57 protein-coding genes, 1 tRNA gene and 1 riboswitch are annotated in these 56,191 nt (G+C 69.2%); of the genes, 49 read left to right on the forward strand and 9 right to left on the reverse strand.

Features of this window, described 5'->3' with window-relative positions; genetic code table 11:
- Positions 1-79: 79 nt before the first annotated feature.
- A complete protein-coding gene (locus ACFT2C_RS13690) occupies positions 80-1,423 on the reverse strand; it encodes a C39 family peptidase (RefSeq protein ID WP_377207619.1) in 1,344 nt (447 codons plus the stop codon).
- A 153-nt stretch (positions 1,424-1,576) separates the two neighbouring features.
- A riboswitch (TPP riboswitch) is annotated at positions 1,577-1,682 on the forward strand.
- On the opposite strand from ACFT2C_RS13690, the gene thiC reads away from it, so the two are divergent.
- A complete protein-coding gene (gene thiC, locus ACFT2C_RS13695) occupies positions 1,679-3,463 on the forward strand; it encodes a phosphomethylpyrimidine synthase ThiC (protein ID WP_377207620.1) in 1,785 nt (594 codons plus the stop codon). It overlaps the preceding riboswitch by 4 nt.
- A 120-nt stretch (positions 3,464-3,583) precedes the next feature.
- Here the strand turns inward: thiC and ACFT2C_RS13700 are convergent, their stop codons facing one another.
- Complete coding sequence (locus ACFT2C_RS13700; protein ID WP_377207621.1) at positions 3,584-4,714, reverse strand: LacI family DNA-binding transcriptional regulator; 1,131 nt, start codon at positions 4,712-4,714, stop codon at positions 3,584-3,586.
- Positions 4,715-4,825: 111 nt separating this feature from the next.
- Between ACFT2C_RS13700 and ACFT2C_RS13705 the strand changes: the two genes are divergently transcribed.
- Both ACFT2C_RS13705 and ACFT2C_RS13710 read left to right on the forward strand, forming a co-directional pair.
- Positions 4,826-6,070 carry an MFS transporter gene (locus ACFT2C_RS13705; protein ID WP_377207622.1) on the forward strand — a complete coding sequence of 415 codons (1,245 nt, stop codon included), beginning with the start codon at positions 4,826-4,828 and terminating at the stop codon, positions 6,068-6,070.
- Between the two features lie 157 nt (positions 6,071-6,227).
- Complete coding sequence (locus ACFT2C_RS13710; protein WP_377207623.1) at positions 6,228-7,421, forward strand: UDP-N-acetylmuramate dehydrogenase; 1,194 nt, start codon at positions 6,228-6,230, stop codon at positions 7,419-7,421.
- A gap of 79 nt (positions 7,422-7,500) precedes the next feature.
- On the opposite strand, the gene ACFT2C_RS13715 is transcribed toward ACFT2C_RS13710, so the two are convergent.
- Entirely contained in the window at positions 7,501-8,568 is a 1,068-nt protein-coding gene (locus ACFT2C_RS13715; protein WP_377207624.1) for a L,D-transpeptidase family protein, read from the reverse strand.
- Positions 8,569-8,699: 131 nt separating this feature from the next.
- Positions 8,700-9,773 carry an adenosine deaminase gene (locus ACFT2C_RS13720; RefSeq protein WP_377207625.1) on the reverse strand — a complete coding sequence of 358 codons (1,074 nt, stop codon included), beginning with the start codon at positions 9,771-9,773 and terminating at the stop codon, positions 8,700-8,702.
- A 183-nt stretch (positions 9,774-9,956) separates the two neighbouring features.
- Here ACFT2C_RS13720 and ACFT2C_RS13725 point away from each other — a divergent pair, with 183 nt between their 5' ends.
- The gene (locus tag ACFT2C_RS13725; RefSeq protein WP_377207626.1) at positions 9,957-11,828 is read left to right on the forward strand and encodes a serine/threonine-protein kinase; all 1,872 of its coding nucleotides are present in this window, start codon (positions 9,957-9,959) and stop codon (positions 11,826-11,828) included.
- Between the two features lie 64 nt (positions 11,829-11,892).
- On the opposite strand, the gene ACFT2C_RS13730 is transcribed toward ACFT2C_RS13725, so the two are convergent.
- Genes ACFT2C_RS13730 through ACFT2C_RS13750 form a run of 5 tightly spaced genes read right to left on the reverse strand, consistent with a single transcriptional unit; the run spans position 11,893 to position 15,861 of the window.
- Entirely contained in the window at positions 11,893-12,189 is a 297-nt protein-coding gene (locus tag ACFT2C_RS13730; RefSeq protein WP_377207627.1) for a hypothetical protein, read from the reverse strand.
- A gap of 43 nt (positions 12,190-12,232) precedes the next feature.
- Positions 12,233-12,853 carry a response regulator gene (locus tag ACFT2C_RS13735; RefSeq protein ID WP_377207628.1) on the reverse strand — a complete coding sequence of 207 codons (621 nt, stop codon included), beginning with the start codon at positions 12,851-12,853 and terminating at the stop codon, positions 12,233-12,235.
- Positions 12,850-14,073 (reverse strand): sensor histidine kinase, encoded by a 1,224-nt coding sequence (locus tag ACFT2C_RS13740; protein WP_377207629.1) that lies wholly within the window; start codon positions 14,071-14,073, stop codon positions 12,850-12,852. Before ACFT2C_RS13740 ends, ACFT2C_RS13735 begins: the two co-directional genes overlap by 4 nt.
- Complete coding sequence (locus tag ACFT2C_RS13745; RefSeq protein WP_377207630.1) at positions 14,063-14,935, reverse strand: ABC transporter permease; 873 nt, start codon at positions 14,933-14,935, stop codon at positions 14,063-14,065. The genes ACFT2C_RS13740 and ACFT2C_RS13745 overlap by 11 nt, the downstream gene beginning before the upstream one ends.
- A complete protein-coding gene (locus tag ACFT2C_RS13750) occupies positions 14,935-15,861 on the reverse strand; it encodes an ABC transporter ATP-binding protein (RefSeq protein ID WP_377207631.1) in 927 nt (308 codons plus the stop codon). The genes ACFT2C_RS13745 and ACFT2C_RS13750 overlap by 1 nt, the downstream gene beginning before the upstream one ends.
- A 267-nt stretch (positions 15,862-16,128) precedes the next feature.
- On the opposite strand from ACFT2C_RS13750, the gene ACFT2C_RS13755 reads away from it, so the two are divergent.
- The 45 genes from ACFT2C_RS13755 (at position 16,129) to rpmJ (ending at position 56,028) form a co-directional block, all read left to right on the forward strand.
- Positions 16,129-16,204, forward strand: a tRNA-Trp gene (locus ACFT2C_RS13755).
- 101 nt (positions 16,205-16,305) lie between these two features.
- Complete coding sequence (gene secE, locus ACFT2C_RS13760; RefSeq protein WP_377207632.1) at positions 16,306-16,551, forward strand: preprotein translocase subunit SecE; 246 nt, start codon at positions 16,306-16,308, stop codon at positions 16,549-16,551.
- A 247-nt stretch (positions 16,552-16,798) separates the two neighbouring features.
- Positions 16,799-17,626, forward strand: coding sequence for a transcription termination/antitermination protein NusG (gene nusG, locus ACFT2C_RS13765; protein ID WP_377207633.1), 828 nt, complete (start codon positions 16,799-16,801; stop codon positions 17,624-17,626).
- A gap of 74 nt (positions 17,627-17,700) precedes the next feature.
- On the forward strand, positions 17,701-18,132 hold the full coding sequence (gene rplK / locus ACFT2C_RS13770; protein ID WP_108492315.1) for a 50S ribosomal protein L11: 432 nt from the start codon (positions 17,701-17,703) through the stop codon (positions 18,130-18,132).
- Between the two features lie 92 nt (positions 18,133-18,224).
- Positions 18,225-18,941, forward strand: coding sequence for a 50S ribosomal protein L1 (rplA, locus tag ACFT2C_RS13775; protein ID WP_377207634.1), 717 nt, complete (start codon positions 18,225-18,227; stop codon positions 18,939-18,941).
- 276 nt (positions 18,942-19,217) lie between these two features.
- On the forward strand, positions 19,218-19,850 hold the full coding sequence (locus ACFT2C_RS13780) for an RNA polymerase sigma factor (RefSeq protein WP_377207635.1): 633 nt from the start codon (positions 19,218-19,220) through the stop codon (positions 19,848-19,850).
- On the forward strand, positions 19,841-20,401 hold the full coding sequence (locus tag ACFT2C_RS13785) for a hypothetical protein (protein ID WP_377207636.1): 561 nt from the start codon (positions 19,841-19,843) through the stop codon (positions 20,399-20,401). The genes ACFT2C_RS13780 and ACFT2C_RS13785 overlap by 10 nt, the downstream gene beginning before the upstream one ends.
- A gap of 318 nt (positions 20,402-20,719) precedes the next feature.
- Positions 20,720-22,027, forward strand: a complete 1,308-nt coding sequence (locus ACFT2C_RS13790; protein WP_377207637.1) for a S8 family serine peptidase — start codon at positions 20,720-20,722, stop codon at positions 22,025-22,027.
- Between the two features lie 27 nt (positions 22,028-22,054).
- On the forward strand, positions 22,055-24,670 hold the full coding sequence (locus ACFT2C_RS13795) for a CHAT domain-containing protein (RefSeq protein ID WP_377207638.1): 2,616 nt from the start codon (positions 22,055-22,057) through the stop codon (positions 24,668-24,670).
- 144 nt (positions 24,671-24,814) lie between these two features.
- Positions 24,815-27,409 (forward strand): CHAT domain-containing protein, encoded by a 2,595-nt coding sequence (locus ACFT2C_RS13800; RefSeq protein WP_377207639.1) that lies wholly within the window; start codon positions 24,815-24,817, stop codon positions 27,407-27,409.
- Between the two features lie 327 nt (positions 27,410-27,736).
- On the forward strand, positions 27,737-28,267 hold the full coding sequence (gene rplJ, locus ACFT2C_RS13805) for a 50S ribosomal protein L10 (protein ID WP_377207640.1): 531 nt from the start codon (positions 27,737-27,739) through the stop codon (positions 28,265-28,267).
- 83 nt (positions 28,268-28,350) lie between these two features.
- Positions 28,351-28,734: a 50S ribosomal protein L7/L12 gene (rplL, locus tag ACFT2C_RS13810; RefSeq protein WP_377207641.1), complete on the forward strand. Its 384-nt coding sequence runs from the start codon at positions 28,351-28,353 to the stop codon at positions 28,732-28,734.
- Positions 28,735-29,167: 433 nt separating this feature from the next.
- Entirely contained in the window at positions 29,168-32,680 is a 3,513-nt protein-coding gene (gene rpoB, locus ACFT2C_RS13815) for a DNA-directed RNA polymerase subunit beta (protein WP_377207642.1), read from the forward strand.
- Positions 32,681-32,777: 97 nt separating this feature from the next.
- Entirely contained in the window at positions 32,778-36,662 is a 3,885-nt protein-coding gene (locus ACFT2C_RS13820) for a DNA-directed RNA polymerase subunit beta' (protein WP_377207643.1), read from the forward strand.
- A 431-nt stretch (positions 36,663-37,093) separates the two neighbouring features.
- Positions 37,094-37,468, forward strand: coding sequence for a 30S ribosomal protein S12 (rpsL, locus tag ACFT2C_RS13825; RefSeq protein ID WP_369370999.1), 375 nt, complete (start codon positions 37,094-37,096; stop codon positions 37,466-37,468).
- Entirely contained in the window at positions 37,468-37,938 is a 471-nt protein-coding gene (rpsG, locus tag ACFT2C_RS13830) for a 30S ribosomal protein S7 (protein ID WP_377207644.1), read from the forward strand. Before rpsL ends, rpsG begins: the two co-directional genes overlap by 1 nt.
- Positions 37,939-38,032: 94 nt before the next feature.
- A complete protein-coding gene (gene fusA, locus ACFT2C_RS13835; RefSeq protein ID WP_377207645.1) occupies positions 38,033-40,135 on the forward strand; it encodes an elongation factor G in 2,103 nt (700 codons plus the stop codon).
- A 122-nt stretch (positions 40,136-40,257) separates the two neighbouring features.
- Positions 40,258-41,454, forward strand: a complete 1,197-nt coding sequence (gene tuf, locus ACFT2C_RS13840) for an elongation factor Tu (protein ID WP_377207646.1) — start codon at positions 40,258-40,260, stop codon at positions 41,452-41,454.
- Positions 41,455-41,982: 528 nt separating this feature from the next.
- Entirely contained in the window at positions 41,983-42,291 is a 309-nt protein-coding gene (gene rpsJ, locus ACFT2C_RS13845; protein ID WP_019146773.1) for a 30S ribosomal protein S10, read from the forward strand.
- Between the two features lie 14 nt (positions 42,292-42,305).
- Positions 42,306-42,959 (forward strand): 50S ribosomal protein L3, encoded by a 654-nt coding sequence (gene rplC, locus ACFT2C_RS13850; RefSeq protein WP_377207647.1) that lies wholly within the window; start codon positions 42,306-42,308, stop codon positions 42,957-42,959.
- A gap of 5 nt (positions 42,960-42,964) precedes the next feature.
- Complete coding sequence (rplD, locus tag ACFT2C_RS13855; RefSeq protein ID WP_377207648.1) at positions 42,965-43,657, forward strand: 50S ribosomal protein L4; 693 nt, start codon at positions 42,965-42,967, stop codon at positions 43,655-43,657.
- The gene (gene rplW / locus ACFT2C_RS13860) at positions 43,654-43,956 is read left to right on the forward strand and encodes a 50S ribosomal protein L23 (protein ID WP_129788480.1); all 303 of its coding nucleotides are present in this window, start codon (positions 43,654-43,656) and stop codon (positions 43,954-43,956) included. The genes rplD and rplW overlap by 4 nt, the downstream gene beginning before the upstream one ends.
- A gap of 31 nt (positions 43,957-43,987) precedes the next feature.
- Positions 43,988-44,824, forward strand: a complete 837-nt coding sequence (rplB, locus tag ACFT2C_RS13865; RefSeq protein WP_377207649.1) for a 50S ribosomal protein L2 — start codon at positions 43,988-43,990, stop codon at positions 44,822-44,824.
- Positions 44,825-44,838: 14 nt separating this feature from the next.
- Positions 44,839-45,120 (forward strand): 30S ribosomal protein S19, encoded by a 282-nt coding sequence (gene rpsS, locus ACFT2C_RS13870; RefSeq protein WP_108492300.1) that lies wholly within the window; start codon positions 44,839-44,841, stop codon positions 45,118-45,120.
- A gap of 66 nt (positions 45,121-45,186) precedes the next feature.
- Positions 45,187-45,546 (forward strand): 50S ribosomal protein L22, encoded by a 360-nt coding sequence (gene rplV / locus ACFT2C_RS13875; RefSeq protein WP_116673591.1) that lies wholly within the window; start codon positions 45,187-45,189, stop codon positions 45,544-45,546.
- A complete protein-coding gene (gene rpsC, locus ACFT2C_RS13880) occupies positions 45,546-46,385 on the forward strand; it encodes a 30S ribosomal protein S3 (RefSeq protein WP_377207650.1) in 840 nt (279 codons plus the stop codon). Before rplV ends, rpsC begins: the two co-directional genes overlap by 1 nt.
- A 2-nt stretch (positions 46,386-46,387) precedes the next feature.
- Positions 46,388-46,804: a 50S ribosomal protein L16 gene (gene rplP / locus ACFT2C_RS13885; RefSeq protein ID WP_020016120.1), complete on the forward strand. Its 417-nt coding sequence runs from the start codon at positions 46,388-46,390 to the stop codon at positions 46,802-46,804.
- Positions 46,804-47,043: a 50S ribosomal protein L29 gene (rpmC, locus tag ACFT2C_RS13890; RefSeq protein WP_116673593.1), complete on the forward strand. Its 240-nt coding sequence runs from the start codon at positions 46,804-46,806 to the stop codon at positions 47,041-47,043. Before rplP ends, rpmC begins: the two co-directional genes overlap by 1 nt.
- Positions 47,044-47,047: 4 nt before the next feature.
- Positions 47,048-47,338, forward strand: a complete 291-nt coding sequence (gene rpsQ / locus ACFT2C_RS13895) for a 30S ribosomal protein S17 (RefSeq protein WP_377207651.1) — start codon at positions 47,048-47,050, stop codon at positions 47,336-47,338.
- Positions 47,339-47,474: 136 nt separating this feature from the next.
- A complete protein-coding gene (gene rplN / locus ACFT2C_RS13900) occupies positions 47,475-47,843 on the forward strand; it encodes a 50S ribosomal protein L14 (RefSeq protein ID WP_129788485.1) in 369 nt (122 codons plus the stop codon).
- A 2-nt stretch (positions 47,844-47,845) separates the two neighbouring features.
- The gene (gene rplX, locus ACFT2C_RS13905) at positions 47,846-48,187 is read left to right on the forward strand and encodes a 50S ribosomal protein L24 (RefSeq protein WP_377207652.1); all 342 of its coding nucleotides are present in this window, start codon (positions 47,846-47,848) and stop codon (positions 48,185-48,187) included.
- Positions 48,187-48,759 carry a 50S ribosomal protein L5 gene (gene rplE / locus ACFT2C_RS13910; RefSeq protein ID WP_129788487.1) on the forward strand — a complete coding sequence of 191 codons (573 nt, stop codon included), beginning with the start codon at positions 48,187-48,189 and terminating at the stop codon, positions 48,757-48,759. Before rplX ends, rplE begins: the two co-directional genes overlap by 1 nt.
- A 1-nt stretch (position 48,760) precedes the next feature.
- On the forward strand, positions 48,761-48,946 hold the full coding sequence (locus ACFT2C_RS13915) for a type Z 30S ribosomal protein S14 (RefSeq protein WP_021480434.1): 186 nt from the start codon (positions 48,761-48,763) through the stop codon (positions 48,944-48,946).
- A 73-nt stretch (positions 48,947-49,019) separates the two neighbouring features.
- Positions 49,020-49,418, forward strand: a complete 399-nt coding sequence (gene rpsH / locus ACFT2C_RS13920; RefSeq protein WP_377207653.1) for a 30S ribosomal protein S8 — start codon at positions 49,020-49,022, stop codon at positions 49,416-49,418.
- A gap of 21 nt (positions 49,419-49,439) precedes the next feature.
- A complete protein-coding gene (gene rplF, locus ACFT2C_RS13925; RefSeq protein ID WP_377207654.1) occupies positions 49,440-49,976 on the forward strand; it encodes a 50S ribosomal protein L6 in 537 nt (178 codons plus the stop codon).
- Between the two features lie 2 nt (positions 49,977-49,978).
- The gene (gene rplR, locus ACFT2C_RS13930; protein ID WP_129788490.1) at positions 49,979-50,350 is read left to right on the forward strand and encodes a 50S ribosomal protein L18; all 372 of its coding nucleotides are present in this window, start codon (positions 49,979-49,981) and stop codon (positions 50,348-50,350) included.
- 31 nt (positions 50,351-50,381) lie between these two features.
- Positions 50,382-51,035 (forward strand): 30S ribosomal protein S5, encoded by a 654-nt coding sequence (rpsE, locus tag ACFT2C_RS13935; RefSeq protein ID WP_377207655.1) that lies wholly within the window; start codon positions 50,382-50,384, stop codon positions 51,033-51,035.
- Positions 51,035-51,217, forward strand: a complete 183-nt coding sequence (rpmD, locus tag ACFT2C_RS13940; protein WP_020016131.1) for a 50S ribosomal protein L30 — start codon at positions 51,035-51,037, stop codon at positions 51,215-51,217. Before rpsE ends, rpmD begins: the two co-directional genes overlap by 1 nt.
- 2 nt (positions 51,218-51,219) lie before the next feature.
- Positions 51,220-51,672, forward strand: coding sequence for a 50S ribosomal protein L15 (rplO, locus tag ACFT2C_RS13945; RefSeq protein ID WP_377207656.1), 453 nt, complete (start codon positions 51,220-51,222; stop codon positions 51,670-51,672).
- A gap of 213 nt (positions 51,673-51,885) precedes the next feature.
- Positions 51,886-53,178, forward strand: coding sequence for a preprotein translocase subunit SecY (gene secY, locus ACFT2C_RS13950; RefSeq protein ID WP_377207657.1), 1,293 nt, complete (start codon positions 51,886-51,888; stop codon positions 53,176-53,178).
- An 80-nt stretch (positions 53,179-53,258) separates the two neighbouring features.
- Positions 53,259-53,816 (forward strand): adenylate kinase, encoded by a 558-nt coding sequence (locus ACFT2C_RS13955; RefSeq protein WP_377207679.1) that lies wholly within the window; start codon positions 53,259-53,261, stop codon positions 53,814-53,816.
- Positions 53,817-53,819: 3 nt separating this feature from the next.
- Positions 53,820-54,707 (forward strand): type I methionyl aminopeptidase, encoded by an 888-nt coding sequence (gene map / locus ACFT2C_RS13960; RefSeq protein ID WP_377207658.1) that lies wholly within the window; start codon positions 53,820-53,822, stop codon positions 54,705-54,707.
- 80 nt (positions 54,708-54,787) lie between these two features.
- Positions 54,788-55,246, forward strand: coding sequence for a hypothetical protein (locus tag ACFT2C_RS13965; protein WP_377207659.1), 459 nt, complete (start codon positions 54,788-54,790; stop codon positions 55,244-55,246).
- A 318-nt stretch (positions 55,247-55,564) separates the two neighbouring features.
- Positions 55,565-55,786: a translation initiation factor IF-1 gene (gene infA / locus ACFT2C_RS13970; RefSeq protein ID WP_020016137.1), complete on the forward strand. Its 222-nt coding sequence runs from the start codon at positions 55,565-55,567 to the stop codon at positions 55,784-55,786.
- Between the two features lie 128 nt (positions 55,787-55,914).
- Positions 55,915-56,028, forward strand: a complete 114-nt coding sequence (gene rpmJ, locus ACFT2C_RS13975) for a 50S ribosomal protein L36 (protein ID WP_003956441.1) — start codon at positions 55,915-55,917, stop codon at positions 56,026-56,028.
- Positions 56,029-56,191: the final 163 nt, after the last annotated feature.

Consider the following 56,191-nt stretch of genomic DNA (forward strand, 5'->3'; position numbering starts at 1 on the left):
GTCCGAGTCTCCCTGGTTATCGCCAGGGAGACTCGGACAGGCGCTCTACTTCGCGAATCCCTACTTCGCGGTCAGGGGGTCACCAGTTGGGGGTGACGCCCGGGAGGTTGCGGGGGAGGGGCACGTCGCGCGGGTGGTAGACGTACGTGAGGCCGTCGGTCGACGTCTGCCACACGCGCTCGAAGTTCTCCCGCGTGTACACGACCCGCACGGCCTCGTTGCTCGCCTTGTTCGGGTCGTTGATGATCGGGTCGCCCTCGGCGGTGAACCCGCGCAGCACGACGAGGTGCCCGTCGGTGCCGTACCCGGCCTCCGGCATCTCCTCCTCCTCGAAGTTGATCGAGAAGACGAGCGGGATTCCCGCCTTGATGAACTTTTCCGCCTCTGCGAGGGAACGGAGCCGGGTCACGAAGGACTGCAGCCCGAACGTGTTCGCGTAGGCCGCATTGAACGGCCAGTTGCCCGCGCCCTCGTACGCGTAGTCCCAGGTGTTCATGGCGGCGTAGTCGACCTGCGGGTCGCCGTTCGGCGCCTCGATGCCCTCCAGCTCCTCGGCCGGCACCTCCAGCCCGTGGGAGTAGATCACCATCGTGGACGACGTCGGCGAGCACCACACCTGGCCGCCGCCCCCGAACTCGGGGTACTCGCCGCGGTGGATATTCTGGCTGAACTGCGGCACGTCGAGCGCCACCTCGCGGCCGAGCGTGAAGTCGCTGGTGCCCGTGTAGTGCGAGTCGGGCAGGTACTCGTTGGTCATGGTGCTCACACCGTTCAGCCGCGGCGAGACCCGCGTGCCCGCGGGCCGGTACAGCGTGGCCCGGGTCTGGAACGCGTCGGGCTCGTAGCCCGACTTCGCGACGTAGGTGTCGGTGAACAGGTACGCGTCCGCGTCGGTCTGGCCGTTCACGGATGTGCGGTGGATGTCGCCGACGCCGTCGGCCGGAGCGAACTCGTCGCCTGACGCCCAGCGGCCCATCACGAACCACTTGGTCCACGTCCCGTCGGCCTTGCGCCCGCGGAACTCGATCTCGACCCACGTGCCCGTGGGGGTGTGCGCGTTCCACGAGCTCACGGACTCGTCGACCGCATACCCGGTCTCCACGACCGGCGACGTCCACCGGCCCGTCTCGTAGGCGACGGGCGTGCCGTCGCCGTACGGGTCGGTGTACTCGACGGTCTCGCTCGCGCCGCGCAGCACGAGCCCGCCCTTGGTGCTCGGCCGCAGGTTCGACGTCCTGCCCGCCAGGAGCTCGCGGTAGCCGTTCCATGCGGTCAGCGTGATCTGGTTGTCCGAAGCCGCCGGGCCCGGCTCGGGCGCACCCGCCGCCGGCACCGCACTCGCCACGATCCCTGCTTGCACCACGAGCGCTCCCGTCGCCGCCAGCGCGAACGCCCTCGTCCGCAGTGTTCCTCGAATCGACATGCCCACCTCCATGTCCGGGGCCCGCCACTGGGTGGGTGAGCCGTGGACCTTCTTTACCAGACCGGGGGGTGAATTGGCATCGAAAGTCGGGACAGCTCGGCGTCATCCGAGAGACCAGGCGACCGACGCCGGTCCGCGGTGCTAACGTCGTCCGCGATCCCACGGGTGCCTCACGCAGGGGCTGAGATCGGGCTGGACGGCCCGGGACCGTTGAACCTGTCCGGTTAACACCGGCGTAGGAAGCAGGAGTCTCATATGGAGAACACCCAGTCCCGCACGCTCGCGTACGAGTACGCAGCCGAGCACGACGGCGGGCACAGCACACCGCACGACGACGGCCTGCGGGTCCCGGTCACCGAGATCACGCTGGCGCCGTCCCCCGACGGCACCCCGAACGAGCCGGTGCGCGTCTACCGCACCCAGGGGCCGGGTTCCGACCCGGTGCGCGGCCTCGCGCCGGCCCGCGAACCCTGGGTCGTGGCCCGGGGAGACACCGAGGAGTACGACGGCCGCCGTCGGGCCCTCGCCGACGACGGCCGCGGCGCACTGCGCCGCGGTGCCGCGACCGAGGAGTGGCAGGGCGAACGACGTCGGCCGCGCCGGGCTGCCCCCGGCCGGACCGTCACCCAGATGCACTACGCCCGCCAGGGCGTGATCACGCCGGAGATGCGGTACGTCGCCCTGCGCGAGAGCTGCGACGTCGAGCTGGTGCGCAGCGAGGTCGCCGCCGGCCGGGCGATCATCCCGAACAACGTGAACCACCCGGAGTCGGAGCCGATGATCATCGGCCGGGCGTTCCTCGTGAAGATCAACGCGAACATCGGCAACTCGGCTGTCCACAGCTCGATCGCTGAGGAGGTGGAGAAGCTCGAGTGGGCCACCAAGTGGGGCGCCGACACCGTCATGGACCTGTCCACGGGCGACGACATCCACACCACCCGCGAGTGGCTCCTGCGGAACTCGCCGGTGCCCATCGGCACGGTGCCGATCTACCAGGCTCTGGAGAAGGTGAACGGCGACGCGAGCGCGCTGACCTGGGAGGTCTACCGCGACACGGTGATCGAGCAGTGCGAGCAGGGCGTCGACTACATGACCGTGCACGCCGGCGTGCTGCTCCGGTACGTGCCGCTCACGGCGGACCGGGTCACCGGCATCGTCTCGCGCGGCGGGTCGATCCTCGCGGGCTGGTGCCTCGCGCACCACCAGGAGAACTTCCTCTACACGCACTTCGACGAGCTCTGCGAGATCTTCGCCCGGTACGACGTCGCCTTCTCCCTGGGCGACGGCCTGCGTCCCGGCTCGCTGGCCGACGCCAACGACGCCGCGCAGTTCGCCGAGCTCGACACGCTCGCGGAGCTGACCAAGCGGGCCTGGGCCCACGACGTCCAGGTGATGGTGGAGGGACCCGGGCACATCCCGTTCCACCTGGTGCGGGAGAACGTCGAGCGGCAGCAGGAGCTGTGCGACGGCGCCCCGTTCTACACGCTCGGCCCGCTGGTCACCGACATCGCGCCCGGCTACGACCACATCACCTCCGCCATCGGCGCCACCGAGATCGCCCGGTACGGCACCGCGATGCTCTGCTACGTCACGCCCAAGGAGCACCTCGGCCTGCCCGACCGCGACGACGTGCGCACCGGCGTGGTGACCTACAAGATCGCCGCGCACGCCGCCGACGTCGCCAAGGGGCACCCGGGCGCCCGCGACCGGGACGACGCCCTGTCCAAGGCCCGCTTCGAGTTCCGCTGGCGGGACCAGTTCAACCTGTCGCTCGACCCGGAGCTCGCCGAGGCGTACCACGACGAGACCCTCCCGGCCGAGGCCGCGAAGACCGCGCACTTCTGCTCGATGTGCGGGCCGAAGTTCTGCTCGATGCGGATCTCGCAGGACATCCGCGACGAGTTCGGCGGGGCACAGGCCCAGGGTGCGCTCGCGGGCGCGACGGCGGCCGTCCAGGCGGAGGGCATGGCCCAGAAGTCCGCGGAGTTCCGCGCGGCGGGCGCCGAGGTCTACCTCCCGGCCCCGCAGCTCCGCCCCTAGCCGCGTTCCGCGAGGTAGAGCGTGTGTCCGGACACACGCTCTACCTCACCGACCATCCGTCCGCGAGGTAGAGCACCTGTCCGGACACACGCTCTACCTCGCGGACAGGTGGGCAGACGGTCAGGGGAGCGCGGTCAGGTCGGGCACGGGGCCCGTCGTCGTGCCCTCCACGAGATTCACGGGGAGCACCACCGACTCCGGCTGCTCGCCGGCGAGCAGCGCGATGACGGCCAGGCCGAGCGCCCGGCCCTTCTCGACGAGCGGCTGGTGCACGCTGGTCAGCACGTCGGGGGAGAGCCACGGCAGGTCGAGCCCGTCGAACCCGGCCACAGACACGTCCTCGGGCACCCGCAGGCCGAGCTCGCGGGCCGCGATCACGGCGCCCGCGGCGAGCAGGTCGGAGTGGGCGATGATCGCCGTCGGACGGTCCCGGGCGGGCGCCCACTCGGACAGGATCTCGGTGGCGGCGTCGCGCCCGTGCTCCACGAGCGACGCCGGCGTCTCCCACGACATCACGGGCTCGATGACGTCCCGGACGCCGGCCAGCCGGTTGCGGGTGGGCGTGCGCTCGGCGGCGGTGAGCCGGTCGGCGTCGACCAGCCCGGACCGTTCGTCCCGCCCGAACGGCAGCGTGATCTCCGCGATCCGCGTGTGCCCGAGCTCGACCAGGTGCCGCACGGCCTCGGCGGCGCCTCGGCGGTCGTCGACGCTGACCACGGGCACGCCGGGCACGTTCTGCCCCTCGCCGATCACGACGGGCACGCCTCGGCGCTGCAGGGCGGCCAGGTTCGGGTCGTCCTTCAGGGTCCCCCACACGAGCACCGCGACGTCCATCGCGGCGGCCTCGACCAGCGGGTCGACGGCGGCAGGCAGCCCCGCCTCGGCCGCGAGCCCCATGGACTGCGCGGTGGCGCCCTGCGGCATGCCGGGCACGAGCAGCACGCCCAGCCCCTGCTCGCCGATCGCGGAGACCAGGCCGTGCAGCACCTGGGTGGAGACGGGGTCCCGGAACGACCGGCCGAGCTGGTCGCCGATCACCACACCCACGATCCCGGACCGCCCCGACCGGAGCTGCCGCCCCAGGGGGTTGGGCCCGGAGTAGTCGAGCTCGCGCGCGGCGGCCAGGACCTTCTCCCGGGTCTCGGGGGTGATGGGTCCCGCACCGGAGAAGGCGAGCGACGCGGTGGAGACGGAGACACCTGCCAGCTCGGCGACCCTCGCGAGGGTCGGTCGTACGGTCTGGCGGCTCATCGCGGTTCCTTCTCTCGCCTCGGGCACCGGTGGTGCAGGACCCAGGTATCTGCTGGGCTGATCCCAGATTGTGGCCTACGGTCGGGAGATTCAATCGCACCGAGGAGTTCAGTGCCTACTGCACACGCCGCCGCCCGTGCGGTCTTCGTCGTCTTCGCAGCCAGCGGGTTCGCCTTCGCGAGCTGGGCATCCCGTCTTCCGGCGGTCCGCGACGGCCTGTCCTTCTCCGAGCAGGAGATGGGTTTGCTGCTGCTGACGGGGTCGATCGGCTCCGTCGCCGCCATCCCGCTGTCGGGCCTCGTCGCCGAGCGGTTCGGTACCGCGCGCACCGTCCTGAGCTTCGCGGGGGTGCTCGTGGTCGGCCTCGCCGTCGCCGGGTTCGGCGTCGCCGCCGGCGAGCACCTCGCGGTGCGGCTCGGCCTGGTCCTGTTCGGCGTGGGCGCCGGAGTCTGGGACGCCGCGATGAACCTCGAGGGCGCCGCCGTGGAGCAGCGCCTCGGCCGCGCGATCATGCCGGTCTTCCACGCCGGGTTCTCGTTCGGCACGGTGGTCGGGGCCGGCCTCGGCATCCTGGCGGCGGAGGCGCACGTCCCGGTCCTCTGGCACGTCGTGGCCGCGGGCGCGGTGGCCCTCCTGTCGGTGGTGATCGCGGTCCGCTACTTCTCCCCGAGCGTGGTCGCGGCGGCGCTGCCGGACGGCGCGGCCACCGCCGGGGCGGGCAGCGCGGACGGCGCCGACCCGGGAGAGATGACGCCGCCGCCGTCGGGCATCCGGGGCCTGCTCGCCGCCTGGGGCGAGCCGCGGACGCTGGCGATCGGGCTGGTGGTGCTCGCCGCCGCGCTGACCGAGGGCGTGGCCAACGACTGGGTGGGCCTCGCGGTGGTGGACGGGTTCGGCACGTCCGACGGGATGGGCGCCGTCGGCCTCGCCGTCTTCCTCACGGCCATGACCGCCGCCCGGCTCGCCGGGACGGGGGCCATCGACCGGTTCGGGCGTGTGCCGGTGCTGGTGCTCTCCGCGCTGCTGGCGTTCGTGGGCGTGCTGACGTTCGCGCTGGTCCCGATCCTGTGGCTGGCCCTGGTCGGCGTCGGGCTGTGGGGGCTCGGCGCGGCGATGGGCTTCCCGATGGGGATGAGCGCGGCGTCCGACGAGCCGCGGCGAGCCGCGATGCGCGTGGCCGCGGTCTCGACCATCGCGTACACCGCATTCTTCGTGGGGCCGCCGCTGATCGGCTTCGTCGCGCACACGACGGGCTACCGCCTGGCGGTGCTGGTGCTCCTGGTCCCGATGCTGCTCGCGCTGATCCTGGCGCGCTCGGTCCGGCCGCTGCCCTCGGCCGCCGGTGTGAAGAGGTAGTAAAGGCAGCGGAGCGCGCCGGCGGACCGGTCAGGCCTGCGAGAGCGAGCACTGAACACGTCTGCGGGCACCGAAAGGTTCCAGAAATGGCAGACATCACCCACGTCATGTCGAAGATGTGCACAAATCCCACGCGCCGGGTAGATAGGCTTGCAGGGTGAGCCCATACCCGGCAGACACCGTCCAGGCGCAAGCGGTGGCCCCCAGCCTCGCCGAACTCACCACGCTGCGAGTGGGTGGCCCGGCGGCCTCGTTCGTGGAAGCCGAGGAAGAGTCCGCCCTGATCGAGGCGGTGAGCACCGCCGACGACGCCGGTGTGCCGCTGCTCGTCGTGGGTGGCGGCTCGAACCTGCTGGTGGCTGACGAGGGTTTTGACGGCGTGGTCGTGCGGGACGCCCGCAGCGGCATCACCGTCGAGTCGAACGACACCTGCGGCGGCGCCGTGGTGAGCGCCCCGGCCGGCCAGAACTGGGACGAGCTCGTGGAGCGCGCCGTCTCCGATGGCTGGGTCGGCGTGGAGTCGCTCTCGGGCATCCCGGGCACGGTCGGCGCCGCCCCTGTGCAGAACATCGGCGCGTACGGGCAGGAGCTGTCCGGCGTCGTCTCGCTGGTCCGCACCTGGGACCGGGCGGAGCGCCGGGTGCGCACCTTCGCCGTCGGGCAGCTGGACTTCGGGTACCGCACGTCGCTGCTCAAGCGCTCCATGCACAGCGAGGGCCGCGACGACGACCCGCGCGCCCCGTGGTACCCGTCGCCGCGCTACGTGGTGCTGAACGTGCAGTTCCAGTTCCGCCTCGGCACGCTGTCGGCGCCTGTGGGCTACGGGGAGCTGGCCCGTCGCCTCGGCGTCGAGGTGGGGCAGCGCGCGCCCATGAAGGACGTCCGCGAGACCGTGCTGGGCCTGCGCGGCGGCAAGGGCATGCTGCTCGACAACCCGCCCTTCGGCGCGGAGCCGGACCACGACCGCTGGAACTCGGGCTCGTTCTTCACCAACCCCGTGATCCCCGTGGCGCACCTGGCGCACCTTCCGGAGGACGCGCCCCGGTACCCGGTCCGCTCGTCGACGCCGGAGACCACCACCGGCCCGAGCCTCGGCGCCATCGACCCGGCCCTCGTGAAGACGAGTGCGGCCTGGCTCATCGAGCGGGCCGGCTTCGGCAAGGGCTTCGGCCTGGCGGGCGAGCGCAGCCCGGCGCGCTTGTCGACCAAGCACACGCTCGCGATGACCAACCGCGGCGGCGCCCGGGCCGAGGACGTCGTCGCCCTCGCCCGCGCGGTGCGCGACGGCGTCCGCGACCGCTTCGGCGTGACCCTGGTCCCGGAGACGGTCCTGGTAGGCGTCTCCCTCTAGCGCTTGGCTGTGGGCGCGATCGTTGCGCCCAAGACGGACGCGTAGTCGCAACGATCGCGCCCACAACCACGCCGGGCGTCTAGTACACGACGACCGGGGTGCCCGACGGCGCGCCCCACGTGTCCCAGATCCAGTTCATGGCGCTGTTCGACACGCGCACGCACCCGTGCGACGCCGGGAACGCGGGGACCGACGACGAGCCGTGCACCGCGATGCCGCCCGTGAAGAACTTGGGCCGCCACATGTCGCCCAGCTCGAGCGACGACGAGTACATCCGGTTCTCCTCGCGGTACACCGCGAACGACCCGCGCGGCGTGTACGCGGTGTAGGTGTTGCCCTTCGCCTCGTACGTCTCCCCGTTGCCCGACGACGCGTTGATGATCTTCACGACCTGGCCGTCCTCGACGGCGAGCACGAGCTGCCGGTCGATGTCGATCTCCAGCACCTTGCCGGACGACGTCTGCGCCTGCGGCACGACCCCGTCGTCCGCCGCGGCCTGCGTCGCGTCGCCGACCACGCCGTCGCGGTACAGGCCGCCGGCCTTCTGCAGGGCGAAGACCGCCTGCTGCGTCTCGCCGCCGTACGAGCCGTCGACCGAGGTCAGGAGGTACCCGAGGTCCTGCAGGCGCTGCTGCAGGTCACCCACGCGCTCGCTGGTCTCGCCGTACTCGATGTAGTCGGGCGTCTCCGGCTCGTCGTCCTTCTTGTCCTCGCCGTTGCCCTTTCCGTTGCCGTCGTTCTTGCCGTCGGAGTGCTCGTCACCCCGCGAGCCGTCGCCCTTGCCGGGCTGCTCGTCGTCGCCCGCGCTGTCGCTCGGTTCGACGCTCGGTTCGACGCTCGGCTCCTCGCTCGGTTCGGCGCTGGGCTCGTCCGTGCTGTCGGAGCCGTCCCCGGCGTCGTCGTCACCGCCCTCGGCCGACGGTTCGCTCTGCCCCGGCTCCTCGGACTCTCCCGCACCCGGATCCGTGCTCGGGCTGCTCTCCTCGGGCGCGGGCGAGCTGGACGTCGCGCCCGCGTCCGCCGGGGGCTCGTCCTGGGCGCAGGCGGCCAACAGGCTCGCCGTCAGCGCTACCGCGCCCAGCGTCCCGAGTACCCGCTTGCCGACGACCCTGCCCGCACCGGTCGACCTGCCATGCATTACCCGCATCGTGTCTCCTCATCGGCCGCACCTTCTGGGGTGGTGCGGCACCGCACACGCGAGACGACGTCGTCCCCCCGCGAGTGTCCTGTATCTCTAGCTGACGCGCGGGGGCCACACATGGTTGGGCAGGCCGATCGTCACCCAATCGTGACAGTGCCGCCTGCGCGGAGAGCATCCAGGGTGTCAGCGGGATCAGGAGCCAGCAACCACGCGCCGACGTCGGCCAGCAGGCGCGCCTTGGTGCTCGACGACGCCCGGCTCGCCCGGATGGACGACGACGCCAGCGCCGCGAGCTCGGTGTCCGTGAACCCGTGCGCGCTCCGCGCGATCTCGTACTGGTCCACGAGCCGCGACCCGAACAGGAGCGGGTCGTCGGCGCCGAGCGCCACCAGCGCGCCGGCGTCCACCAGGGTGCGCAACGGGACCTCGCTCGCTTCGCTGTAGACCCCCAGGCCGATGTTCGAGCCGGGGTTCACCTCGAGGGCGACGCCGCGGTCCACGATGGCGGCGAGGATGCGTTCGTCCTCGGCGGCGCGCACGCCGTGCCCGATCCGGTCCGGGACGAGCTCTCGCATGACCTCGCTGATGTGGTCGGGCCCCAGCAGCTCACCGCCGTGCGGCACCGCCGCGAGGCCCGCCCGCCGCGCGATGTCGAACGCGGGCCCGAACTGGGACGTGTCCCCGCGGCGCTCGTCGTTCGACAGCCCGAAGCCGACCACCTCGCCGACGCCGTCGCCCGCGTACCGGGCGGCCAGCCGGGCGAGCGTGCGCGCGTCGAGCGGATGCTTCATGCGCGACGCCGCGATGATCACGCCCACCTCGATCCCGTGGGCGGCGCTCGCCGCCTGGGCGGCGTCGATAACTATCTCGACGGCCGGGGTGATGCCGCCGACGAACGGGGCGTAGGAGGTCGGGTCGACCTGGATCTCGAGCCGGCCGGAGCCCTCGGCGGCGTCGTCCGCCGCGGCCTCGTCGACCAGGCGGCGCATGTCGGCCTCGGAACGCACGCACGCGCGGGCGGCGTCGTACAGGCGCTGGAAGCGGAACCAGCCGCGCTCCGTGGCCGGCAGGCGAAGGGGGTCGTTGTCGATGAGCGCATCGGGCAGCCGGACGCCGTATGCGGCAGCCATGTCGACGAGGGTCGGCACCCGCATGGATCCGGTGAAGTGCAGGTGGAGGTGCGCCTTGGGGAGAAGTGCGAGGTCTCGCATCTGCGTAGTCTGGCAAAGCAGAGGTCCGACGGCAGCCGCTCTCGTGATACTCCGCACTACTCACACATCCTGGCATTCGTCTTTGGTGCGGGCGTACTCCGCTCAGTATCCTGAGAAGAACATGCCCCAGATAGCCGAAATGACTGATTTACTCGATGCGCACCCACGGACACCGGTGAACCAGTGAACGAAGAGACCACGCCTGAGGAGAACGCAGCAGACCTTCCGGTCCACGTAGTCCTCGGCGGAAAGTACGAGCTGGTCGACGTCCTGGGCACTGGGGCAACGTTCACGGTCTACGAGGCGCAGCGCGTCGCGGCCCCGGCAGCTCCCGAGCCCGCGGCGAGCGACGACGGCGCGGCCGGCGACGCCGATGCCGACGCGAGCCCCGACGACGGCGACACGGCCGCGGCCGACGCGAGCACGGGCGACGCCGAGCCGGGCGACACGTCCGACAATGCCGCGTCCGACGCCGACGCGACGCCTGCCGACGCGACGCCTGCCGACGCCGATGCCGAGACCGACCCCGAGGCGACCGCGGAGATCTCCCCGCCCGAGGAGCCCGAGGCCGACCTCGACCAGCCCCTCGTGGTCAAGGTGCTGCACCCGCACCTGGTCGACGACGAGAACGCCCGCGCCTCCCTGCGGCGCGAGGTCGAGGCGTCGGCCCTGGTGGACCACCCGGGCGTCGTGAAGGTCCTGGACTCCGGCGAGGAGGACGTCGCCGGGGCGAACGTCCCGTGGACCGTCATGAACCGGGTGGCGGGCGTGTCCCTGTCCGACCTCGCCGGCGACAGCGGCCTGCCCTGGCGCGACGCGCTGGCGATCATCGACGGCCTGCTGGAGGCGCTCGCGGCAGTGCACGCGGCGGGCCTGGTGCACCGGGACGTCGCGCCGCGCAACGTGATGGTCGACAAGCGGGCCGACGGCACGTTCGTCGTCGGGCTGCTGGACCTCGGCCTGACCCGCCCGGCGGGCGGAGAGGGCGACGGCGCCACCGTGGCCGGGTCGGTCATCGGCATGTCGCCGGAGCAGGCGCGTGGCAAGCCGCTCGACGCGCGCAGCGACATCTACGCCGTCGGCGCGCTCGCGTACTACACGCTCACCGGCCACCCCCCGTACGAGCGCGCGCAGGCGGAGGACGTCCTGCGGGCGCACGTGAACGCGCCGGTGCCTGCGGCGTCGGCCCGCCGTGCGGCGGTCCCGGCGTCGGTGGACCGCCTCGTCTCGCGGGCCATGGCCAAGGACCCGAACCGCCGGTTCCCGACCGCCGAGGCGATGCGCGGGACGGTGACGATCCTGCTCGGCGGCCCCGCGGGCCGGCTGGGCACCAGCGGCGAGACCATGCAGCTCGGCGTGGGTGCCGGCGGCACCGAGGTGATCGACCCGATCGCCGGGGCGGCCGGCTCGGGCACGATGAAGCTGGGCCAGGTCGACGAGGGCGGCGACCGCACCACGACAGTCGCGGCGATCGGCGCCGCGACGGCGGTGGGCGCGGCCGGCGCTGCTGGTGCCGCGGCCGCCGCGGCGTCCGTCCCGCCGCCGATCGAGCCGCCCGCGGACGAGCGGAAGTGGTGGCACGCCTTCACGACCGGCCGCGGACGGGTGGCCACGATCATCGTGTTCGCGCTGCTGGTGTTCGGCGGCGCCGGCCTCGTGATCGCGAACATCCTCAACGACAACGGGACGCCGGTCGTCGGCCCGAGCCCCAGCCAGTCGAGCCACGAGCCGTCGCGGACGCCGTCGTCGTCGCCCACACCGAGCGAGACCGAGACCGACGAGTGGGTGCCGCCGCCGAGCCCCACGCCGACCCCGACCCCCTCGCCGACCCCGACGCCGACTCCCACGCCGACCCCGACGCCGACGCCGACTCCCACGCCGACTCCCACGCCGACGCCGACTCCCACGCCGACCCCGACGCCGACTCCCACGCCGACGCCGACCGTCTCGGACGAGCCGACGGACGAGCCGACCGACCCTGTCGACCCGTCCGCCGACCCGACCGACGGCGCGGCCGGCGCGGAGCCGGGCACCGATCCCGTCGGCAGCCGCTGAGCCGCGCCAGGACAGACCTGCGGCCCTGACTCGACGTACCAGGTACGTCGAGTCAGGGCCGTAGTCACAGCTCCTGGAGGCGCTCCTTCAGGGCCATCGCGGCCCGCGCCCGGAGCATCGGCCCCTCGGCCTCGTCGTCCGACGCCGCGGCCGCCACCGTCGCCATGTGCGCCGCGAACCGGGCCTCCGCCGCCGCGAGGGTGACGTCCGGCTCGGCGCGGTACGCCTCGGTGACGTCGTCCAGCGCGGCGTCGTGGAAGGTCACGCCCATGGTGTCGATCGGCAGCGCGACGTCGTAGATCGCAGAGGCGACCGCCGCCTCGACGCGTGCAGTGATGTCGATCTTGTCCGAGTTGTTCATGGGCGCAAGGTACCGGCCCGGCCCCGTGCGCGTCCCGGAAACTTCAGGCGATCCAGCCGCGTTCCCGGGCCACCGTCACCGCGGCAGTCCGGTCGGCGACGCCGAGCTTGGCGAACGCCCGGATGAGGTGGGTCTTGACCGTCGCCTCGGTGATGGACAGCGCGCGCCCCACCTCCGCGTTCGACCGGCCGCGCGCCACCAGCGAGAGCACCTCGGCCTCCCGCGCCGAGGGACGCTCCGTGGCCGTGCGAACCGAGCTGACCAGGCGCGTCGCCACGCTCGGGGCCAGCACCGTCTCGCCCCGGGCCGCCGCCCGGACGCCCGCGACGAGCTGGGCGCGGGGCGTGTCCTTGAGCAGGTACCCGGTAGCTCCGGCCTCGACGGCGCGCAGGATGTCGGCGTCGGTGTCGTAGGTGGTCAGCACCACGACGCGCGGCCCGGTCCCGACGATCCCGACGATCCCGGCGGTCGCGGCGACGCCGTCGAGCACCGGCATGCGCAGGTCCATGAGCACGACGTCGGGCCGCAGCGACGCCGCCAGCGCCACCGCCTCCTGCCCGTCGGCGGCCTCGCCTACCACCTCCAGGTCGTCCTCGACGCTCAGCATGCCCGCCAGGCCCGACCGCACCACCGGATGGTCGTCCACCACCAGTACCCGGATCATCCGGACACCCCCTGAGTCTCGTCGTGTGCCGGCACCCGCGCGCACAGCGTCGTGCCGCCGTCCGGCCCAGGCCCGACCGCCAGCGTTCCACCCACTGACCGCACCCGGTCGCGCATCCCGGCCAGCCCGAACCCGTCGGCGGGATCGGGGCCGAGGCCTCGCCCGTCGTCCGACACCGTGAGCGTCACCTCTCCCTCGGCCTGCGCCAGCCGCACGACGACGGCGTGCGCCTGCGCGTGCCGCCGCACGTTCGCGAAGGCCTCCTGGGCGGCCCGCAGCAGCACCACCTCGATCGCGGGCGGGAGCGCGCCGACGCCGTCGGCCCCGACGGTCACCTCAAGCCCCGTCTCCTCCGCGAACCGGGTGCCGAGGCGACCGAGCGCCTGCGGCAGCGAGGCGTCCTGCAGCGCCACGGGCGCGAAGGCGGCGACCAGGGCGCGGGCCTCGGCGAGATTGTCCCGGGCGGTGTCCTCGACGACGTGCAGCCGCTCGCGGACGGCGCCGTCGTCCCCGACGTCGAGCGCCGCCGTCGCCGCCTGCGCCTGCATGACCACGCTCGTGAACCCCTGCGCGAGCGTGTCGTGGATCTCCCGGGCGAGGCGCTCCCGCTCGGCCAGGACCCCGGCCTCGTGGTTGGTCAGCGCCAGCTGAGTCTGCGCGGCATGCAGCTTGGCCAGGAGCAGGACGTGTTCCTCGGCGCGCTTCATCGCGACGTGGAACCAGAGCCCCAGCCCGATCGCGAACACCAGCGTCACCAGCATCTGCGGCACCACCTCGCCCATGACCACGAGGTCGAAGCCGTACCGCGCCCCGATGCCGACCGACACCGACACCGCCAGCGCCGCGCAGCCGACCACACCCAGCCGGATCGAATCCAGCAGCATCCACACCTGCGCGAACGCGATGAACATCAGGAGCGACGCCACTCCGCCCTGCGACACCGTCAGCCCGGTGCCGAGGACCAGCACCACGAGGTACACCACGGCCAGCCGGTAGTTCCTGGTTCGTGCCGCTCGTGCTCCCCACAGCAGGTAGGCCACGACGATCGCGCCCATCGCCGTGTACGCGACGGCGAGCTCCACTCCCCGCGTGCCCTCCAGCGCGAGGGCGACCGCGGTCAGGGCGACGATCACGCCGAACGCGGCGTCCCACCACCGCACCTGGTTCTCCCACCCGGAGTACAGGCGCGCCAGGGCGTGGTCGTCGTCGTCAGCCGTCATCGTGTCGTCGCCACCGGAACGTCCGCGTGCCGACCACCAGCGCCACCAGCAGCCATGCCGTCAGTACAGCAGCCGTCGCACCGTGCTGCCAGGCCCCGGACGGCTCGGCGGCGGCGAACGCGTCCGGCAGGAACACCGACCGCATGCCTTGGGCTATCCACTTGAGCGGGAACAGGGACGACAGGTCGAGCATCCAGCCCGGCAGCTGGCCGACCGGGAAGAACACTCCCGACGTGAACTGCAGCACCAGGATCGGCGTGACCACCACCGCGCTCGCGGACCGGCCGGATCGAGGCACCGACGAGTACGCGACGCCGCACACGGCTCCCGTCGCCGTGCCCAGCACGAACACCCAGGCGAACGTCGCCCAGTGGCCGGCGTCGTCGGGCAGCGGGACGTCGAAGAGCAGCGCGGCGACCGCGAGCAGCAGGGCGGTCTGCACCAGCACGGTGACCAGTGACAGGAACACCTTGCCCAGGAAGTACGACGTCGCGGGCAGGGGAGTCGCGCGCAGCCGCTTGAGCGTCCCGTCGTCGCGCTCGACGGCAATCGACATCGCGAGCGTCTGGTAAGTCGAGAGCATGACGCCGGTCGCGACCATGCCGGGCAGGAAGTACTGCGCGAAGCTCACGGTGACGCCGTTCGCGACGATCGGGTCGTCGTCGCCGAAGACCGTCGCGAAGATCGCGAGCATGACTATCGGGTAGGCGAAGCCGAAGATCATCGAGTCGCGCTCGCGCACGAACTGCAGCAGCTCGACGCCGCCGCGCACCAGCCCGAGCCGGAGCGTGCCGGGCAGCCGCCGCGAGCCGGTCCCTCGCTGGTCGAGCTTGTCGAGACCCGTCGTAGCCGTGGTCGTCATCACGCCGCCTCTTCGTCGTCGATCGGGGTATCGCCGGGGGAAGCCGCGTCGCCCGAGGCCTCGCCGATCAGGGACAGGTACACGTCCTCGAGCGTCGGCCGGGTCACGGACAGGCCGGGCACCTCGCTGTCGGGCCCGGCCGCCGCGATCAGCCGCGCGACGGCGGACGTGGGCCGGTCGGTCCGCTCGGTGCGCCGCACGCCGCCGTCGTCCCACGCGACCACGGGCGTGCGGGCCGCGGGTCCGCCCAGGGTGTCGGGCGTGCCCTCGGCCACCACCACGCCGTCGCGCACGACGACCACGCGGTCGGCGAGCTGGGCCGCCTCGTCCAGGTAGTGGGTCGTCAGCAGGATCGTGGTGCCGCTCTCGCGCAGGCCGGTCACCAGGTCCCAGAAGGAGCGCCGGGCCTGCGGGTCGAACCCGGTCGTGGGCTCGTCCAGGAACAGCAGCTCCGGCCTGCCGACGATCCCGAGCGCCACATCGAGCCGACGCCGCTGCCCGCCCGACAGCCCGCGCGTCCGCGCCCGCGCCTTCTCCGCGAGCCCGACGGCGGCGATCACCTCGCCCGGGTCGCGCGCGTCGGGGTAGGACGCCGCGGCGGCCCGCACCTTCTCCAGGACCGTGAGCTCGCTCATGTCCCGCGAGTCCTGCATGACGACGCCGATCCGCGCCCGCCACGCGCGCCCCGCCCGCCGGGGATCCTGGCCGAGCACCTCCACGGCGCCGTCGTCCCGGTCCCGGAAACCCTCCAGGATCTCGACGGTGGTGGTCTTGCCGGCGCCGTTCGGGCCGAGGACGGCGACGATCTCGCCGGGGGCGACGTCGAGGTCCAGCCCGGCGACGGCGTCCTTGTACCCGGCGCGCGGGTTGCCGTACCGCTTGCGGAGGCCGCGCACGCGCACGGCCAGCTCGTCTGAGGTCTGCATGTCACGAGCATGCTCCGGGCGGCGCTCGCGGCGCGACGCCCGTTCGGCTGCCTCCGCTGTCAGCCGTTCGATGGACAGCCCCGCAGGTCGAGCCCCGCAGGTCGAGCCCCGCTGGTCGAGCTTGTCGAGACCCCAAGCGCCCGCCCGGAACGGGTTCGACCTACGGCCGTGGGTACCGTACAGTTGTGCCTCGGTGATCGATGCTCGCCGTTTGTGGCATGCCTCTCCGGGGGCTTGTGTGAACACTTGACAAGCGTCGAAACACAGAGGGTAGTGGCGCAATTGGTAGCGCAGCGGTCTCCAAAACCGCAGGTTGCAGGTTCGAGTCCTGTCTACCCTGCCAGCGTGAACCCCAGCGGGGCCGCGCGCAGCGGGCCCACGTGAGTGGACCTGGAAAGCCAGTCCGCGCCGCCCGGCGCGCGGGGCCACAGGAGTGGGGTAGCAGTGAGCGACACCGAGGTGATCCAGAGCGCCGCGGAGCGTCCGAGCAAGGGCGGCGGCAACATCTTCGCCCGAATCGCGCTCTTCGTGCGCCAGGTGGTGGCCGAGCTCAAGAAGGTCGTCGCACCGACGCGTTCCGAGCTCGTGACGTACACGACGGTGGTGCTCGTCTTCCTGGTCGTCGTCATGATCTTCGTGGTGGCGCTGGACTACGCGTTCGGCCTGCTCGCCGGCTGGGTCTTCGCCTGATCGAGGCAGTCTCGGACAGCGGCTGACACGGCCGTAGCCGGTCCCGATCCCGGGCCGACGTCGGTCCGGGTGCGCCGGGCCAGCACATGCGGCACGCTGCGCAGTACTTCGCTGTGATCGTTCTCGCCTGACGCCGATTGTTCCTTCGCGGCACTTTCGCGCGACAATGGCACGACACAGCTCGTAGAGGTACGCACACCCGTGCCGGGCGCAGCCCCGGCGCACGAAGAGAAAGCAGGTTCGTTTCGTGTCCCAGGACTCTCTGGACCAGACGGAGAACGTCTCGCCGTCCGACGCCTCCGACGAGGTCGTCGACGCGCCCCTGGACGCCGAGAACGCTGACGTGCCTGCGGACGCCGAGACACCGGCTGACACCGACGCCGAGACCACTGACGAGGGCGAGGTCGAGGGCGACGCCGCCGACGAGCGCACCGTCGACGCCGACGGCGACGTCATCGTGGACGAGGTCGAGGAGTTCAAGCGAACCCTCCGCAGCCAGTTTGGTGACTGGTACGTCATCCACTCGTACGCGGGCTACGAGAAGCGCGTGAAGACCAACCTCGAGAACCGCATCCAGAGCCTGAACATGGAGGACTACATCTTCCAGGTCGAGGTTCCGATGGAAGAGGTCGCCGAGATCAAGAACGCGCAGAAGAAGATCGTGAGCCGGGTCCGCATCCCGGGCTACGTCCTCGTGCGCATGGACCTGACCGACGAGTCGTGGGGCGCCGTGCGGCACACGCCGGGCGTCACGGGCTTCGTCGGGCACACGCACCAGCCGGTGCCGCTGAGCTTCGACGAGATCTACTCGATGCTCGCGCCGTCGATGCTGCCCCAGCCCGCCCAGGCCGGTCAGCCGGCCGCCGGTGGCGGCGCGGCGACCGGTGGCAAGGCCCCGGTGCACGTCGACTTCGAGGTCGGCGAGTCGGTGACCGTGACAGACGGGCCGTTCGACACGCTGCCCGCCTCGATCTCCGAGATCAACGTCGAGGCCCAGAAGCTCAAGGTCCTCGTTTCCATCTTCGGCCGGGAGACCCCGGTCGAGCTGGGGTTCAACCAGGTCGCCAAGATCTGAGTCGTCAGTTCCTCAGCATTGCAACCGGGTCATCGCCCACGGCGTCGGCCCAACCGAACAGAAGGTAGACAAGCATGCCCCCGAAGAAGAAGGTCTCCGGCCTCATCAAGCTGCAGATCCAGGCCGGCGCCGCGACGCCGGCTCCGCCGATCGGCCCGGCCCTGGGTCAGCACGGCGTGAACATCATGGAGTTCTGCAAGGCGTACAACGCCGCGACGGAGTCGCAGCGCGGCAACGTCGTCCCGGTCGAGATCACGGTGTACGAGGACCGCTCGTTCACCTTCATCACGAAGACCCCGCCGGCCGCCGAGCTGATCAAGAAGGCCGCCGGCGTGCCCAAGGGCTCGCCGACGCCGCACACGGTCAAGGTCGCCTCGATCACGAAGGCTCAGGTCCGCGAGATCGCGACGACCAAGCTCCCGGACCTGAACGCGAACGACCTCGACGCCGCGTCGCTGATCATCGCGGGCACGGCCCGCTCGATGGGCATCACCGTCTCGGAGTGACGAGACCCGTCAGACCAAGGTGACCCGGCGGACGTCGTCGGGCACCAGCAGTGGCAGGGCCGCAGGCCCGCTACGACCACAAGGAGAGAAACATGGCAAAGCGCAGCAAGGCGTACCTCGCCGCCGCGGAGAAGATCGACAGCGAGGCGCTGTACGCGCCGCTTGACGCGATCCGTCTCGCGAAGGAGACCGCCACCGTCAAGTACGACGCGACCGTCGAGGTCGCGTTCCGGCTGAGCGTCGACCCGCGTAAGGCGGACCAGATGGTCCGTGGCACGGTCAACCTGCCGAACGGCACGGGTAAGACCGCGAAGGTCATCGTGTTCGCCAACGCCGCCAAGGCGGAGGAGGCCCGTGCGGCCGGTGCCGACGAGGTCGGCGGCGACGACCTGATCGAGAAGGTGGCCGCCGGCTACACCGACTTCGACGCGGCCGTCGCCACGCCGGACCTCATGGGCAAGGTCGGTCGCCTCGGTAAGGTGCTGGGCCCCCGCGGCCTCATGCCGAACCCGAAGACCGGCACCGTGACGATGGACGTGACCAAGGCCGTCACCGACATCAAGGGCGGCAAGATCGAGTTCCGTGTCGACAAGCACGCGAACCTGCACTTCATCATCGGCAAGGCCTCCTTCTCGGAGACCCAGCTGCTGGAGAACTACGCTGCGGCGCTCGACGAGGTCCTGCGCCTCAAGCCGTCGTCGTCGAAGGGTCGCTACATCAGCAAGGCGACCATGACCACGACGATGGGCCCCGGCATCCCGCTGGACCAGAGCAAGACCACCAAGCTCCTGGAAGACGCCTCGGCCTGATCCGAGTGCGCTCCTGAGCGCGAGAAGGCCCGCATCCCGAAGGGGATGCGGGCCTTTTTGATTTGCCATCAAAAGGATGTATCGAACTCGGCGTCCCGCCCTCTTGTCTGGTGAGCGGCATCGAGCCGACCTGCGCCGAGGAGAGGGGAGTGCCTGATGGGCACAGTCTTCTACCTCCCCGGATCCGCAGTGTCGGCCGTAGACTCGGCTGGTCCAAGTGCTCCACATCCGGTATCGGACGTGGAAGCAACCGCCAGCAGAGAATCCCGTGGTGCAATGACAGGATCAAGGGAGGCCCTGCCCGACGTCGACGGGCCCGGGCTCACGCTCGGCGATCGCGCTGCGATCGCCTTGACCGAGTACCGCGAGGGCAACCATCAAGCCCTCGGCGACCTGGTTCGCGAGGCCACGCCGTTGCTGTGGCACACCGTCCGCGCGCAGGGGGTCGAACACGACGCCGCGGACGACGTGGTACAGAGCACCTGGGTGGCGCTCGTGAAGCACGCGGACACGATCGCGGAGCCCAAGGCCGTCTTGAAGTGGCTCCTGGTCACGGCGAAGCGCGCCGCCTGGGAGGCCGTGCGCAAGCACCGTGACGACGAGAAGCGCCGCACCGAGCTCCCGGACGACAGCCCGGAGCACCCGATGGCGCTTCCCGCGAAGGACCCGCTGCCGGACGCCGAGGTGCTGCGCGAGGAGCGCGACCGCATCCTGTGGACGTCGCTCCAACAACTACCCGGACGCTGCCAAGAGCTGCTGCGTCTGGTCTCGCTCGCCGACCGACCGGACTACCGGCACATCTCGGCGGCGATCGGAATGCCGATGGGTTCCATCGGCTCGACTCGTGGGCGCTGCTTGGCGAAGCTGCGCACCATCCTCGACGAGCAGGGGGACTTCTCGTGGACCTGACGCCGGAACCGAACAAGGACGACGAGGCCGTGGGGGACCTCTCGTTCGACCCGAAGGGCGCGCTGGACGCCGAGGACGGTGCTCTGCTGACCCGCCTCGCCCACGTTGTCGAGGAACTGGACCCGGTGCCGAGCGACCTCGTCGAGCGCTCGCTGTTCGCGATCACGCTGGCCGGCCTCGAGGCCGACCTGATGGAGGCCGTCTATCTCGACGCGCCGCTCGCAGGCGTCCGGGGGGCCGCCGCAGCAGCACGTGCCGACGACGCCGCGCCCGCCGAGGCCAAGACAATTACCTTCACTCACGACTCGCTGACCGTCATGATCAGCCTGTCCCCGGCCGCCGGCGGCCGGGTCCGCATCGACGGCTGGGCGGCCCCTGCCGCGGGCCTGGACGTGGAGCTGCACCGCCCGGGGGTCGACGTCGTCACGGTCGCCTCCGACGAGGAGGGCCGGTTCTCCTTCGACTCCGTCGAGCGGGGGCGCGCGAGCCTGGTGGTGCGCCGGACGGACGGCGGGGGCGGGGCCGTGAGTACGCCGGTCATCGAACTCTGAATGCTGAGTTCCTGAACTTCTGAATGCCTGAGTCTCTGATCCCGCCGCGGGGGTGCGGCGGGGTCTACCGAGTATGCCTATCGATGGAGAGGTGCTGCTGTGAGTGAGCCCATGCCCGAGCGTCCTGCAATGCGCGTCCGTGACCACTCCGGAGGATGGCGGCCGGTTCGTGAGCTGGATCCGACGTCGGACCAGCTCCCCGGCGGGCGCCTGGCGCCGACCCGCTACGTGCGCGACCGAGTGATCGTCCGCGGCGATGCTGAAGGTGGTCACAACGCGCTGGTCGAGATGATCACGGCCCGCGCCCGCGAGAACGGCGTGACCGTGACGACGGGCGAGTTCGACCAGGCGCCGTCGCGCGAAGGTGCGGACGTCCTGGGTGCGCGGCCCGACATCGAGGTGCGGCTCGACGACGTCCGGGACGACTGGGACGCGGTCGGGCTGCTGGCTTCGGTCGCGGATGACGCGGGGGACAACCGCAAGCGGATGTCGCTGGACCACGTGGTCACTGGTCACAGGAATCACGGCGGATATGGGGACCCAGACAAGCGGATTCCTGCGGTATACCCGGGCTCAGCGCCCGTGCGCGCAGCCAACGGGCTGTCGCCGCTGGTAACCGTGGGCGGTGTTGACCGGCCGGTGATCGCAATCCTGGACACAGGCATCGGCCAGCACCCATGGTTCGACGAGCCTGGAACTGTCGTCCTCCGTGATGCACAGCTCGATGGCCAGGCCATCGGGACCTATCCCGAGGAAGACGTGGATGCGGAACGCGAGGGGCGTCGCGACGGCGCGGCATCGCCACTCGACCCGTATGCCGGGCACGGCACCTTCATCGCCGGGGTCGTACATCAGACGTGCCCGGATGCAGCGCTGCTCCCAGTTCGGGTGTACGGCGGGGACGGCACCGCATCCGAGTGGGACTTCGCGCGCTCCCTGGAACGGCTCCTTGAGTTCCACCTCCGTGGACTGGCAGGAGTCTCGGGATACTTCCCCGTCGATGTCGTGGTGATCGCCAGCGGCTACTACTTGGAGCACCCCGAGGACGACGACGACTACGAGGGCATCTACCGCGGCAGACTCCGTGACCTGCGTCGAGCTGGCGTGCTCGTGGTGGTGTCCGCCGGTAACGACGGATCCACCCGCAAGTCGTTCCCTGCGGGCTGGGCACCGCCGGTTCGGCGAACGAGCCTCGGGGTCGTGCCCAGTAATGCGCACGACCTCAACCCGGACTACACACCGCTGCTGGGTGTAGCGGCGTCCAACCCGGATGGCACCCTGGCCGACTTCAGTAACGATGGGCCCTGGATCGCGGCTGTCCGGCCGGGCGTACAGGTCCTGAGCACGATGCCGACGACGTTTGACGGGGCCGCCGAAGGGGAGCGCTCAGCGGACGGTCTACGCCAGACGGCGGACCCGGACGACTTCACGCATGGCTACGGCACCTGGAGCGGAACGTCGTTCTCGGCGCCCCGACTCGCGGGCGAGCTCGCGGTAGAGATCTTCACAAGCAGAGCCGCCGGCCGTGTGCCGGCGACGGACGCACTGGGCCGGGTCAGCGACGCCTGGCATGCTGTGACTCGAGTCGGGGATCTCTATTCGGAGGTACCCGGAGTGCCAGTGTGAAGGACTGATCCGGGGGTGCGTTGAGCGGTGGTGGGCAGTAGGTCGGACTTCGAATCGCTCACCGAGCGATTCGAACGGGCGCGGGAGTGGAATGCCCGCGCCCGTCCGCGTCGCGCTCGCCGCGAGTTCCAAGCGCTGCTTCGCGATCTTGACTCGTACGACGAGACGGACCTGACCGGTGCCGGCCGACAGACCTGGGCGTGGCTCATCGCCCGGTCATGGATGGGGCTCGCCCAGGCGGATCTTGCCTGTACCGGAGACCTCCCCGCAGCGCTCGGGCTGCTCGACCGGGCGCTGGGCGCGGCGCAGCTGCTGGACGGTATTGAGCGCCAGCGCATCGAGGCGGTGACCGCAGGGCAGCGAGGGTCATTCCTGCTCGGCGCAGGGGAGCCTGCGGAGGCAGTACGACTCTTCGACCGGGTACTTGCGGTCAGTGACGACAGCGAGCCGCGGGACCTGGCCATTACCTATCTCAATCGAGCCTTCGCCCTCTCGGACCTCGGCGACGTCGAGGGGGCGGTGGCCGACAACCTCGCGGCGGTGCAGCACGCAGAGGCGGCAGGCGCACCAGTGCTTGTGGCCTTTGCGCGGCATAACTCCGGCTATTACCTGAGCATGCTTGGCGATGCGCCTGCGGCGCTCGCTGAGATGGCAGCCGCGCGTGAACTTGCGCCGGATCAGGATGACGGGATTCCACTGCAAGGCCGGGCCGAGGTGCTGTACGGGGTGGGCCTCCTTGACGAGGCCGAATCCCTGCTGGATACAGCGATCCCTCAGTTGCTCAAGGCGGGCCTACGCACAGACCGCGCCATCGCCGAATACTCCCGCGCCCGGTGTCTCCTCGCTCTCCTCCGCTTCGATGAGGCGTCGGCCTTTGCTGCCCGCGCGCGCACACATTTTATGGCGGCAGGCTACGAACAATGGGCGGTATTGGCCGGGGTCCTGGAGTTGGAGGCCGCGCTCGCGCCGGTTCGTCGTGGTGCGCAAACACTGACGAATCGCGCGATCCGTCGACGAGCCGTGAAGGCGCTTGAGGCGGCCCGGGAAGGTGACGCCGCAGGCCCCGTCCTCGGCCAGCACCCCGGTCACGCAGCGCGCTTGGTCGCGGCGCAGTGGTCGCTGATTGCGGGTGATCTCGACTCTGCCCGCGAAACGCTCGCTGAACTGCCGCGTGGTCTCACAAGTGCCCCCCTGACAATGCGGATCCAGCACTACACCGTCCAGGCAGAACTTGCGTTCGCGACGCGGGACCGTGCCAGAGGTCTACGCGCGGTGCGGGCGGGTCTGGGCCTGCTCGCTGACCACCGCAGCCGACTGGGATCGGTCGAATCGGTCACGGCTGCCGCCGCGCACGCCGTTGACCTGACTCGAATAGATGTCGAGGCCGCCGTACGAACGGGCCGTCCCGCCGCCTTGTTCGATGCGCTTGAGCGGGGACGCGCCACGTTTGCTGGCACGGGCCGGGTCACGCCGCCCGACGATCCAGGGGCCGCAGCGCTCCTTACCGAGGCACGTGGCCTGCTGGCCAAGGCTCGTCTGCTGGACGCAGCTGCGGCTAGAGAGCGTGAGCGGCTCACACGGCGCGCGCGCCGCATCCAGGACGAGGTTCGAGAGCGGTCGTGGCGGCACGCAGGCAATGCCGGCGCGGTCCAGAGACCGGCCACAGCACGCGAGCTGCAGCATGTCCTTGCCGAGCGTGGTGACGACACATCGGTGGTGGCCAACTTCGTGGTGATCGATGGTCTACTTCGCTGCGTCCGTGTCGACGCCCAGACAGTGACGACCATCGACTTCGGCCCAGCCGAAGACGTCACCGAACGCGTCCGCCGCCTGGGCGCCGACTTCGCCATGGCCGCCAACGACCTCATCCCGGCCCCGCTCCGCGCAGCCGCCAGCTCCTCTCTGGCGCGCAATCTCAAAGTGCTCGACGACATCCTTCTAGCCCCACTCCGCGCCGACGGCGACCTCTACGTCGTCGCCCGCGAACCCCTGCTCAGCGTCCCGTGGACCGCACTCCCGTCCCGCAGTGGCCTGCGCACCGCCGTCAACTCCTACGTCGCCCGCGGCCGCACCCACGCCCGGCCCACCGGCGAACGCCGCCTGCTGGCAGCCGCCGGCCCAGGCGTGAAGCACGGTGCCGCTGAGGCCCACGCCGTCGGCGAGCACTGGCCCGGCGCAACCGTCCTGACCGGCGACGACGCCGTCACCGAGCAAGTCCGCAAGGCCCTCGCCACGCACGACGTCGTGCACCTCGCCACCCACGGCCAGCACGACGCCGACAACCCCCTCTTCGCGAGCATCGACCTGGCCGACGGCCCCCTGTTCGCCCACGAGCTGGACGGAACACCACTGCCGGGCTCGGTGGTGATCCTGTCGTCGTGCGAGGTCGGCGGTTCCACCCAGGTGCTCGGCGGCGAGGTCCTCGGCCTCACGTCGGTGCTCCTGCGCCTCGGCGCCCGCGCGGTCATCGCCTCGGTTGCCAAGCTCTCAGACGAGCTCGCCGCTCGCGTCATGCCGCGCCTGCACGCCCACCTGCGCGAGACCGACGACCCGGAGGCGGCGCTCGCGGCGGCCCTCACCGACGTCGCCGAGCCGGTTCCGCTGGTCTGCTTCAGCTCTGTCGAGGGGCTCGCAGCCGGGTGATTCCGCGCCCGCCTAAACCGCTTCGCCCCCGGGCGACGGGTCCCTGACCTGCGGCGTCAGAAAGGTCGATGACAGGGGGCAGCACACCCCGCTACCGTGGCCCGCCAGATACCCGCATGGGGTGTGAGATGGCTAGGGGGCGACATGTGGCCGGAACTCGAGGCGGAGCTGCTGGCCGCCCGGGAGCTCAACTCCCGGTCGCGGCCCGGCGATGCGCTGCCCCGGTTCCGGGAGGTGCTCGACAAGCTCCGGGTCGTGGACCTCGCCGGCCTCGGGCCCGCGGACTACGAACGCTGGGCCGAGGGCATGGTGCGCTCCCTGGCGGGCGAGGCTGTAGCGGTCCACTCAGTCGAGGACACGCTGGACAAGCCACTGGCCATTCTCGACGACGCCGACGCCCGTGCCGACGCGGCCCCACCGGAGGCCCGGGTGCGGCTCGCCGCGGTCGTCGAGGGGACGCGCGGTCTGCTCCTGCAGCGGGCCGGCCGGCACCTCGAGGCCATGGCGGCCTTCGACCGCGTGCTCGCGGATCCGGCACTGCTTCCCGCGCGCGACTTCGCGACGGCCCTGCTCAACCGGGGCGCGACCGCCATCGAGCTCGGGCGGCTGGACGCGGCGCTGCGCGACTTCGACGCCTGCCACGAGCAGGCGATGCGTGCCGACCTGACCAACGTCGCTTCCCTCGCCCTGCACAACACCGGGTTCGTGCGGTACGCGATCGGCGACCTGCCGGGCGCGCTGCAGGCCATGGCCGCCGCCCGCGCCGTCGACCCGGAGCGCGCGGACGGGCTGCTCGACATCGGCCGCGGCGCTGTCCTCTACGAGGCAGGCCTGCTGGAGGAGGCCGAACGCGTGCTGACCAAAGCGATCTCCCTCATGACCGGTCCCGGCCGGGCGCCGCACCGCGCTGAGGCCGAGTATTTCCGCGCGCGCTGCCTCATGGCGCTGCACCGGTGGGACGAGGCCCGCGCGGGGGCGGCGTTCGCCCGGCAGTACTACGCCGGAATCGGTCACCCGCAGCGGGCCGCGATCGCGCGCGTCGCCGAGCTGGAGGCGATCCTCCTGCCGATCCGGCGCGGCGAGGTGCCCGTACCGGGCGACGCGCGCCGGCGCGCCGAGCAGGCGCTCGAAGCGGCCGAGGCGGGGGACGAGGTGGACCCGCTGGTCGGGCAGCACCCCGGCCTGGCCGCGCGGTTCATCGCCGCGCACTGGTACCTCCTGGCCGACGACGTCGTCGCCGCCCGCGCCGTCCTCGCCAACCTCCCGGACGGGATGGCGGACGCCCCCCTGACCACCCGGATCCAGCAGCAGACGGTGCTCGCCCAGCTCGCGTTCGCGTCGGGGGACCGGGACGCCGGCGTCGCCGCCGTCCGCATCGGCTTCGGTCTGCTCGCCGACCACAGCCTGGGCCTCGGCTCCGTGGAGTCCGTGACCGCCGCCGCGGCGCACGGCGTCGACCTGCAGCGGACCGACGTCGCGGCCGCCGTCCGCACCGGCCGGCCCGACGCGCTGTTCGAGGCGGTCGAACGCGGCCGCGCCACGTTCGCGGGGGTGGGCGGCGCGGCCGCGCCGGACGATCCCGCCGTGCGCGGCCTCGTCACCGAAGCCCGCGGGCTCGTCGTGCTGGGCCGCAGGATCACCCACCCGGACGGCGCGTCCGAGCGCGCCGCCCTGTTCGAGCGTTCCCGCAGGCTCCTGGCGACGGCGCGCGAGCGCGCCTGGCACCGCACGGGCGACGACGCCGGCGTCGAGGAGCGCCCCGCCACCGTGGCGGAGGTGCGCGAGCTGCTGACTGCCCGCGACGACGGCGCCGTCGTCGCCAACTTCCTCGTGCTCGACGGCGCCCTGCGCTGCGTCCGCGTGGACGCCCACGGCGCGCGCACCGTCGAGCTGGGGTCCAGGGCGGACGTCACCGAGCGGGTACTACGAGCACGCGCCGACCTCGGGGTGTGCGCCAACGACCTCGTGCCCCTGGCGCTGCGCGAGGTCGCCCGCCGCTCCCTGACGCGTAACCTCGCCGCGCTCGACGACCTCCTGGTCCTTCCGCTGGAGGCGGACGGCCCGCTGTACGTCGTGGGCCGGGACCCGCTGGTCGGCGTGCCGTGGACCGCGCTCCCGTCCCGGCAGGGCCGGCGCACCACCATGCGCTCGTACGTGGCGCGGGGGCGCGCGCACCCGCGGCCGGGGGAGAGCCACCGCCTGCTCGCCGCGCACGGCCCGGGCGTCACGCTCGGCGCGAGCGAGGTGCAGGCAGTGGGCGAGGTGTGGTCCGGAGCCACCGTCCTCACCGGCGCTGCAGCGACGACGACGGCGGTCCGCGAGGCGCTGGCCACTCACGACATCGTGCACCTCGCCACGCACGGCACGCACGACGCCGACAACCCCCTCTTCGCCTCGATCGACCTGGCCGACGGCCCGCTGTACGCGCACGAGCTCGACGGCACGCGCCTGCCCGGCTCGGTGGTGATCCTGTCCGCGTGCGAGGTGGGCGGCTCCTCCCAGGTGGTCGGGGGCGAGGTCCTCGGCCTGACGTCGGTGCTCCTGCGGCTCGGCGCCCGCGCCGTCGTCGCCGCCGTCGCCCCACTGTCGGACGCCGTCGCCGCCCGCGTCATGCCGAGGTTTCACGCCCACCTGCGCGCCACCGACGACCCGGAAGCCGCGCTGGCGGCGGCGCTCGCGGGCGAGCCGGAGCCCGCACCGCTGGTGTGCTTCGGCTCCCTGGAGGGCCTGCCCCGCTGAGCCCGCCCGTCGGCTGCCCCGCCGCCGTCCGGCAGCGTGTGGTGCGTGCCACCGCCCGCCCGTGTAGTACCACCCGCGTAGCCATGTATGATTCTCAGGTAACCCAAGACCGCCGGTTGTCCGACGCTGCCCGCTCTTCACGAGCACAGGGCGGAAGAAGACCGAAGTCCCGCTGAGAGCGGGGGCCTGCGCAGGTGACGAACTCGAGTGCGGCTCTGCCGCGCAAACCGAGCCCCGTGCGCCTGCGCCGGGGCTCTTTCTCTTTTCCGGGACCCGCCCGGGGCTCACGCCCCAGGGGACGGTGGTACAACCACCGGAAGGATTGCCATGGCGAGGCCGGACAAGGCAGCCGCTGTCGCAGAGATCGCGGGCAAGTTCCGCGACTCCAACGCGGCCGTGCTGACCGAGTACCGCGGGCTCACCGTCGCGCAGCTCAAGGAGCTGCGTCGGTCGCTCAGCGGCAACGCAACCTACGCCGTGGTGAAGAACACGCTGACGGGGATCGCGGCCAAGGAGGCCGGTGTCGAGGGTCTCGACGCCGACCTGAAGGGCCCGTCCGCCATCGCATTCGTGACCGGGGACCCGGTCGAGGCTGCGAAGGGTCTGCGTGACTTCGCCAAGGCGAACCCTGCTCTGGTCATCAAGGGTGGCGTGCTCGACGGCGCCGCCATGACCGCTGCAGAGATCACGAAGCTCGCGGACCTCGAGTCCCGCGAGGTTCTGCTGGCCAAGGTGGCCGGCGGTCTGAAGGCCACGCTGACGCGTGCTGCATACGCCTTCTCCGCCAAGCCCGCCCAGGTCGCCCGCGTCATCGATGCCCTGCGCCAGAAGCAGGAATCGGAGGGCGCTGCCGCCTGATCGGGTGGCCGCGCCAGTAAACACCCCCTGCTTCTCGTGGGCCGGAACCGGCCCGCGAAGCGCCTACTGAAAGGAACGCCATCATGGCGAAGCTCAGCACCGACGAGCTCCTGTCCGCCTTCGAGGAGCTCACGCTCATCGAGCTGTCCGACTTCGTGAAGGCCTTCGAGGACAAGTTCGACGTCACCGCTGCCGCCCCCGTTGCCGCCGCCGCGGCCGGTCCGGCTGCTGCCGCCGCCGAGGCTGTCGAGGAGAAGACGGAGTTCGACGTCATCCTCGAGGCCGCCGGTGACAAGAAGATCCAGGTCATCAAGGAGGTGCGCGCGCTCACGTCCCTCGGTCTCAAGGAGGCCAAGGACCTGGTCGACGGCGCGCCGAAGCCGGTTCTCGAGGGCGCCGACAAGGACGCCGCCGAGAAGGCGAAGGCCGCCCTGGAGGGCGCCGGCGCCACCGTCACCCTCAAGTGACCTCTGGCCGTACCGCCTTCGGGCTGGTGTGACGGCGGCCCGGGCTCGTCCCGGGCGCCGTCCGCCGACTGCAGAGGCCCGCACCCTTCGGGGTGCGGGCCTCTCGTGTTCACCCAGCTCGTTTTCACCCGGGTGGGCCGCCGCGCCGCGGCGGTGCGGGCGGCAGCTCGGGTGCCAGTGCGGATACGCAACGATTCGAGGGTTATTGCGGTCTCGGCGTGCAGGTAGTAGGGCGACTAGACATACTAGAGCCAGATAGGTATGCTAGCGCTTTGCGCCCGCGTGTGCCCTCGACGCCTCCCCCTGCTTCCCGAAAGTCCTGGTTGCATCCCCGCTTGTGGGATGCCCTCCGGCGACCGGTGAAGTCCGGCAGAGCTTCCTGCAGCACCGCAGAGCGTACAGCGTTCACCCGAACTGCAGGGAAGGACCCCTCTTGGCTGCCTCGCGCACCCCTTCAGCTCCGTCCGCCGAAGCCATTGCGAACCGTACCGCTTCCCGTCGCGTTTCCTTCGCGAAGATCTATGAGCCACTCGAGGTCCCGGACCTGCTTGGCCTACAGACCGAGAGCTTCGACTGGCTTCTTGGTAACCCAGCCTGGCAGGCCAGGGTAGAAATTGCCAAGACGGCTGGCCGTAATGATGTCCCGGAAACTTCGGGCCTGGAGGAGATCTTCGAGGAGATCTCCCCGATCGAGGACTTCGGCTCCTCGATGTCTCTCTCCTTCTCGAACCACCGCTTCGAGCCGCCGAAGTACACGGCGGACGAGTGCAAGGAGAAGGACTTCACCTACGCGGCCCCGCTGTTCGTCACCGCGGAGTTCGTGAACTACACCACCGGTGAGATCAAGAGCCAGACGGTCTTCATGGGCGACTTCCCGCTCATGACGGCGCGCGGCACCTTCATCATCAACGGCACCGAGCGTGTCGTCGTCTCCCAGCTGGTGCGTTCGCCGGGCGTCTACTTCGAGCGCACCCCGGACAAGACCAGCGACAAGGACGTCTTCTCCGCGAAGATCATCCCGTCGCGCGGTGCTTGGCTCGAGTTCGAGATCGACAAGCGCGACGCCGTCGGCGTGCGCGTCGACCGCAAGCGCAAGCAGTCCGTCACCGTGCTGCTCAAGGCCCTCGGCATGAGCGAGGCGGAGATCCGCGAGGAGTTCGCCGAGTTCCCGTCGGTGCTCGACACGCTGGAGAAGGACCACGTCCACACCGAGGACGAGGCTCTTGTGGACCTGTACCGCAAGATCCGCCCGGGCGAGCCGCCCACGGTCGAGGCCGGCCGCGCGCTGCTCGAGAACTTCTACTTCAACCCGAAGCGCTACGACCTCGCGAAGGTCGGCCGCTACAAGGCGAACAAGAAGCTCGGTGTCGACGCACAGCTGGCCGAGTCCACGCTGTCGCTGACCGACGTCGTGGCCACGATCAAGTACCTCGCCGCCCTGCACGCCGACAAGCAGGTCCTCTCGGGGATGCGCAACGGCGAGCCGGTCGAGGTGCGCGTCGAGGTCGACGACATCGACCACTTCGGCAACCGTCGCATCCGCGCGGTCGGCGAGCTCATCCAGAACCAGGTGCGTACGGGTCTGTCCCGCATGGAGCGCGTGGTTCGTGAGCGCATGACCACGCAGGACGTCGAGGCCATCACGCCGCAGACGCTGATCAACATCCGTCCGGTCGTCGCGTCGATCCGTGAGTTCTTCGGCACCTCGCAGCTGTCGCAGTTCATGGACCAGAACAACCCGCTCGCCGGGCTGACGCACAAGCGTCGTCTGAACGCGCTCGGCCCGGGTGGTCTGTCCCGCGACCGCGCCGGCATGGAGGTCCGTGACGTCCACCCGTCGCACTACGGCCGCATGTGCCCGATCGAGACCCCTGAGGGCCCGAACATCGGCCTGATCGGTTCGCTCGCGTCGTTCGGTCGCATCAACCCGTTCGGCTTCATCGAGACGCCGTACCGCAAGGTCGAGAACGGCAAGGTCACCGACAACATCGAGTACCTCACGGCCGATGACGAGGACCGCTACATCATCGCGCAGGCGAACACGCCGCTGCTCGAGGACGGCACCTTCGTCCTCGACCGCGTGCTCGTCCGCACCAAGGGTGGCGAGACCAACGACATCCCGGGTGCCGAGGTCGACTACATGGACATCTCGCCGCGCCAGATGGTGTCGGTCGCGACTGCCCTGATCCCGTTCCTCGAGCACGACGACGCGAACCGCGCCCTCATGGGTGCGAACATGCAGCGCCAGGCGGTGCCGCTGGTCCGGTCCGAGGCCCCCGTGGTCGGTACCGGCATGGAGCGCCGTGCGGCGGTCGACGCCGGCGACGTCATCGTGGCGACCAAGCCCGGTGTGGTCACCGAAGTCTCGGCCGACCTGGTGCTCGTGGCGAACGACGACGGCACGACGGGCTCGTACCGCGTGCACAAGTTCGTCCGCTCGAACCAGGGCACGAGCTACAACCAGCGCGTGCTGGTCGACGAGGGTGCGCGGGTCGAGGTCGGCTCCGTCCTCGCGGACGGCCCGGCCACGGACGAGGGCGAGCTCGCGCTCGGCCGCAACCTGCTGGTCGCGTTCATGTCGTGGGAGGGCCACAACTACGAGGACGCGATCATCCTGTCGCAGCGCCTCGTGGAGGACGACGTCCTCTCCTCGATCCACATCGAGGAGCACGAGGTCGACGCTCGCGACACCAAGCTCGGCCCCGAGGAGATCACGCGGGACATCCCGAACGTCTCCGAGGAGGTCCTCGCGGACCTCGACGAGCGCGGCGTGATCCGCATCGGTGCCGAGGTCGGCGCGGGCGACATCCTGGTCGGCAAGGTCACCCCCAAGGGCGAGACCGAGCTGACCCCGGAGGAGCGCCTGCTGCGCGCGATCTTCGGCGAGAAGGCGCGCGAGGTGCGCGACACCTCGCTCAAGGTGCCCCACGGCGAGTCCGGCACGGTCATCGCGGTGCGCGAGTTCAACCGGGAGGACGGCGACGAGCTGCCCGCCGGCGTGAACCAGCTGGTGCGCGTGTACATCGCGCAGCGCCGCAAGATCACGGTCGGTGACAAGCTGGCCGGCCGCCACGGCAACAAGGGCGTCATCTCGAAGATCCTCCCGCAGGAGGACATGCCGTTCCTCGAGGACGGCACGCCGGTCGACGTCATCCTGAACCCGCTGGGTGTGCCGGGCCGTATGAACGTGGGCCAGGTGCTGGAGACCCACCTCGGGTGGATCGCCAAGCAGGGCTGGGACGTCTCCTTGGCGGAGGACAAGGGTGGGGAGTGGCTGGAGAGCCTCCCCGCGGTCGCTCACACGAGCGAGCCGGGCCGCCCTGTCGCCACGCCGGTGTTCGACGGTCTGGAGGAGGTCGCGCTGCGCGGTCTCTTCGGGGCGACCCTGCCGAACCGGGACGGCCAGCGCATGGTCAACCAGGACGGCAAGGCGATGCTGTTCGACGGCCGCTCCGGCGAGCCGTTCCCCGAGGCCGTCTCGACCGGCTACATGTACATCCTGAAGCTGCACCACCTGGTCGACGACAAGATCCACGCGCGTTCGACCGGACCGTACTCGATGATCACGCAGCAGCCGCTGGGTGGTAAGGCGCAGTTCGGTGGTCAGCGGTTCGGTGAGATGGAGGTCTGGGCACTCGAGGCGTACGGCGCCGCGTACACGCTCCAGGAGCTCCTCACCATCAAGTCCGACGACGTCCCGGGCCGTGTCAAGGTCTACGAGGCGATCGTCAAGGGCGAGAACATCCCCGACTCGGGCATCCCGGAGTCCTTCAAGGTGCTCCTCAAGGAGATGCAGTCGCTGTGCCTGAACGTCGAGGTGCTCTCGAGCGACGGTGTCTCCATCGAGATGAAGGAGTCCGACGACGAGGTGTACCGCGCCGCTGAGGAGCTCGGGATCGACCTCTCGCGGCGGCCCAACGCCGCCTCCAGCGTCGACGAGATCTGATACCGGTCCGCGCCCGTTGCACCGGGCGCGGACCCGGACTCCAGGCGCGGGCCTGGACACCACGAGGATTTTCGAGAACTTCAGGAAGTAGGACATCTTGCTCGACGTCAACGTCTTCGACGAGCTGCGTATCGGCCTCGCCACGGCCGAGGACATCCGTGCCTGGTCGCACGGTGAGGTCAAGAAGCCAGAGACCATCAACTACCGCACCCTCAAGCCGGAGAAGGACGGGCTCTTCTGCGAGAAGATCTTCGGTCCGACCCGTGACTGGGAGTGCTACTGCGGCAAGTACAAGCGCGTGCGCTTCAAGGGCATCATCTGCGAGCGTTGTGGCGTAGAGGTCACGCGCTCCAAGGTGCGCCGTGAGCGCATGGGCCACATCGAGCTCGCCGCGCCCGTCACGCACATCTGGTTCTTCAAGGGTGTGCCGTCCCGCCTGGGCTACCTGCTGGACCTGGCCCCGAAGGACCTCGAGAAGGTCATCTACTTCGCGGCCTACATGATCACGTCGGTCGACGACGAGGCCCGCCAGGAGGACCTGCCCAACCTGCAGAACGAGATCGATCTCGAGAAGAAGGAGATCTCCGACCGCCGGGACAACGACATCAACACCCGCGCCACGAAGCTCGAGGCCGACCTGGCCGAGCTCGAGGCCGAGGGTGCCAAGGCTGACGCGCGCCGTAAGGTGCGTGACTCCGCCGAGCGCGAGATGGCTCAGCTCCGCAAGCGTGCGGACCAGGAGCTGGACCGCCTCGAGCAGGTCTGGGACCGGTTCAAGAACCTCAAGGTCGCTGACCTCGAGGGCGACGAGATGCTCTACCGGCAGCTCCAGGACCGCTACGGCACCTACTTCGAGGGTGCGATGGGCGCGAACGCGATCCAGCAGCGCCTCCAGAACTTCGATCTGGACGCCGAGGCCGAGTCGCTGCGGGAGACCATCCGCTCCGGCAAGGGCCAGCGCAAGACCCGCGCCCTCAAGCGCCTCAAGGTCGTGAACGCGTTCCTGACGACCACGAACTCGCCCACCGCGATGGTGCTGGACGCCGTCCCGGTCATCCCGCCGGACCTGCGCCCGATGGTGCAGCTCGACGGTGGCCGGTTCGCGACGTCGGACCTGAACGACCTGTACCGCCGCGTCATCAACCGGAACAACCGCCTCAAGCGGCTGCTGGACCTGGGCGCGCCGGAGATCATCGTCAACAACGAGAAGCGGATGCTCCAGGAGGCCGTCGACTCGCTGTTCGACAACGGCCGCCGTGGCCGCCCGGTGACGGGTCCGGGCAACCGGCCGCTGAAGTCGATCTCCGACATGCTCAAGGGCAAGCAGGGCCGGTTCCGCCAGAACCTGCTCGGCAAGCGCGTCGACTACTCGGGCCGTTCGGTCATCGTGGTCGGCCCGCAGCTCAAGCTGCACCAGTGCGGTCTGCCCAAGCAGATGGCGCTCGAGCTGTTCAAGCCGTTCGTCATGAAGCGGCTCGTGGAGCTCAACCACGCGCAGAACATCAAGAGCGCCAAGCGCATGGTCGAGCGCACGCGTCCTGTCGTCTGGGACGTGCTCGAAGAGGTCATCACGGAGCACCCCGTGCTCCTGAACCGTGCGCCGACGCTGCACCGCCTGGGCATCCAGGCGTTCGAGCCGCAGCTCGTCGAGGGCAAGGCCATCCACCTGCACCCGCTCGTGTGCGGCGCGTTCAACGCCGACTTCGACGGTGACCAGATGGCTGTCCACCTGCCGCTGAGCGCCGAGGCGCAGGCCGAGGCCCGCATCCTCATGCTCTCGAGCAACAACATCCTGAAGCCGTCTGACGGCCGTCCGGTGACCATGCCTTCGCAGGACATGATCATCGGTCTGCACCACCTCACGAGCGACCGTCCGGACGCCGTGGGCGAGGGCCGTGCGTTCGGTTCCGTGGCCGAGGCCATCATGGCCTTCGACCGCAACGAGCTGGACATCAACGCCAAGATCAAGCTTCGGATGTCGGACCTCGTGCCGCCGCTGAAGGACTTCGAGGCGCCCGAGGGCTGGGAGCAGGGGCAGCAGCTCCTGTTCGACACCACCCTCGGCCGGTACCTGTTCAACGAGGCGCTGCCCGTCGACTACCCGTACGAGAACGGTGTGGCCGACAAGAAGCGCCTGTCGACGATCGTCAACGACCTCGCCGAGCGCTACCCGAAGGTGGAGGTGGCCGCGGCGCTGGACGCGCTGAAGGACGCCGGCTACCGGTGGGCGACGCGCTCCGGCGTCACGATCGCCATCTCCGACGTCGCCGCGCCGACGGTCAAGGGAGAGATCCTCGAGGCGCACGAGGCGCGGGCCCTCAAGGTGCAGCAGCAGTTCGACAAGGGTCTGATCACCGACGACGAGCGCCGTCAGGAGCTCATCGAGATCTGGACGCAGGCCACCGACAAGGTCGCGCAGGCCATGCGGGTCAACCTCGAGAGCAACGCGCGCAACACCGTCATGCGCATGGTGGGCTCGGGCGCCCGTGGTAACTGGATGCAGGTTCGTCAGATCGCCGGTATGCGCGGTCTGGTGGCGAACCCGAAGGGCGAGATCATCCCTCGTCCGATCAAGTCCAACTACCGCGAGGGCCTGTCCGTCCTCGAGTACTTCATCGCGACGCACGGTGCCCGTAAGGGCCTGGCCGACACGGCCCTCCGTACGGCGGACTCGGGTTACCTGACCCGTCGTCTGGTGGACGTCTCGCAGGACGTCATCATCCGCGAGGACGACTGCGGTACCGAGCGTGGGCTCACGCTGCCGGTCGCGGAGAAGCTCCCGGACGGCTCGCTCGTCCCGGACGACCGCGTCGAGACCAGCATCTACTCGCGTACCTTCGCGACCGACGTGGTGGACGCCGACGGCAACGTCATCGCGACCGCCGGGTCGGATGCGGGCGACGTCGTCATCGACAAGGTGATCGCCGCGGGCATCTCGAGCGTCAAGGTCCGTTCGGTCCTGACGTGCGAGTCCCGGGTCGGTACCTGCGCCAAGTGCTACGGCCGCTCCCTGGCCACGGGCCTGCTCGTGGACATCGGCGAGGCCGTCGGCATCATCGCGGCGCAGTCGATCGGTGAGCCGGGCACGCAGCTGACGATGCGTACCTTCCACACCGGTGGTGTGGCGGCCGCTGAGGACATCACGCAGGGTCTGCCGCGTGTTACCGAGCTCTTCGAGGCCCGCACCCCCAAGGGTGAGGCGCCGATCGCGGAGTACACGGGTCGCGTGACGATCGAGGACACCGAGCGGACGCGTCACCTCGTGCTGACGCCGGACGACGGCGGCGAGGAGATCAAGTACCCGGTCACGAAGCGTGCGCGCCTCAAGATCGCGGACGGCGACCACGTCACCGTGGGCACCCAGCTCGTGCAGGGTGCGGTCGACCCGAAGAAGGTGCTGCGCATCCTCGGCCCGCGTGCCACGCAGACGCACCTGGTGGACCAGGTCCAGGAGACCTACCGCAGCCAGGGCGTGGACATCCACGACAAGCACATCGAGGTCATCGTGCGGCAGATGCTGCGGCGCGTGACCGTGCTCGACTCGGGTGACTCGCAGCTGCTGCCCGGTGAGCTCGCGGAGCGCATGCGCTTCGAGGACGCGAACCGCAAGGCCGTGTCGGAGGGTGGCCAGCCGGCCGCCGGCCGTCCGGAGCTGATGGGTATCACGAAGGCTTCGCTCGCGACCGACTCGTGGCTCTCGGCCGCCTCCTTCCAGGAGACCACCCGGGTGCTCACCGAGGCGTCGATGAGCGGTCGCCGTGACCCGCTGCTCGGCCTCAAGGAGAACGTCATCATCGGTAAGCTCATCCCGGCTGGTACGGGTCTGCCCCGCTACCGCAACGTCGAGGTGGAGCCCACCGAGCAGGCCAAGGCCGAGCTCTACCCGAGCTTCGGCTACGACGAGATCGACTTCCCGACGCTCGGTATGGGTTCGGGCGAGGCGATCCCGCTGGAGGACCTGGACCTCGGCGACTTCCGCTGATCCAGTTCTCTTAAGTAGCCAGAGCGCCTGCCGGTCTCGACAGGCTCGACCCACGGTGGTCGAGCCTGTCGAGACCCGGTAGGCGCTCTGCTGTGGTTCCGGGTGCAATCTCACACCGATTCGTTTTGACCCCCCGTAAACACGCGAGTAACCTAGGAATCCGTGCCTGCGCCGTCGGGCCGCACCTCTTGAAGGCCGCCGCAAGGTGGCTTCGGAAGCGGCCGATGTGAGTGCGTGGGCACCCCGGCGAGAACCTCCCGGGGCACGTCGTGCCCCGATGGGTGGAGCCGGGCCATCGAGCCGGTGGTAAGTGGCGTAGCAGTCCCCGTGGGGGCTGTGGGTGCCGCATGCGATCGGCACGCACAAGCCAGAACCATCGACGGGGACGCCGGCAGGGCGTCGCCGAAGCTCATGAAGACGACGGAGACGTAGTGCCTACGATCAACCAGCTCGTCCGCAAGGGGCGGACCTCGAAGGCCGTGAAGTCGAAGACTCCGGCCCTCAAGGGTTCCCCCCAGCGGCGCGGCGTGTGCACGCGCGTGTACACCACCACCCCTAAGAAGCCGAACTCGGCCCTCCGCAAGGTCGCCCGTGTGAAGCTTTCCTCGCAGGTCGAGGTCACCGCGTACATCCCCGGTGTCGGTCACAACCTGCAGGAGCACTCGATCGTGCTCGTGCGCGGCGGCCGCGTGAAGGACCTTCCCGGTGTCCGTTACAAGATCGTCCGTGGCGCGCTCGACACGCAGGGCGTGAAGGGTCGCAAGCAGGCCCGGTCCCGTTACGGCGCCAAGAAGGAGAAGAGCTGATGCCCCGCAAGGGTCCGGCCCCGAAGCGGCCGCTCATCATCGACCCGGTCTACGGGTCCCCTGTCGTCACGCAGCTGATCAACAAGGTCCTGCTCGACGGCAAGAAGTCGACCGCCGAGGCGATCGTCTACGGCGCCCTCGAGGGTGTCCGTACCAAGACTGACGGCGACCCGGTCGTGGTGCTCAAGCGCGCACTCGACAACGTCCGCCCGGCTCTCGAGGTGCGCTCCCGCCGCGTCGGTGGCGCCACCTACCAGGTGCCGGTCGACGTCCGCCCCCCTCGCCAGACGACGCTCGCGCTGCGCTGGCTCGTCGACTTCTCCCGCGCTCGCCGCGAGAAGACGATGACGGAGCGTCTCATGAACGAGATCCTCGACGCGTCGAACGGTCTCGGTGCTGCGGTCAAGCGCCGCGAGGACATGCACAAGATGGCCGACTCCAACAAGGCCTTCGCGCACTACCGCTGGTAGTAGCTTCCGATCGGCCCCGGGTCACCCCCGGGGCCGTCGGTGGATGCTTGACCGCCGGCCCCCAGCCCACCTTTAGACCAAGGGGTAAGACACCGTGGCACTCGACGTGCTGACCGACCTGAACAAGGTCCGCAACATCGGCATCATGGCCCACATCGATGCCGGCAAGACCACGACGACCGAGCGCATCCTGTTCTACACGGGTGTGAACTACAAGATCGGTGAGACGCACGACGGTGCGTCGACGATGGACTGGATGGAGCAGGAGCAGGAGCGCGGCATCACGATCACGTCCGCCGCGACGACCTGCTACTGGAAGAACAACCAGATCAACATCATCGATACGCCGGGTCACGTCGACTTCACGGTCGAGGTGGAGCGCTCGCTCCGCGTGCTCGACGGTGCCGTTGCCGTGTTCGACGGCAAGGAGGGTGTCGAGCCCCAGTCGGAGACGGTCTGGCGCCAGGCGGACAAGTACGACGTCCCGCGCATCTGCTTCGTCAACAAGATGGACAAGCTCGGTGCGGACTTCTACTTCACCGTCGACACGATCATCAACCGCCTCAAGGCGAAGCCGCTCGTCATCCAGCTCCCGATCGGTGCTGAGAACGACTTCGAGGGCGTCGTCGACCTCATCGAGATGAAGGCGCTCACGTGGCGCGGCGACACCAAGATGGGCGAGGAGTACGAGGTCGAGGACATCCCGGCCGACATGCTCGAGAAGGCTGAGCAGTACCGCGCTCAGCTGGTCGAGGCCGTCGCCGAGGCTGACGACGACCTGCTCGAGAAGTTCCTCGGTGGCGAGGAGCTGACGGTTGCCGAGATCAAGTCCGGCATCCGCAAGCTCGTCATCGCCTCCGCGGCCTTCCCGGTCCTGTGCGGCTCGGCGTTCAAGAACAAGGGCGTGCAGCCCATGCTCGACGCCGTGATCGACTACCTCCCCTCGCCGCTCGACGTGCCGGCTGTCGAAGGCCACGACGTCAAGGACGCGGAGAAGGTCGTCGTGCGCCGTCCGGACGAGTCGGAGCCGTTCTCGGCCCTCGCGTTCAAGGTCGCCACGCACCCGTTCTTCGGCAAGCTGACCTACGTCCGCGTCTACTCGGGCAAGGTCGCGCAGGGCGCGCAGGTGCAGAACTCGACCAAGGGCAAGAAGGAGCGCATCGGGAAGCTCTTCCAGATGCACTCCAACAAGGAGAACCCGGTCGAGGAAGCCCACGCGGGCCACATCTACGCGTTCATCGGGCTCAAGGACGTCACCACCGGTGACACCCTGTCCGACCCGAGCAACCAGGTCATCCTCGAGTCGATGAGCTTCCCGGAGCCCGTCATCGACGTGGCCATCGAGCCGAAGACGAAGGCCGACCAGGAGAAGCTGTCGACCGCTATCCAGAAGCTCGCGCAGGAGGACCCGACCTTCCGCGTGCGGCTGGACGACGAGACCGGCCAGACCGTCATCGGCGGTATGGGCGAGCTCCACCTCGACATCCTCGTCGACCGTATGCGTCGCGAGTTCAAGGTCGAGGCGAACGTCGGCAAGCCGCAGGTCGCGTACCGCGAGACGATCCGCCGCACGGCGGAGAAGATCGACTACACGCACAAGAAGCAGACGGGTGGTTCCGGCCAGTTCGCCAAGGTCCAGGTGACCTTCGCGCCGCTGGAGACGACGGAGGGCGAGCTCTACGAGTTCGAGAACGCCGTCACCGGTGGCCGTATCCCGCGCGAGTACATCCCGTCCGTGGACGCTGGTATCCAGTCGGCCATGCAGCAGGGTGTGCTGGCAGGCTTCCCGGTCGTCGGCGTGAAGGCGACGCTGATCGACGGTGCGTACCACGACGTCGACTCCTCGGAGATGGCGTTCAAGATTGCCGGTTCGATGGTCTTCAAGGAAGGCGTCAGGCGCGCCGACCCGGTCCTGCTCGAGCCGGTCATGGCCGTCGAGGTGCGTACGCCCGAGGAGTACATGGGCGACGTGATCGGCGACATCAACTCCCGACGTGGCATGATCCAGTCCATGGAGGACGCGACCGGCGTCAAGGTCGTTCGCGCCCAGGTGCCGCTCAGTGAGATGTTCGGCTACATCGGTGACCTCCGGTCGAAGACCCAGGGTCGCGCGGTGTACTCGATGCAGTTCGACAGCTACGCCGAGGTTCCCAAGGCAGTTGCCGAAGAGATCATCAAGAAGACCCGGGGCGAGTGAGTCCCCACAGGTCGACCCGCACAACCAACCTGTAGGAAGAACCGCACGCCCCGCAGTTGTAGGCTTCTTGGCCGAGCATCTGCAACGTTCGGAACATCTACCCAAGTCCCAGGAGGACCCCAGTGGCTAAGGCCAAGTTCGAGCGGACCAAGCCGCACGTCAACATCGGCACGATCGGTCACGTCGACCACGGTAAGACGACGCTGACCGCGGCGATCTCGAAGACGCTTGCGGACAAGTACCCGGACCTTCCGGCAAACACGGTGCGCAAGTTCGACGAGATCGACGCCGCGCCGGAGGAGAAGCAGCGCGGTATCACGATCAACATCGCGCACATCGAGTACGAGACGCCGAAGCGCCACTACGCGCACGTCGACGCCCCGGGTCACGCCGACTACATCAAGAACATGATCACCGGTGCCGCGCAGATGGACGGCGCGATCCTGGTGGTCGCCGCGACCGACGGCCCGATGGCCCAGACGCGTGAGCACGTGCTGCTCGCCCGTCAGGTCGGCGTGCCGTACCTGATGGTGGCGCTCAACAAGGCCGACATGGTCGACGACGAGGAGATCCTCGAGCTCGTCGAGATGGAGGTCCGTGAGCTGCTCTCCTCGCAGGAGTTCGACGGCGACAACGCCCCGGTCATTCGCGTCTCGGGCCTCAAGGCTCTCGAGGGCGACCCGGAGTGGGTCGAGAAGATCGTCGAGCTGATGGACGCTGTCGACGAGAACATCCCGGAGCCGGTGCGCGACCTCGACAAGCCCTTCCTCATGCCGATCGAGGACGTCTTCACGATCACCGGTCGTGGCACCGTCGTCACCGGCAAGGTCGAGCGTGGCACGCTCGACATCAACTCCGACGTCGAGATCGTCGGCATCCGCGTGCCGCAGAAGACCACGGTCACGGGCATCGAGACGTTCCACAAGCAGATGGACCAGGCTCAGGCCGGCGACAACACCGGTCTGCTCCTGCGTGGCATCAAGCGCGAGGACGTCGAGCGCGGCCAGGTCATCGTGAAGCCGGGTTCGATCACCCCGCACACGAACTTCGAGGCCCAGGTCTACATCCTGGGCAAGGACGAGGGTGGCCGTCACAACCCGTTCTACTCGAACTACCGCCCGCAGTTCTACTTCCGCACCACGGACGTCACCGGCGTCATCACGCTGCCCGAGGGCACCGAGATGGTCATGCCCGGCGACAACACCGAGATGACGGTCGAGCTCATCCAGCCGATCGCCATGGAGGAGGGTCTGGGCTTCGCCATCCGCGAGGGTGGCCGCACGGTCGGTTCAGGCCGTGTCACCAAGATCCTCAAGTGATCCTGGAGCACTGACTCATCTGACGGAAGTCAGCTGAACGATGGGGCCCGGGTGCTTCGGCGCCCGGGCCTCATCGCGTAAGTAGTCCGTGTCACACGTCTTCCGTTTGGTACATGTGGAGACGTATGGCAAGATTGCATAGTTGCCTGTCACAGGCGTGCTCTTTCAAGTATCGAACAGTGTGCAGAACCGCAGTCCTTGGTCCCGGCTCGTCCGGGGTCAACAGAGGCTGGAGCGGTCACCCTCCCGGGGAGAAACCGGGTGAGGGGTCGCGGGGTTTGTCGCTAGCTGTTCGATGTGTACAGGGCGCCCCGCGGAGCACACGTCCTCCGGTCTTCCGGAGGGACTGTTCCGAGCAGGCTCGGCAAACGTGGTGGTCGGTCCAGGCTGTACAGCCAGGACCAGATCACTTCCCAACGGCCCCGGCACCAGCAATGGTGTTCTGCGCCCGGCTGTGCCGCTTTAAGCGACACGCCCGAGTGCGTGGGTCGGACAGTAGCGGTTCGAGAGAGAGAGTCAGACGACGCCATGGCGGGACAGAAGATCCGCATCCGGCTCAAGTCCTACGACCACGAGGTGATCGACAGTTCGGCGCGCAAGATCGTCGACACGGTCACTCGCGCTGGTGCGACGGTCGTGGGTCCGGTGCCGCTGCCGACGGAGAAGAACGTCTTCGTTGTGATCCGGTCGCCTCACAAGTACAAGGACAGCCGCGAGCACTTCGAGATGCGTACGCACAAGCGGCTCATCGACATCATCGATCCCACGCCCAAGGCCGTCGACTCGCTCATGCGACTCGACCTGCCGGCGGACGTGAACATCGAGATCAAGCTCTGAGGCTGGAGGACATCATGACCAACCAGCAGAAGAACGTGACCGCGTTGCTCGGGACCAAGCTCGGTATGACCCAGCTCTGGGACGAGGCGGGCCGCCTCGTGCCGGTGACCGTGGTCTCCGTGGGCACCAATGTGGTGACCCAGGTCCGCACGGTCGACGCCGACGGTTATGCGGCTGTTCAGCTCGCGACCGGCCAGGTCGACCCGCGCAAGGTCACCAAGCCCCTCAAGGGCCACTTCGAGAAGGCCGGCGTCACGCCGCGCCGTCACGTGGCCGAGATCCGCACCGAGAATGCCTCCGAGTTCACGCTCGGCCAGGAGATCACCGCAGACGCCTTCGAGGCCGGCGCGCTGGTCGACGTGGTTGGCACCACCAAGGGCAAGGGCACCGCCGGTGTGATGAAGCGTCATGGCTTCTCCGGCGTCGGCGCCTCGCACGGTGCGCACCGTAACCACCGCAAGCCCGGCTCGATCGGTGGCGCTTCGACGCCGTCGCGAGTCTTCAAGGGCATGCGGATGGCAGGTCGGATGGGTAACGCCCGTCAGACCACCCAGAACCTGACCGTTCACGCGGTCGACGTCGAGAAGGGTCTGCTGCTCGTCAAGGGCGCGGTTCCCGGCCCCAAGGGTGGCGTCGTCCTCGTGCGTAACGCCGCGAAGGGAGCGTGAACCCGATGACCGCTCTGACTGTCGACGTCCTGGACGCCCAGGGCAAGAAGTCCGGCACCGCCGAGCTCCCCTCTGAGGTGTTCGACGTCGCCGTGAACATCCCGCTGATCCACCAGGTGGTCGTTGCGCAGCGCGCAGCCGCCCGCCAGGGCACCGCGTCCACGAAGACTCGTGGCGAGGTCCGCGGTGGTGGCCGCAAGCCGTACAAGCAGAAGGGCACCGGTCGCGCCCGCCAGGGTTCGACGCGTGCTCCGCAGTTCGCCGGCGGTGGCGTCGTCCACGGCCCGCAGCCGCGCTCGTACGACCAGCGCACCCCGAAGAAGATGAAGGCCGCCGCCCTGCGCGGTGCCCTCTCGGACCGCGCTCGTGCCGGTCGCGTGCACGTCGTTGCCGGCTTCGGCATCGAGGGTGTCCCGTCGACCAAGACGGCGCTCGCCACGATCACCAAGCTGACGACGCGTGCCCACGTGCTCGTCGTGACACTGCGCGACGACGAGGCCACGGTCAAGTCCCTGCGCAACGTGCCCGAGGTGCACCTCCTGGTCGCTGACCAGCTGAACACCTACGACGTGCTCGTCTCCGACGACGTCATCTTCACCGAGGGCGCGCTTGCCGCGTTCCTCGCGGGGCCGGCCAAGGCCGCGAAGGCTGTCGCCACGGAGTCCGAGGCCGAGACCGCTGAGGAGACCGCAAAGTGACTGTCACCGTGAAGGACCCGCGCGACATCCTGCTCGCGCCGGTCGTCTCCGAGAAGAGCTACAACCTTCTCGACGAGGGTAAGTACACCTTCATCGTGGACCCGAGCGCGAACAAGACCGAGATCAAGATCGCTATCGAGAAGGTCTTCAGCGTCAAGGTCGCGTCGGTGAACACGATGAACCGCAAGGGCAAGACGCGTCGTACGCGTTTCGGCCTCGGCAAGCGCAAGGACACGAAGCGTGCGATCGTCACCCTCCGCGAGGGAACGATCGACATCTTCGGTGGTCCGGTCGGCTGAGCTGACGAGAGACGATTGAGGACAGGTTTCCATGGGAATCCGTAAGTACAAGCCGACAACGCCCGGCCGTCGCGGCTCCAGCGTCGCCGACTTCGTCGAGATCACTCGCACGCAGCCGGAGAAGTCGCTGATCCGCCCGCTGAGCAAGACCGGCGGTCGTAACAACACCGGTCGCATCACGACGCGTCACAAGGGCGGTGGCCACAAGCGTGCCTACCGCGTCATCGACTTCCGTCGTCACGACAAGGACGGCGTGCCCGCGAAGGTCGCTCACATCGAGTACGACCCCAACCGCACGGCGCGCATCGCGCTCCTGCACTACGCGGACGGCGAGAAGCGCTACATCATCGCGCCGAACAAGCTGTCGCAGGGCGACCGCATCGAGGCCGGTGCGGGCGCCGACATCAAGCCCGGCAACAACCTGCCGCTGCGCAACATCCCGACCGGTACGGTCATCCACGCCATCGAGCTCCGGCCCGGTGGCGGTGCGAAGATCGCCCGTTCGGCTGGTGCGTCCGTGCAGCTCGTCGCCAAGGACGGCCCCTATGCGCAGCTGCGCATGCCGTCCGGCGAGATCCGGAACGTCGACCTGCGCTGCCGCGCCACGGTCGGCGAGGTCGGCAACGCCGAGCAGTCGAACATCAGCTGGGGCAAGGCCGGCCGTATGCGGTGGAAGGGCAAGCGCCCGACCGTCCGTGGTGTCGCCATGAACCCGGTGGACCACCCCCACGGTGGTGGTGAAGGCAAGACGTCCGGTGGACGCCACCCGGTCAGCCCTTGGGGCCAGGCCGAGGGTCGTACCCGCCGTCCGAACAAGTCGAGCGACCGGATGATCGTCCGTCGCCGTCGTACCGGCAAGAAGCGCTGATAGGAGCCTGAAACATGCCTCGTAGCCTGAAGAAGGGCCCCTTCGTAGACGACCACCTCCAGAAGAAGGTGGACGTCCAGAACGAGAAGGGGACCAAGACAGTTATCAAGACCTGGTCCCGTCGGTCGGTAGTCACGCCCGACTTTCTCGGTCACACCTTTGCCGTGCACGACGGCCGCAAGCACGTCCCGGTCTTCGTGACCGAGGCGATGGTCGGCCACAAGCTCGGCGAGTTCGCTCCCACGCGGACCTTCCGCGGCCACGTGAAGGACGACAGGAAGGGTCGTCGCCGCTGAGGCGTGGGTTCTCCCCGCTGAAGCAGTGATGATCTGGACTGTCTGAGAAAAGGAAGCAGGACAGCAATGGAAGCCAAGGCGCAGGCGCGGTTCGTCCGTGTCACGCCCCAGAAGGCCCGGCGCGTCGTGGACCTCATCCGTGGCAAGCAGGCCTCTGAGGCCGTCGCGGTGCTGAAGTTCGCACCGCAGGCCGCCAGTGAGCCGATCCGCAAGGTCGTGGAGAGCGCGATCGCCAACGCTCGGGTGAAGGCCGACCGTGCGAGCGAGCGCTTCGACGAGGGCGACCTGGTCGTCTCCGCCGCGTTCGTGGACGAGGGGCCGACGCTCAAGCGTTTCCGGCCGCGGGCTCAGGGACGTGCAACGCGCATTCTCAAGCGCACCAGCCACATCACCGTGGTGCTCGCCGACAAGGAAGGGGCCCGATAGTGGGACAGAAGGTTCACCCGCACGGGTACCGCCTGGGTATTACGACTGACCACCGGTCGCGTTGGTTCGCCGACAGCACCAAGCCCGGTCAGCGGTACCGCGACTACGTCCGCGAGGACGTCCAGATCCGCAAGCTCATGGGCACCGGCCTCGAGCGTGCGGGTATCTCCAAGGTCGAGATCGAGCGCACTCGTGACCGCGTCCGCGTGGACATCCACACGGCGCGTCCGGGCATCGTGATCGGCCGTCGGGGTGCTGAGGCAGACCGCATCCGTGGCGAGCTCGAGAAGCTCACGGGCAAGCAGGTCCAGCTCAACATCCTCGAGGTCAAGAACGCGGAGATCGACGCGCAGCTCGTTGCTCAGGGCATTGCCGAGCAGCTCGCCAGCCGTGTCTCCTTCCGTCGTGCGATGCGCAAGGGCATGCAGTCCGCCCAGCGCGCCGGCGCGAAGGGTATCCGCGTGCAGGTCGCCGGCCGTCTCGGCGGCGCCGAGATGAGCCGTTCGGAGTTCTACCGCGAGGGCCGCGTGCCCCTGCACACGCTCCGGGCGTACATCGACTACGGCTTCTACGAGGCCCGCACCACCTTCGGCCGCATCGGCGTGAAGGTGTGGATCTACAAGGGCGAGGTCACCGAGAAGGAGTTCGCCGCTCAGCAGGCTACTGCCGCGCCCCGTCAGGGCCGTGGCCGGGGCGATCGCCCTGAGCGTGGCGAGCGCGGTGGCGAGCGTCGCGGTGGCGGTCGTCGCAACGAGCGTCCGGCCGAGCGCAGCGCTGACGCAGCCCCCGCGGCTGAGGCAGCTGCTGCTCCGGCCGCAGAGACCGGAACGGAGGCCTGACCATGCTGATCCCGCGCAGGGTCAAGCACCGCAAGCAGCACCACCCCTCGCGCTCCGGCGCGGCCAAGGGTGGAACCCAGATCGCGTTCGGCGACTTCGGCATCCAGGCTCTGGAGCCGGCGTACGTCACCAACCGCCAGATCGAGGCGGCGCGTATCGCAATGACTCGCCACATCAAGCGTGGCGGCAAGGTGTGGATCAACATCTACCCGGACCGTCCGCTGACGAAGAAGCCTGCCGAGACCCGCATGGGTTCCGGTAAGGGTTCGCCGGAGTGGTGGGTCGCCAACGTCAAGCCCGGCCGGATCGTCTTCGAGTTGGCCGGTGTTGACGAGTCCCTTGCTCGTGAGGCCATGCGCCGCGCGATGCACAAGCTCCCGATGAAGTGCCGTTTCGTGGTGCGCGAGGGTGGTGTCTGATGGCTATCGGTACGCAGGGGCTTGCCCCCATCGATCTGGATGGCATGGACGACGAGACTCTCGTCGCCAAGCTGAAGGAAGCCAAGGAGGAGCTGTTCAACCTCCGCTTCCAGTCGGCGACCGGCCAGCTCGAGAGCCACGGTCGTCTCAAAGCCGTGCGTCGCGACATCGCCCGGATCTACACGATCCTGCGTGAGCGCGAGCTCGGCATCCGTACGGCTCCGAGCGTGAGTGAGTGAGGCAATGAGCGACAACACGACTGCTGCTGGAGCCCCTGAGGCCCAGCGCGCGACGCGTAAGGTGCGCCGTGGCTACGTGGTGAGCGACAAGATGGACAAGACCATCGTGATCGAGGTCGAGGACCGGGTGAAGCACCCGCTCTACGCCAAGGTCATCCGTCGCACCAACAAGGTCAAGGCGCACGACGAGCAGAACAGCGCCGGCATCGGCGACCTGGTCGTCATCATGGAGACCCGCCCGCTGTCCGCTACCAAGCGGTTCCGGCTCGTGGAGATCCTCGAGAAGGCCAAGTAAGGACTTCTCTCCCGGCTGGGACGGTGCGTGACACACGTACGCGTGCCGTCCCGGCCAGCACAGCAACTATCCGTTCGACCAGGCTCGCCGGAAACAGTCCGCGCGAGAACCAGTTCGACGACAGGAGTTCACTCAAATGATCCAGCAGGAGTCGCGACTTCGGGTCGCCGACAACACGGGTGCCAAGGAGATTCTCTGCATCCGCGTTCTCGGTGGCTCCGGCCGTCGCTACGCCGGAATCGGCGACACCATCGTCGCCACCGTCAAGGACGCGATCCCGGGCGGCAACGTGAAGAAGGGCGACGTCATCAAGGCCGTCGTCGTCCGGACCGCCAAGGAGCGCCGCCGTCCCGACGGTTCCTACATCAAGTTCGACGAGAACGCCGCCGTCATCCTGAAGGCCGACGGCGAGCCTCGCGGCACCCGCATCTTCGGCCCGGTGGGTCGTGAGCTGCGTGACAAGAAGTTCATGAAGATCATCTCGCTGGCTCCGGAGGTGCTCTGACCATGGCGAAGATCAAGAAGGGCGACCAGGTCATCGTGATCTCGGGTCGCGACAAGGGCAAGACCGGCCGGGTGCTCGAGGTCCTCAAGGACTCCGACCGTCTCGTGGTCGAGGGTGTTCAGCGGGTCACGAAGCACACCAAGGTGGGCCAGTCGCAGCGCGGCACCCGCACCGGTGGCATCGAGACCGTCGAGGCGCCGATCCACGTGAGCAACGTGATGATCGTCGACCCGGAGACGAAGAAGGGCACCCGAGTCGGGTACCGCGTCGAGAAGGTGGAGCGCGACGGTCGTGAGAAGACCGTCCGGATCCGCGTCGCGAAGCGCTCCGGGAAGGACATCTGATGACCGAGACGACCATCGAGGCCCCGGCCCAGCCGCGCCTCAAGCAGAAGTACCGCGAGGAGATCCTCCCGGCGCTGATCGAGGAGTTCGGCCACAAGAACCTGCACCAGGCCGGCGGTCTCACGAAGATCGTCGTGAACATGGGTGTGGGCGACGCGGCCAAGGACTCCAAGCTCATCGAGGGCGCCATCCGCGACCTCTCGGCGATCACCGGTCAGAAGCCGCAGGTCACCAAGGCTCGCAAGTCCATCGCGCAGTTCAAGCTGCGCGAGGGCATGCCGATCGGCGCGCACGTGACGCTTCGCGGCGACCGGATGTGGGAGTTCCTCGACCGCCTGCTGGCGGTCGCGCTGCCCCGTATCCGCGACTTCCGCGGCCTGTCGCCCAAGCAGTTCGACGGGCACGGCAACTACACGTTCGGTCTCACGGAGCAGTCGATGTTCCACGAGATCGACCAGGACAAGATCGACCGGGTCCGCGGTATGGACATCACGGTCGTGACGACGGCGACGACCGACGACGAGGGCCGCTCTCTGCTGCGCCGTCTCGGCTTCCCCTTCAAGGAGAACTGACATGGCGAAGAAGGCCCTGATCAACAAGGCGGCCGCCAAGCCGAAGTTCGCGGTTCGCGCCTACACCCGGTGCCAGAAGTGCGGTCGCCCGCACTCCGTTTACCGCAAGTTCGGCCTGTGCCGCATCTGCGTCCGGGAGATGGCCCACCGCGGCGAGCTCCCCGGCGTCACCAAGAGCAGCTGGTAACACAACTACGCCGTAGGTCCGTCCGGCCCCCGTTGGCCGCTCGGATACCCCGGCGAGGAAGGGCAAGAGCCCGATGACTATGACCGACCCGATCGCAGACATGCTGACCCGTCTGCGTAACGCGAACTCGGCGCACCACGACACGGTTTCCATGCCGTCGTCGAAGCTGAAGACGCACATCGCCGAGATCCTGCAGGCCGAGGGCTACATCGTCGGCTGGAACGTGGAGGACGCCCAGGTGGGCAAGACCCTCACGCTCGAGCTGAAGTACGGCCAGAACCGGGAGCGCGCCCTGGCGGGCGTGCGCCGCGTCTCGAAGCCCGGCCTGCGCGTGTACCGCAAGTCCACCGATCTGCCCAAGGTGCTCGGCGGCCTGGGCGTGGCGATCCTGTCCACGTCCTCCGGCCTCCTCACCGACCGGCAGGCACAGGCCAAGGGCGTCGGCGGCGAAGTCCTCGCCTACGTCTGGTAATCCGGAAAGGAGAAAACGCCAATGTCTCGAATCGGCAAGCTTCCCGTTCCGGTCCCAGCCGGCGTGGACATCACTGTCAGCGGCGCGCTCGTGACCGTGAAGGGCCCCAAGGGTTCTCTCGAGCACAACGTGCCCGCCCCTATCAATGTCGCTCAGGAGGACACCCAGCTCGTGGTGTCCCGCCCGGACGACGAGCGGAACTCCCGTGCGCTGCACGGCCTGACCCGCACCCTGATCGCCAACATGATCATCGGTGTGACGCAGGGCTACGAGAAGAAGCTCGAGATCGTCGGTACTGGTTACCGCGTCGTGGCGAAGGGTTCGAGCCTCGAGTTCGCGCTCGGCTTCAGCCACCCTGTTGTCATCGAACCCCCTGCGGGTGTCACGTTCGCCGTCGAGAGCCCCACCAAGTTCTCGGTCTCGGGCATCGACAAGCAGCAGGTCGGCGAGGTCGCAGCGAACATTCGCAAGATCCGCAAGCCCGAGCCCTACAAGGGCAAGGGCGTGCGCTACGCCGGCGAGAACGTCCGCCGCAAGGTCGGAAAGGCTGGTAAGTGACGATGGCTATCAAGATCCTGGGCAAGGGCAAGTCCGTCGCTCGCCAGCGCCGTCACCTGCGCCTGCGCAAGAAGATCACTGGCACCGCCGTTCGTCCGCGTCTTGTCGTCACCCGCTCCTCGCGCCACATGGTGGCGCAGGTGGTGGACGACACCGTGGGCAAGACCGTCGCGTCGGCGTCGACCCTCGAGGCCGACCTGCGCGCGTTCGACGGCGACAAGACTGCCAAGGCCCGCAAGGTCGGCGAGCTCGTCGCCGAGCGTGCCAAGGCTGTCGGCGTCGACACCGTCGTGTTCGACCGCGGCGGCAACAAGTACCACGGTCGCGTCGCTGCAGTGGCTGACGGCGCCCGCGAGGGCGGTCTGGCCCTGTGATGACCAACGCACGGAAGAAGAGGACTCTCTGATGGCTGCAGGGCAGCGCAGCGGCGCCCCCCAGGGTGCCGCCACCGAGAACAAGGACCGTAACGACCGCCGTGGTGGCGGGCGTCGGGACGACCGTCGCGGGGGGCGCGAGGAGAAGAGCGCCTTCGTCGAGAAGGTCGTCTCCATCAACCGCGTCGCCAAGGTCGTCAAGGGCGGCCGTCGCTTCAGCTTCACCGCGCTCGTCGTGGTGGGCGATGGCGATGGCACCGTCGGCGTCGGCTACGGCAAGGCCAAGGAAGTGCCCGCGGCGATCGCCAAGGGTGTCGAGGAGGCGAAGAAGAACTTCTTCCGCGTCCCTCGCATCCAGGGCACCATCCCGCACCCCATCCAGGGTGAGGCTGCCGCCGGTGTCGTGTTCCTGCGTCCGGCGTCGCCGGGTACCGGTGTGATCGCCGGTGGCCCGGTCCGCGCCGTGCTGGAGTGCGCGGGCATCCACGACGTGCTGAGCAAGTCGCTCGGTTCGTCGAACGCGATCAACATCGTGCACGCCACGGTCGCGGCCCTGAAGGGCCTCGAGGAGCCGGCTGCTGTTGCCGCTCGTCGTGGGCTCGCGCTCGAGGACGTGGCCCCGGCCGCGCTCCTTCGCGCGCAGGCCGCCGGTCGTGCCGAGTCGACTGCGAAGGCGGGTGCGTGATGGCTCGACTCAAGGTGACTCAGACCAAGTCCGCCATCGGCGGCAAGCAGAACCAGCGTGACACGCTGCGAACCCTCGGCCTCAAGCGGATCGGCGACACCGCCGTGAAGGAGGACCGTGCGGAGATTCGTGGCATGGTCAAGACGGTGGCGCACCTCGTCGCCGTCGAGGAGGTCGAGTGATCATGGCGGAGAACAAGCCGCTGAAGATGCACCACCTCCGTCCGGCCCCCGGCGCCAAGACCGCGAAGACCCGTGTGGGTCGCGGTGAGGCGTCGAAGGGTAAGACGGCAGGTCGTGGTACCAAGGGCACGAAGGCCCGTTACCAGGTCCCCGCTGGCTTCGAGGGTGGGCAGATGCCTCTGCACATGCGCCTCCCGAAGCTGCGTGGGTTCAAGAACCCGTTCCGCGTGGAGTTCCAGGTCGTGAACCTGGACAAGCTCTCCTCGCTGTTCCCCGAGGGTGGCACCGTCACCGTCGAGGACCTTGTCGCCAAGGGGGCGGTCCGCAAGGGTCAGCCCGTGAAGGTGCTCGGCAACGGCGAGATCGACGTCAAGCTCGAGATCGCGGTCGACCGCGTCTCGGCGTCCGCCAAGGAGAAGATCCTGGCGGCCGGCGGTACGGTCTCGGAGGCCTGAGACAGCTGACAGGGCCGGCGGCGCGCATGCGCGGCCGGCCCTGTGTGCTCTCTTGAGAATTTCCCGGGGCTCTTGTGGTCCGAGAGACTCCGTGAGCAACGTAGAATCCGACACGGTCTGGCTGCACCGCTGTGGTCTGGCCCACGTTCGACACACCTCGCCGGCGTCCCGCCGGCGACACGAGATCCCGCAACGGCGGGCCAGGAGGATAGGGTGCTCAGCGCATTCGGCCGGGCTTTCCGGACGCCAGACCTGCGGCGCAAGCTGCTGTTCACGATCGCGATCATGGCGATCTTCCGGCTCGGGTCGTTCATCCCGACTCCCGGCGTGGACTACACGAACGTGCAGCAATGTATCGAGCAGCAGAACAACGACAGCCTGCTCGGTCTGATCAACGTCTTCAGTGGCGGCGCTCTGCTGCAGCTGTCGATCTTCGCGCTCGGGATCATGCCGTACATCACGGCGAGCATCATCGTGCAGCTGCTTCGCGTGGTGATCCCACGCTTCGAGGCGCTGCAGAAGGAAGGCCAGTCGGGTCAGACCAAGCTGACCCAGTACACGCGCTACCTCACGATCGCCCTCGCGATCCTGCAGTCCACGACCGTCATCACGACGGCACGCCAGGGCCTGCTCTTCCAGTGCGACCTCGACGTCATCGTGGACGACAGCATCCTGACCTCGATCTTCATGGTCATCACCATGACCGCCGGTACGGGCCTCATCATGTGGCTCGGCGAGCTGATCACCGAGCGCGGCGTCGGCAACGGCATGTCGCTCCTGATCTTCACGTCGATCGCCGCGGGCTTCCCGACGTCGCTGTGGTCGATCGCCGGTGGCGCCAACGGCGTCCTGAACTTCACGATCATGATCCTGGTCATCATCCTGGTGATCGGTCTCGTGGTGTTCGTCGAGCAGTCGCAGCGCCGCATCCCGGTGCAGTACGCGAAGCGCATGGTGGGCCGCCGCATGTACGGCGGCACCAGCACGTACATCCCGATCAAGATCAACATGGCCGGCGTGATCCCCGTGATCTTCGCGGCGTCGATCCTCGCCATCCCCGGACTGCTCGCGCAGTTCGGGGACCAGAGCGCCGACTGGGTCGTCTGGATCTCGAACCACCTGGTCAAGCAGTCGTCGCCGCTGTACATCGCGGTCTACACGCTGATGATCATCTTCTTCTGCTTCTTCTACACGTCGATCACGTTCAACCCGGACGAGGTCGCGGACAACATGAAGAAGTACGGCGGCTTCATCCCCGGCATCCGTGCCGGCCGCCCCACGGCGGAGTACCTCGACTTCGTGATCACCCGGATCACCTCCGCCGGTTCCCTGTACCTCGCGCTGATCGCGCTGATCCCGACGCTGGTGCTCGTCTTCCTGGGCGTCAGCACCAACCTGCCCTTCGGCGGTAGCTCGATCCTCATCGTGGTCGGCGTCGGGCTGGAGACGGTCAAGCAGATCGACTCGCAGCTGCAGCAGCGCCACTACGAAGGATTCCTCCGTTGAGCCAGACTCCCACCACCACCTCTCGCCGCGAGCTGCACGCTCGTCCGGACCAGGAGGGCCAGATCACGCGTCTGGTCATCATGGGCCCGCAGGGAGCGGGCAAGGGCACGCAGGCGGCCCGTCTCGCCGAGGTCTTCGGGATCGTCCCGATCTCGACGGGCGACATCTTCCGCGCGAACATCGCGGGCGAGACCGAGCTGGGCAAGCTTGCGCAGGAGTACACGAACAAGGGTGACCTGGTCCCGGACGAGGTCACCAACGCGATGGTCCGCGACCGGCTCGCGGAGCCCGACGTCAAGGAGGGCTTCATCCTCGACGGCTACCCGCGCAACTCGGCCCAGGTGACTGAGCTCGACCAGATCCTCGCCGGCCTCGGCTGGGAGCTGGACGGCGTCATCGAGCTGACGGCGGACCGCTCGGAGCTGCTGAAGCGCATTGCGAAGCGCGCCGAGGAAGAGGGCCGCGACGACGACACCGAGGAGGCCATCACGCGCCGCCTCGACATCTACGCGGAGCAGACCGCCCCGCTGACGGCGGCCTACGGCGAGCGCAACCTGCTGGTGCAGGTCGACGGGCTCGGCGAGATCGCCGAGGTCACGGACCGCATCGTCGCCTCTCTCGCGACCCAGCTGGGCTGAGGCGTGGTCTTCGGGCGGGAGCGCGTCGAGTACAAGACGCCGGACCAGGTGCGCCTCATGCGGCGCGCCGGTCTGGTGGTCGCGGACACGCTCGCCGCGGTCCGCACGGCGGCCCGGCCGGGCCTGACCACCGCGGACCTCGACGCGGTCGCCGCCACGGCGATCGCCGATGCCGGGGCGACCCCGTCGTTCCTCGGCTACCAGGGCTTCACGGCGGTCATCTGCACGTCGGTCAACGACGAGGTCATCCACGGCATCCCGGGCAGCCGGGTGCTCGCGGCGGGTGACCTCGTCTCGATCGACTGCGGGGCGATCGTCGAGGGCTGGCACGGCGACTCGGCCATCTCGTTCGTCCTGGGCCCCGACGGGGCACTGGACCACAAGCTGCCCGACGGCGACCTGGTCGCCGCGGGTGCGGACCTCGCCGACATCGCGCTCGTCCGGGCGACCGAGGCGGCCATGTGGGCGGGCATCGCCTCCCTGGCCTCCGCCAAGCGGCTGAACGCCGTGGGCGAGGCCGTGGAGGCCGCCGTCGAGATGGCGGGGGAGTTCAACGACGTCGAGTACGGCATCGTCGAGGAGTACGTCGGGCACGGCATCGGCAGCGCCATGCACCAGCCGCCGGACGTGCACAACTACAAGACCTCGGGGTCGGGCCCACGGCTCCGGTCCGGGATGTGCCTGGCCATCGAGCCGATGATCACGCGCGGCGGTGCCGAGACCAGGGTCCTGGCGGACGACTGGACGGTCGTCACCGACGACGGCTCCCGCGCGGCGCACTGGGAGCACTCCACGGCGATCATGGAGGACGGGATCATCGTCCTGACGGCGGTCGACGGGGGAGCGGAGCGCCTCGGCGTCTTCGGCGTGGAGCCGGTCTCGCTCGGCTGAGCCGGATCTTCCTGCGCCTGGGGGCAACGACTTTCACCCGGGGTCTATTTAACTCGTGGTCAGTTGGCTACTATCACCCCGTGACCGACGAAGCGCACATCCCGCCCAGCACCACCGGAGCCCCGTCCGGTGCGGACGCCGGGCCGCACGGGGACACCACCTACGCGACGCCCGCGCACGCCGTGCCGGGGTCGGCGCGCGGTCCCTGGTACACGCGGATCCTGCCCGCCCTGGGCCGCGGCCTCAAGCGGCTCGGGCTCTGGCTCGCCGTCTGGTGCCGGCGCCTCGCCCCGAGCCCCTTCGTGTGGGTCGGCATCGTGCTCGGCTTCGGCACGTCGCTGCTCGTGTGGGAGTCGGTGCTGCTGCTCGGGATAGTGGTCTGGCTGCTCGGGGTGTGGCTCTGGGTGGCCCGCGGCAGCACGGTGCTCGTGGCGCTCGGCCTGGGCATCGTGCTCGGCTGGCTCCCCATGCTGTTCTTCTTCGTCAACAGCCTGCCGCACACCATGATCGGCCTCCCCGGGGTCGAGTACGACCTCTGAACCGGCCCCTTGCCAGCCTCTGACCAGCTCCGCGTGGTGAGGCTCACGGCCCGTGGCGCGCGCCGTCGTCCGCCTGCGCTTTGAATGCTTTACGAAGTGACGTAGGCTAGACCGCTGGGTGTAGTCCGTTCAACGCCTCCAGTTCTTGAGAGGGTGCCATCGGCGCCTGCCGGTCCCCGCGCGAGCGGGGCGCAGGCCGAGGCACACGAGGTAGGCGTACACGGACGCACACGACATCCACACCCGACTGTCGGCTTCGCGGGGCTCCCTGCGATGACGTGGGCGTGGAAGCAGTCACGACGAGAGTTAGCGGAGGATATGGCAAAGAAGGACGGTGTCATCGAGATCGAGGGCAGCGTGATCGAGGCTCTGCCGAACGCGATGTTCCGCGTGGAGCTGTCGAACGGTCACAAGGTTCTCGCGCACATCTCGGGCAAGATGCGTCAGCACTACATCCGGATCCTCCCCGAGGACCGCGTGGTGGTGGAGCTCAGCCCGTACGACCTGTCCCGCGGCCGGATCGTCTACCGCTACAAGTAGTCAGTCCCCGATCCGGGGCTATGTCACTCGAGGCCTGGCCGGAGGTGACGTCGCCGCATGATCGACCACCCACGACACTGCTGCGTGCGCCACGGGAGACCGGACGCGCGTCGCGGAGGAAAAATCCGATGAAGGTCAAGCCGAGCGTCAAGAAGATCTGCGACAAGTGCAAGGTGATTCGCCGGCACGGTCGCGTCATGGTGATCTGCGACAACCTGCGCCACAAGCAGCGCCAGGGCTGATCACCTCCCGGGCATCTGCCCGGGTCGGTGGCTGAGGCCACCACCAGCGCACCACCTCGAACCTCACCCAGCGGGCAACCGCGCGGGAGAGGGGAACCCTCGGTCCGGAGGCCGGGGCCCGCATGAATCGCGGGATGGCGGTGCGGCAGACCTCCGACGAGCA

Origin of the sequence: Promicromonospora sp. NPDC057138, from assembly GCF_042670845.1 — a bacterium.
In the GTDB taxonomy this organism is placed as follows: Bacteria; Actinomycetota; Actinomycetes; order Actinomycetales; family Cellulomonadaceae; genus Promicromonospora.

Excerpts from the sequence above, each read along its gene's own strand:
- rpsS (WP_108492300.1), top strand. The coding sequence starts at position 44,839 with ATGCCTCGTAGCCTGAAGAAGGGCCCCTTCGTAGACGACCACCTCCAG.
- ACFT2C_RS13735 (WP_377207628.1), bottom strand. The coding sequence starts at position 12,853 with ATGATCCGGGTACTGGTGGTGGACGACCATCCGGTGGTGCGGTCGGGC.
- rplC (WP_377207647.1), top strand. The coding sequence starts at position 42,306 with ATGACCAACCAGCAGAAGAACGTGACCGCGTTGCTCGGGACCAAGCTC.
- rplO (WP_377207656.1), top strand. The coding sequence starts at position 51,220 with ATGGCGGAGAACAAGCCGCTGAAGATGCACCACCTCCGTCCGGCCCCC.
- rpsE (WP_377207655.1), top strand. The coding sequence starts at position 50,382 with ATGGCTGCAGGGCAGCGCAGCGGCGCCCCCCAGGGTGCCGCCACCGAG.
- rplE (WP_129788487.1), top strand. The coding sequence starts at position 48,187 with ATGACCGAGACGACCATCGAGGCCCCGGCCCAGCCGCGCCTCAAGCAG.
- rpsJ (WP_019146773.1), top strand. The coding sequence starts at position 41,983 with ATGGCGGGACAGAAGATCCGCATCCGGCTCAAGTCCTACGACCACGAG.
- ACFT2C_RS13915 (WP_021480434.1), top strand. The coding sequence starts at position 48,761 with ATGGCGAAGAAGGCCCTGATCAACAAGGCGGCCGCCAAGCCGAAGTTC.
- rpsQ (WP_377207651.1), top strand. The coding sequence starts at position 47,048 with ATGAGCGACAACACGACTGCTGCTGGAGCCCCTGAGGCCCAGCGCGCG.
- rplP (WP_020016120.1), top strand. The coding sequence starts at position 46,388 with ATGCTGATCCCGCGCAGGGTCAAGCACCGCAAGCAGCACCACCCCTCG.
- ACFT2C_RS13700 (WP_377207621.1), bottom strand. The coding sequence starts at position 4,714 with ATGAGCCGCCAGACCGTACGACCGACCCTCGCGAGGGTCGCCGAGCTG.
- rpsH (WP_377207653.1), top strand. The coding sequence starts at position 49,020 with ATGACTATGACCGACCCGATCGCAGACATGCTGACCCGTCTGCGTAAC.
- rpmJ (WP_003956441.1), top strand. The coding sequence starts at position 55,915 with ATGAAGGTCAAGCCGAGCGTCAAGAAGATCTGCGACAAGTGCAAGGTG.
- rplN (WP_129788485.1), top strand. The coding sequence starts at position 47,475 with ATGATCCAGCAGGAGTCGCGACTTCGGGTCGCCGACAACACGGGTGCC.
- rplF (WP_377207654.1), top strand. The coding sequence starts at position 49,440 with ATGTCTCGAATCGGCAAGCTTCCCGTTCCGGTCCCAGCCGGCGTGGAC.
- ACFT2C_RS13720 (WP_377207625.1), bottom strand. The coding sequence starts at position 9,773 with ATGCGAGACCTCGCACTTCTCCCCAAGGCGCACCTCCACCTGCACTTC.
- rplA (WP_377207634.1), top strand. The coding sequence starts at position 18,225 with ATGGCAAAGCGCAGCAAGGCGTACCTCGCCGCCGCGGAGAAGATCGAC.
- ACFT2C_RS13740 (WP_377207629.1), bottom strand. The coding sequence starts at position 14,073 with ATGACGGCTGACGACGACGACCACGCCCTGGCGCGCCTGTACTCCGGG.
- ACFT2C_RS13955 (WP_377207679.1), top strand. The coding sequence starts at position 53,259 with ATGGGCCCGCAGGGAGCGGGCAAGGGCACGCAGGCGGCCCGTCTCGCC.
- rplK (WP_108492315.1), top strand. The coding sequence starts at position 17,701 with ATGCCCCCGAAGAAGAAGGTCTCCGGCCTCATCAAGCTGCAGATCCAG.
- ACFT2C_RS13745 (WP_377207630.1), bottom strand. The coding sequence starts at position 14,935 with ATGACGACCACGGCTACGACGGGTCTCGACAAGCTCGACCAGCGAGGG.
- rplL (WP_377207641.1), top strand. The coding sequence starts at position 28,351 with ATGGCGAAGCTCAGCACCGACGAGCTCCTGTCCGCCTTCGAGGAGCTC.
- ACFT2C_RS13730 (WP_377207627.1), bottom strand. The coding sequence starts at position 12,189 with ATGAACAACTCGGACAAGATCGACATCACTGCACGCGTCGAGGCGGCG.
- ACFT2C_RS13780 (WP_377207635.1), top strand. The coding sequence starts at position 19,218 with ATGACAGGATCAAGGGAGGCCCTGCCCGACGTCGACGGGCCCGGGCTC.
- infA (WP_020016137.1), top strand. The coding sequence starts at position 55,565 with ATGGCAAAGAAGGACGGTGTCATCGAGATCGAGGGCAGCGTGATCGAG.
- ACFT2C_RS13800 (WP_377207639.1), top strand. The coding sequence starts at position 24,815 with ATGTGGCCGGAACTCGAGGCGGAGCTGCTGGCCGCCCGGGAGCTCAAC.
- rplJ (WP_377207640.1), top strand. The coding sequence starts at position 27,737 with ATGGCGAGGCCGGACAAGGCAGCCGCTGTCGCAGAGATCGCGGGCAAG.
- ACFT2C_RS13715 (WP_377207624.1), bottom strand. The coding sequence starts at position 8,568 with ATGCGGGTAATGCATGGCAGGTCGACCGGTGCGGGCAGGGTCGTCGGC.
- rplX (WP_377207652.1), top strand. The coding sequence starts at position 47,846 with ATGGCGAAGATCAAGAAGGGCGACCAGGTCATCGTGATCTCGGGTCGC.
- rpmC (WP_116673593.1), top strand. The coding sequence starts at position 46,804 with ATGGCTATCGGTACGCAGGGGCTTGCCCCCATCGATCTGGATGGCATG.
- rplR (WP_129788490.1), top strand. The coding sequence starts at position 49,979 with ATGGCTATCAAGATCCTGGGCAAGGGCAAGTCCGTCGCTCGCCAGCGC.
- rplV (WP_116673591.1), top strand. The coding sequence starts at position 45,187 with ATGGAAGCCAAGGCGCAGGCGCGGTTCGTCCGTGTCACGCCCCAGAAG.
- thiC (WP_377207620.1), top strand. The coding sequence starts at position 1,679 with ATGGAGAACACCCAGTCCCGCACGCTCGCGTACGAGTACGCAGCCGAG.
- ACFT2C_RS13690 (WP_377207619.1), bottom strand. The coding sequence starts at position 1,423 with ATGTCGATTCGAGGAACACTGCGGACGAGGGCGTTCGCGCTGGCGGCG.
- rplB (WP_377207649.1), top strand. The coding sequence starts at position 43,988 with ATGGGAATCCGTAAGTACAAGCCGACAACGCCCGGCCGTCGCGGCTCC.
- rpmD (WP_020016131.1), top strand. The coding sequence starts at position 51,035 with ATGGCTCGACTCAAGGTGACTCAGACCAAGTCCGCCATCGGCGGCAAG.
- ACFT2C_RS13750 (WP_377207631.1), bottom strand. The coding sequence starts at position 15,861 with ATGCAGACCTCAGACGAGCTGGCCGTGCGCGTGCGCGGCCTCCGCAAG.
- rpsG (WP_377207644.1), top strand. The coding sequence starts at position 37,468 with ATGCCCCGCAAGGGTCCGGCCCCGAAGCGGCCGCTCATCATCGACCCG.
- rplD (WP_377207648.1), top strand. The coding sequence starts at position 42,965 with ATGACCGCTCTGACTGTCGACGTCCTGGACGCCCAGGGCAAGAAGTCC.